At 67.4% G+C, this 53,535-nt stretch carries 66 protein-coding genes and 3 tRNA genes (2 of these 69 running past the window's edge); 8 read left to right on the forward strand and 61 right to left on the reverse strand.

Annotation, left to right across the window (positions count from 1 at the left end; genetic code table 11):
- Window positions 1-428, reverse strand: partial view of a glutamine--fructose-6-phosphate transaminase (isomerizing) gene (gene glmS / locus RCO28_RS17850; RefSeq protein WP_308942132.1) — the start only. 1,420 nt of this gene lie to the left of the window's left edge; only the first 428 of its 1,848 coding nucleotides appear in the window; its start codon is at window positions 426-428; the stop codon falls past the left edge of the window.
- Between the two features lie 260 nt (window positions 429-688).
- On the reverse strand, window positions 689-931 hold the full coding sequence (locus RCO28_RS17855) for a hypothetical protein (RefSeq protein WP_308942133.1): 243 nt from the start codon (window positions 929-931) through the stop codon (window positions 689-691).
- A 157-nt stretch (window positions 932-1,088) separates the two neighbouring features.
- On the opposite strand from RCO28_RS17855, the gene coaA reads away from it, so the two are divergent.
- Together coaA and RCO28_RS17865 are read left to right on the forward strand one after the other, a co-directional pair.
- Window positions 1,089-2,090, forward strand: coding sequence for a type I pantothenate kinase (gene coaA / locus RCO28_RS17860; protein ID WP_308942134.1), 1,002 nt, complete (start codon window positions 1,089-1,091; stop codon window positions 2,088-2,090).
- Window positions 2,091-2,116: 26 nt separating this feature from the next.
- Window positions 2,117-3,061 (forward strand): DUF389 domain-containing protein, encoded by a 945-nt coding sequence (locus tag RCO28_RS17865; protein ID WP_308942135.1) that lies wholly within the window; start codon window positions 2,117-2,119, stop codon window positions 3,059-3,061.
- Window positions 3,062-3,177: 116 nt separating this feature from the next.
- On the opposite strand, the gene glmM is transcribed toward RCO28_RS17865, so the two are convergent.
- The 5 genes from glmM to RCO28_RS39370 form a co-directional block, all read right to left on the reverse strand.
- The gene (gene glmM, locus RCO28_RS17870; protein ID WP_308942136.1) at window positions 3,178-4,536 is read right to left on the reverse strand and encodes a phosphoglucosamine mutase; all 1,359 of its coding nucleotides are present in this window, start codon (window positions 4,534-4,536) and stop codon (window positions 3,178-3,180) included.
- Window positions 4,537-4,702: 166 nt separating this feature from the next.
- A complete protein-coding gene (gene rpsI / locus RCO28_RS17875; protein ID WP_282535580.1) occupies window positions 4,703-5,224 on the reverse strand; it encodes a 30S ribosomal protein S9 in 522 nt (173 codons plus the stop codon).
- Window positions 5,225-5,270: 46 nt separating this feature from the next.
- Window positions 5,271-5,714, reverse strand: coding sequence for a 50S ribosomal protein L13 (rplM, locus tag RCO28_RS17880; protein ID WP_282511129.1), 444 nt, complete (start codon window positions 5,712-5,714; stop codon window positions 5,271-5,273).
- 209 nt (window positions 5,715-5,923) lie between these two features.
- Complete coding sequence (locus RCO28_RS17885; RefSeq protein WP_374991187.1) at window positions 5,924-6,652, reverse strand: glycosyltransferase 87 family protein; 729 nt, start codon at window positions 6,650-6,652, stop codon at window positions 5,924-5,926.
- Window positions 6,649-7,155, reverse strand: a complete 507-nt coding sequence (locus RCO28_RS39370; protein WP_374991188.1) for a hypothetical protein — start codon at window positions 7,153-7,155, stop codon at window positions 6,649-6,651. Before RCO28_RS39370 ends, RCO28_RS17885 begins: the two co-directional genes overlap by 4 nt.
- 86 nt (window positions 7,156-7,241) lie before the next feature.
- Between RCO28_RS39370 and RCO28_RS17890 the strand changes: the two genes are divergently transcribed.
- The gene (locus RCO28_RS17890; RefSeq protein ID WP_308942137.1) at window positions 7,242-8,096 is read left to right on the forward strand and encodes a hypothetical protein; all 855 of its coding nucleotides are present in this window, start codon (window positions 7,242-7,244) and stop codon (window positions 8,094-8,096) included.
- On the opposite strand, the gene truA is transcribed toward RCO28_RS17890, so the two are convergent.
- From truA to RCO28_RS18115, 45 genes are all read right to left on the reverse strand, one after another.
- Window positions 8,073-8,948 carry a tRNA pseudouridine(38-40) synthase TruA gene (gene truA / locus RCO28_RS17895; RefSeq protein ID WP_308942138.1) on the reverse strand — a complete coding sequence of 292 codons (876 nt, stop codon included), beginning with the start codon at window positions 8,946-8,948 and terminating at the stop codon, window positions 8,073-8,075. The genes RCO28_RS17890 and truA overlap by 24 nt on opposite strands.
- 87 nt (window positions 8,949-9,035) lie before the next feature.
- The gene (gene rplQ / locus RCO28_RS17900; protein WP_282535576.1) at window positions 9,036-9,491 is read right to left on the reverse strand and encodes a 50S ribosomal protein L17; all 456 of its coding nucleotides are present in this window, start codon (window positions 9,489-9,491) and stop codon (window positions 9,036-9,038) included.
- A gap of 80 nt (window positions 9,492-9,571) precedes the next feature.
- Window positions 9,572-10,594, reverse strand: a complete 1,023-nt coding sequence (locus RCO28_RS17905) for a DNA-directed RNA polymerase subunit alpha (protein ID WP_003966937.1) — start codon at window positions 10,592-10,594, stop codon at window positions 9,572-9,574.
- 131 nt (window positions 10,595-10,725) lie between these two features.
- Window positions 10,726-11,130: a 30S ribosomal protein S11 gene (gene rpsK / locus RCO28_RS17910; RefSeq protein ID WP_003948617.1), complete on the reverse strand. Its 405-nt coding sequence runs from the start codon at window positions 11,128-11,130 to the stop codon at window positions 10,726-10,728.
- Between the two features lie 69 nt (window positions 11,131-11,199).
- A complete protein-coding gene (rpsM, locus tag RCO28_RS17915; protein WP_308942139.1) occupies window positions 11,200-11,580 on the reverse strand; it encodes a 30S ribosomal protein S13 in 381 nt (126 codons plus the stop codon).
- 199 nt (window positions 11,581-11,779) lie between these two features.
- Window positions 11,780-11,893, reverse strand: a complete 114-nt coding sequence (gene rpmJ / locus RCO28_RS17920) for a 50S ribosomal protein L36 (RefSeq protein ID WP_003948619.1) — start codon at window positions 11,891-11,893, stop codon at window positions 11,780-11,782.
- A gap of 60 nt (window positions 11,894-11,953) precedes the next feature.
- On the reverse strand, window positions 11,954-12,175 hold the full coding sequence (infA, locus tag RCO28_RS17925) for a translation initiation factor IF-1 (protein ID WP_003948620.1): 222 nt from the start codon (window positions 12,173-12,175) through the stop codon (window positions 11,954-11,956).
- A gap of 176 nt (window positions 12,176-12,351) precedes the next feature.
- The gene (gene map / locus RCO28_RS17930; RefSeq protein WP_308942140.1) at window positions 12,352-13,188 is read right to left on the reverse strand and encodes a type I methionyl aminopeptidase; all 837 of its coding nucleotides are present in this window, start codon (window positions 13,186-13,188) and stop codon (window positions 12,352-12,354) included.
- Between the two features lie 141 nt (window positions 13,189-13,329).
- Window positions 13,330-13,983, reverse strand: a complete 654-nt coding sequence (locus tag RCO28_RS17935; RefSeq protein WP_308942141.1) for an adenylate kinase — start codon at window positions 13,981-13,983, stop codon at window positions 13,330-13,332.
- Window positions 13,983-15,302 (reverse strand): preprotein translocase subunit SecY, encoded by a 1,320-nt coding sequence (gene secY, locus RCO28_RS17940; RefSeq protein WP_308942142.1) that lies wholly within the window; start codon window positions 15,300-15,302, stop codon window positions 13,983-13,985. Before secY ends, RCO28_RS17935 begins: the two co-directional genes overlap by 1 nt.
- Before the next feature lie 235 nt (window positions 15,303-15,537).
- Entirely contained in the window at window positions 15,538-15,993 is a 456-nt protein-coding gene (rplO, locus tag RCO28_RS17945) for a 50S ribosomal protein L15 (RefSeq protein ID WP_308942143.1), read from the reverse strand.
- 1 nt (window position 15,994) lies between these two features.
- On the reverse strand, window positions 15,995-16,177 hold the full coding sequence (gene rpmD / locus RCO28_RS17950) for a 50S ribosomal protein L30 (protein WP_030567278.1): 183 nt from the start codon (window positions 16,175-16,177) through the stop codon (window positions 15,995-15,997).
- Window positions 16,177-16,785: a 30S ribosomal protein S5 gene (gene rpsE / locus RCO28_RS17955; RefSeq protein ID WP_308942144.1), complete on the reverse strand. Its 609-nt coding sequence runs from the start codon at window positions 16,783-16,785 to the stop codon at window positions 16,177-16,179. The genes rpmD and rpsE overlap by 1 nt, the downstream gene beginning before the upstream one ends.
- A gap of 41 nt (window positions 16,786-16,826) precedes the next feature.
- The gene (rplR, locus tag RCO28_RS17960) at window positions 16,827-17,210 is read right to left on the reverse strand and encodes a 50S ribosomal protein L18 (protein ID WP_308942145.1); all 384 of its coding nucleotides are present in this window, start codon (window positions 17,208-17,210) and stop codon (window positions 16,827-16,829) included.
- Window positions 17,211-17,213: 3 nt separating this feature from the next.
- Complete coding sequence (rplF, locus tag RCO28_RS17965; protein ID WP_308942146.1) at window positions 17,214-17,753, reverse strand: 50S ribosomal protein L6; 540 nt, start codon at window positions 17,751-17,753, stop codon at window positions 17,214-17,216.
- Window positions 17,754-17,777: 24 nt separating this feature from the next.
- A complete protein-coding gene (gene rpsH, locus RCO28_RS17970) occupies window positions 17,778-18,176 on the reverse strand; it encodes a 30S ribosomal protein S8 (protein ID WP_308942147.1) in 399 nt (132 codons plus the stop codon).
- Between the two features lie 211 nt (window positions 18,177-18,387).
- Complete coding sequence (locus RCO28_RS17975; protein ID WP_003948630.1) at window positions 18,388-18,573, reverse strand: type Z 30S ribosomal protein S14; 186 nt, start codon at window positions 18,571-18,573, stop codon at window positions 18,388-18,390.
- Window positions 18,574-18,578: 5 nt separating this feature from the next.
- Complete coding sequence (rplE, locus tag RCO28_RS17980; protein WP_308942148.1) at window positions 18,579-19,136, reverse strand: 50S ribosomal protein L5; 558 nt, start codon at window positions 19,134-19,136, stop codon at window positions 18,579-18,581.
- A complete protein-coding gene (gene rplX, locus RCO28_RS17985) occupies window positions 19,136-19,459 on the reverse strand; it encodes a 50S ribosomal protein L24 (protein WP_018543913.1) in 324 nt (107 codons plus the stop codon). The genes rplE and rplX overlap by 1 nt, the downstream gene beginning before the upstream one ends.
- Window positions 19,460-19,461: 2 nt before the next feature.
- Entirely contained in the window at window positions 19,462-19,830 is a 369-nt protein-coding gene (gene rplN / locus RCO28_RS17990; protein WP_093613756.1) for a 50S ribosomal protein L14, read from the reverse strand.
- A gap of 99 nt (window positions 19,831-19,929) precedes the next feature.
- Entirely contained in the window at window positions 19,930-20,214 is a 285-nt protein-coding gene (rpsQ, locus tag RCO28_RS17995; protein ID WP_018528358.1) for a 30S ribosomal protein S17, read from the reverse strand.
- On the reverse strand, window positions 20,214-20,438 hold the full coding sequence (gene rpmC / locus RCO28_RS18000; RefSeq protein ID WP_030759371.1) for a 50S ribosomal protein L29: 225 nt from the start codon (window positions 20,436-20,438) through the stop codon (window positions 20,214-20,216). Before rpmC ends, rpsQ begins: the two co-directional genes overlap by 1 nt.
- Window positions 20,438-20,857, reverse strand: coding sequence for a 50S ribosomal protein L16 (gene rplP / locus RCO28_RS18005; protein WP_282535570.1), 420 nt, complete (start codon window positions 20,855-20,857; stop codon window positions 20,438-20,440). Before rplP ends, rpmC begins: the two co-directional genes overlap by 1 nt.
- Before the next feature lie 5 nt (window positions 20,858-20,862).
- A complete protein-coding gene (rpsC, locus tag RCO28_RS18010) occupies window positions 20,863-21,714 on the reverse strand; it encodes a 30S ribosomal protein S3 (RefSeq protein ID WP_308942149.1) in 852 nt (283 codons plus the stop codon).
- Window positions 21,714-22,061 carry a 50S ribosomal protein L22 gene (gene rplV, locus RCO28_RS18015; protein ID WP_004571827.1) on the reverse strand — a complete coding sequence of 116 codons (348 nt, stop codon included), beginning with the start codon at window positions 22,059-22,061 and terminating at the stop codon, window positions 21,714-21,716. The genes rpsC and rplV overlap by 1 nt, the downstream gene beginning before the upstream one ends.
- Window positions 22,062-22,105: 44 nt before the next feature.
- A complete protein-coding gene (rpsS, locus tag RCO28_RS18020; RefSeq protein ID WP_282511172.1) occupies window positions 22,106-22,387 on the reverse strand; it encodes a 30S ribosomal protein S19 in 282 nt (93 codons plus the stop codon).
- Window positions 22,388-22,399: 12 nt separating this feature from the next.
- Window positions 22,400-23,236: a 50S ribosomal protein L2 gene (gene rplB / locus RCO28_RS18025; protein WP_161692948.1), complete on the reverse strand. Its 837-nt coding sequence runs from the start codon at window positions 23,234-23,236 to the stop codon at window positions 22,400-22,402.
- A 38-nt stretch (window positions 23,237-23,274) separates the two neighbouring features.
- On the reverse strand, window positions 23,275-23,595 hold the full coding sequence (rplW, locus tag RCO28_RS18030; protein ID WP_308942150.1) for a 50S ribosomal protein L23: 321 nt from the start codon (window positions 23,593-23,595) through the stop codon (window positions 23,275-23,277).
- The gene (rplD, locus tag RCO28_RS18035; RefSeq protein ID WP_308942151.1) at window positions 23,595-24,245 is read right to left on the reverse strand and encodes a 50S ribosomal protein L4; all 651 of its coding nucleotides are present in this window, start codon (window positions 24,243-24,245) and stop codon (window positions 23,595-23,597) included. The genes rplW and rplD overlap by 1 nt, the downstream gene beginning before the upstream one ends.
- A gap of 8 nt (window positions 24,246-24,253) precedes the next feature.
- A complete protein-coding gene (gene rplC, locus RCO28_RS18040; RefSeq protein WP_308942152.1) occupies window positions 24,254-24,898 on the reverse strand; it encodes a 50S ribosomal protein L3 in 645 nt (214 codons plus the stop codon).
- Between the two features lie 17 nt (window positions 24,899-24,915).
- Window positions 24,916-25,224, reverse strand: coding sequence for a 30S ribosomal protein S10 (rpsJ, locus tag RCO28_RS18045; protein WP_003948644.1), 309 nt, complete (start codon window positions 25,222-25,224; stop codon window positions 24,916-24,918).
- Between the two features lie 534 nt (window positions 25,225-25,758).
- Complete coding sequence (gene tuf / locus RCO28_RS18050; protein ID WP_308942153.1) at window positions 25,759-26,952, reverse strand: elongation factor Tu; 1,194 nt, start codon at window positions 26,950-26,952, stop codon at window positions 25,759-25,761.
- 153 nt (window positions 26,953-27,105) lie between these two features.
- The gene (gene fusA, locus RCO28_RS18055) at window positions 27,106-29,232 is read right to left on the reverse strand and encodes an elongation factor G (protein ID WP_308942154.1); all 2,127 of its coding nucleotides are present in this window, start codon (window positions 29,230-29,232) and stop codon (window positions 27,106-27,108) included.
- Window positions 29,233-29,271: 39 nt separating this feature from the next.
- The gene (gene rpsG, locus RCO28_RS18060; protein ID WP_161692954.1) at window positions 29,272-29,742 is read right to left on the reverse strand and encodes a 30S ribosomal protein S7; all 471 of its coding nucleotides are present in this window, start codon (window positions 29,740-29,742) and stop codon (window positions 29,272-29,274) included.
- 2 nt (window positions 29,743-29,744) lie between these two features.
- A complete protein-coding gene (rpsL, locus tag RCO28_RS18065) occupies window positions 29,745-30,116 on the reverse strand; it encodes a 30S ribosomal protein S12 (RefSeq protein ID WP_007265893.1) in 372 nt (123 codons plus the stop codon).
- A 420-nt stretch (window positions 30,117-30,536) separates the two neighbouring features.
- Entirely contained in the window at window positions 30,537-34,436 is a 3,900-nt protein-coding gene (locus tag RCO28_RS18070; RefSeq protein ID WP_308942155.1) for a DNA-directed RNA polymerase subunit beta', read from the reverse strand.
- Window positions 34,437-34,529: 93 nt separating this feature from the next.
- Window positions 34,530-38,012: a DNA-directed RNA polymerase subunit beta gene (rpoB, locus tag RCO28_RS18075; RefSeq protein WP_308942156.1), complete on the reverse strand. Its 3,483-nt coding sequence runs from the start codon at window positions 38,010-38,012 to the stop codon at window positions 34,530-34,532.
- Between the two features lie 616 nt (window positions 38,013-38,628).
- Entirely contained in the window at window positions 38,629-39,018 is a 390-nt protein-coding gene (rplL, locus tag RCO28_RS18080; RefSeq protein WP_016645187.1) for a 50S ribosomal protein L7/L12, read from the reverse strand.
- A 124-nt stretch (window positions 39,019-39,142) separates the two neighbouring features.
- Window positions 39,143-39,670, reverse strand: a complete 528-nt coding sequence (gene rplJ, locus RCO28_RS18085; protein ID WP_282535559.1) for a 50S ribosomal protein L10 — start codon at window positions 39,668-39,670, stop codon at window positions 39,143-39,145.
- Window positions 39,671-40,020: 350 nt separating this feature from the next.
- On the reverse strand, window positions 40,021-40,911 hold the full coding sequence (locus RCO28_RS18090; protein ID WP_308942157.1) for a hypothetical protein: 891 nt from the start codon (window positions 40,909-40,911) through the stop codon (window positions 40,021-40,023).
- A 144-nt stretch (window positions 40,912-41,055) separates the two neighbouring features.
- On the reverse strand, window positions 41,056-41,778 hold the full coding sequence (rplA, locus tag RCO28_RS18095) for a 50S ribosomal protein L1 (RefSeq protein WP_308942158.1): 723 nt from the start codon (window positions 41,776-41,778) through the stop codon (window positions 41,056-41,058).
- 80 nt (window positions 41,779-41,858) lie between these two features.
- A complete protein-coding gene (gene rplK / locus RCO28_RS18100; protein ID WP_016645192.1) occupies window positions 41,859-42,293 on the reverse strand; it encodes a 50S ribosomal protein L11 in 435 nt (144 codons plus the stop codon).
- Between the two features lie 182 nt (window positions 42,294-42,475).
- Complete coding sequence (gene nusG, locus RCO28_RS18105; protein ID WP_308942159.1) at window positions 42,476-43,351, reverse strand: transcription termination/antitermination protein NusG; 876 nt, start codon at window positions 43,349-43,351, stop codon at window positions 42,476-42,478.
- A 77-nt stretch (window positions 43,352-43,428) separates the two neighbouring features.
- Window positions 43,429-43,713: a preprotein translocase subunit SecE gene (gene secE, locus RCO28_RS18110; protein ID WP_308942160.1), complete on the reverse strand. Its 285-nt coding sequence runs from the start codon at window positions 43,711-43,713 to the stop codon at window positions 43,429-43,431.
- Between the two features lie 108 nt (window positions 43,714-43,821).
- A tRNA-Trp gene (locus RCO28_RS18115) sits at window positions 43,822-43,894 on the reverse strand.
- A 184-nt stretch (window positions 43,895-44,078) separates the two neighbouring features.
- Between RCO28_RS18115 and RCO28_RS18120 the strand changes: the two genes are divergently transcribed.
- On the forward strand, window positions 44,079-45,302 hold the full coding sequence (locus RCO28_RS18120) for a pyridoxal phosphate-dependent aminotransferase (RefSeq protein ID WP_308942161.1): 1,224 nt from the start codon (window positions 44,079-44,081) through the stop codon (window positions 45,300-45,302).
- Window positions 45,303-45,477: 175 nt separating this feature from the next.
- Window positions 45,478-46,494, forward strand: coding sequence for an adenosine deaminase (locus RCO28_RS18125; RefSeq protein ID WP_308942162.1), 1,017 nt, complete (start codon window positions 45,478-45,480; stop codon window positions 46,492-46,494).
- Window positions 46,495-46,503: 9 nt separating this feature from the next.
- Here the strand turns inward: RCO28_RS18125 and RCO28_RS18130 are convergent, their stop codons facing one another.
- The gene (locus RCO28_RS18130) at window positions 46,504-46,962 is read right to left on the reverse strand and encodes a zinc-binding dehydrogenase (RefSeq protein ID WP_374991189.1); all 459 of its coding nucleotides are present in this window, start codon (window positions 46,960-46,962) and stop codon (window positions 46,504-46,506) included.
- A gap of 493 nt (window positions 46,963-47,455) precedes the next feature.
- On the opposite strand from RCO28_RS18130, the gene RCO28_RS18135 reads away from it, so the two are divergent.
- Window positions 47,456-47,665, forward strand: a complete 210-nt coding sequence (locus tag RCO28_RS18135) for a hypothetical protein (protein WP_308942163.1) — start codon at window positions 47,456-47,458, stop codon at window positions 47,663-47,665.
- A 40-nt stretch (window positions 47,666-47,705) separates the two neighbouring features.
- Here RCO28_RS18135 and RCO28_RS18140 read toward each other — a convergent pair whose 3' ends face one another.
- Window positions 47,706-48,320, reverse strand: a complete 615-nt coding sequence (locus RCO28_RS18140) for a helix-turn-helix domain-containing protein (protein ID WP_308942164.1) — start codon at window positions 48,318-48,320, stop codon at window positions 47,706-47,708.
- 84 nt (window positions 48,321-48,404) lie between these two features.
- On the opposite strand from RCO28_RS18140, the gene RCO28_RS18145 reads away from it, so the two are divergent.
- Window positions 48,405-49,046: an SDR family oxidoreductase gene (locus RCO28_RS18145; RefSeq protein WP_308942165.1), complete on the forward strand. Its 642-nt coding sequence runs from the start codon at window positions 48,405-48,407 to the stop codon at window positions 49,044-49,046.
- A 71-nt stretch (window positions 49,047-49,117) separates the two neighbouring features.
- Here RCO28_RS18145 and RCO28_RS18150 read toward each other — a convergent pair whose 3' ends face one another.
- The 6 genes from RCO28_RS18150 to RCO28_RS18175 all read right to left on the reverse strand — a co-directional run bounded on the left by RCO28_RS18150 (window position 49,118) and on the right by RCO28_RS18175 (window position 51,723).
- Window positions 49,118-50,173 carry a UDP-N-acetylmuramate dehydrogenase gene (locus RCO28_RS18150; RefSeq protein ID WP_308942166.1) on the reverse strand — a complete coding sequence of 352 codons (1,056 nt, stop codon included), beginning with the start codon at window positions 50,171-50,173 and terminating at the stop codon, window positions 49,118-49,120.
- A 67-nt stretch (window positions 50,174-50,240) separates the two neighbouring features.
- Window positions 50,241-50,690, reverse strand: a complete 450-nt coding sequence (locus RCO28_RS18155) for a MaoC family dehydratase (protein ID WP_308942167.1) — start codon at window positions 50,688-50,690, stop codon at window positions 50,241-50,243.
- A 2-nt stretch (window positions 50,691-50,692) separates the two neighbouring features.
- On the reverse strand, window positions 50,693-51,145 hold the full coding sequence (locus RCO28_RS18160; protein ID WP_308942274.1) for a MaoC family dehydratase N-terminal domain-containing protein: 453 nt from the start codon (window positions 51,143-51,145) through the stop codon (window positions 50,693-50,695).
- 126 nt (window positions 51,146-51,271) lie between these two features.
- Complete coding sequence (gene rpmG / locus RCO28_RS18165; RefSeq protein ID WP_003956487.1) at window positions 51,272-51,436, reverse strand: 50S ribosomal protein L33; 165 nt, start codon at window positions 51,434-51,436, stop codon at window positions 51,272-51,274.
- Window positions 51,437-51,533: 97 nt separating this feature from the next.
- Window positions 51,534-51,606: transfer RNA gene (locus tag RCO28_RS18170), tRNA-Met, on the reverse strand.
- Window positions 51,607-51,650: 44 nt separating this feature from the next.
- Window positions 51,651-51,723, reverse strand: a tRNA-Thr gene (locus tag RCO28_RS18175).
- A 249-nt stretch (window positions 51,724-51,972) separates the two neighbouring features.
- Here RCO28_RS18175 and RCO28_RS18180 point away from each other — a divergent pair.
- Complete coding sequence (locus RCO28_RS18180; protein ID WP_308942168.1) at window positions 51,973-53,226, forward strand: amidohydrolase family protein; 1,254 nt, start codon at window positions 51,973-51,975, stop codon at window positions 53,224-53,226.
- A gap of 209 nt (window positions 53,227-53,435) precedes the next feature.
- Here RCO28_RS18180 and RCO28_RS18185 read toward each other — a convergent pair whose 3' ends face one another.
- Window positions 53,436-53,535: the 3' end of a hypothetical protein gene (locus tag RCO28_RS18185; RefSeq protein ID WP_308942169.1), read on the reverse strand. The gene runs 953 nt beyond the window's last position; 100 of the gene's 1,053 nt are visible here — the last part of the coding sequence; the start codon falls outside the window, past its right edge — the gene reads right to left on this strand; the stop codon is at window positions 53,436-53,438.

Genomic DNA, 53,535 nt, shown 5'->3' on the forward strand with positions numbered 1-53,535 from the left:
TCGGCGCAGGCCGAGTACTCCTCGGCGAGCAGGTGGGCGACGACCTCGGTGTCCGTCTCGGAGAGCAGCTCGTGCCCGCGCTCCGCCAGCTCGGCCCTGAGCGCCGCGAAGTTCTCGATGATGCCGTTGTGCACGACGGCGACCCGGCCCGCGTTGTCGAGGTGCGGGTGGGCGTTGGCGTCAGTGGGGCCGCCGTGCGTGGCCCAGCGGGTGTGCCCGATCGCGCTGGAGCCGGCCGGCAGCGGCCGGTCCACCAGCTCCTTCTCCAGGTTGACCAGTTTCCCGGCCTTCTTCGCGGCCGCCAGACCGCCGTCGGCGGCGACCGCGACGCCCGCCGAGTCATAGCCCCGGTACTCCAGCCGCTTCAGTCCGGCGAGCACCACGTCAAGCGCCGACTGCGAGCCGACGTAACCCACGATTCCGCACATGGGCGCAGCCTACGGCGCACACCCGCGATTCCGCCGCCGCCCGGGGCGCGCTGCCCGCTCCCGGGCATCGGCCGCGACTTCGGGATCCGGCCCCGGGCATCAGCCGCGCCTTTCGAGGTCCGGCCTCGGCTATCGGCCGAGGTGGGCTCTCCGGCCTCGGGCGTCAGCCGCGCCTTTCGAGGTCCGGGAGCGGGCATCAGCCGCGACTTTCGAGGTCCGGCCTCGGCATCGGCCGTGCCACGGCTCTCCGCCCCCGCGCATCAGTCGTGCCGCGCGATCCGGTCACGGGCCTCGCGCAGCATCTGCAGATACTCCAGCTCCTCGCAGCGCGGCTTGCTGCCCGGCCGGTAGAAGTCGAGGCAGTCCTGCGGGTCCTCGGCGAGATCCTCGTCGGGCAGGTCGAGGGCCAGCTCGTCCCGGACCTCCGCGGCGAACGCGTCCCGCTCCACCGCGAGAGACCCGACGGATCTGCGACGGCCGAAGACACGGCTGCGTACGGACATGACGCCCCCTGGGCCCGAGGGCGCGCGGCTCGCTCGCCCAGAGCCCGGACCGTACTCCCGCTCACCCCGAGCGGTCTAGACCTTACGGCGGGCTCGGGAGCGGGCACGTGACGCACCCCACCCGCCAACACGTTCATCCAGCCGCAACAATGTTGTCGTGATCTCTTCGCCGCCCCGAAGCGCCCACCGCAGTGCCCACCGACGCGCAGAGCCGACGCCATATGTCGATCTGACGCGCGCCGAGTGGAGCGCGCTGCGCGAGAAGACGCCGCTGCCGCTCACCGCCGACGAGGTCGAGCGGCTGCGCGGCCTCGGCGACGTCATCGACCTGGACGAGGTACGCGACGTCTATCTGCCGCTCTCCCGCCTCCTGAACCTCTACGTCGGCGCGACGGACAACCTGCGCGGCGCCCTGAACACCTTCCTCGGGGACACCGGCGGCGGCCACGGCACCCAGTACGGCACGCCGTTCGTCATAGGCGTCGCCGGTTCCGTGGCCGTCGGCAAGTCCACCGTGGCCCGCCTGCTGCAGGCGCTGCTCGCCCGCTGGCCCGAGCACCCGCGCGTCGAACTCGTCACCACGGACGGCTTCCTGTGGCCGATGAAGGAGCTCAAGGAGCGCGGCCTCACCGCCCGCAAGGGCTTCCCCGAGTCGTACGACCGCCGCGCCCTGACCCGCTTCGTCGCCGACATCAAGGCCGGCAAGGACGAGGTCACCGCCCCCGTCTACTCGCACCTGATCTACGACATCGTGCCCGGCCAGCGCCTCACCGTGCGCCGCCCGGACATCCTGATCGTGGAGGGCCTGAACGTCCTGCAGCCCGCCCTGCCCGGCAAGGACGGCCGCACCCGCGTCGGCCTCGCGGACTACTTCGACTTCAGCGTGTACGTGGACGCGAAGCCGGAGGACATCGAGCAGTGGTACCTGAACCGCTTCAAGAAGCTGCGCCAGACCGCGTTCCAGAACCCCGACTCGTACTTCCACCGCCACACCGCGGTCTCCGAGGAGGAGGCCCTCGACTACGCCCGCACGATGTGGCGCACCATCAACAAGCCCAACCTGCTGGAGAACGTGGCCCCCACGCGCGGCCGCGCCGACCTCGTCCTGCGCAAGGGCCCCGACCACAAGGTCCAGCGCCTCCGCCTGCGCAAGCTCTGACCCCGGCCCCACCGTAGGCTGCGGGGATGCTGCATCTGCGCCTGATCACGCCGCCCGACCGCACGGACGACGCGGTCCGCCTGATCGAGGAGACCGTCGGCACCGCCCATCTCGCGGTCGTCCCCGGCGCCGCCCGCGACCCGCGGGGCGACCTGGTCCTGTGCGACGTGGCCCGCGAGGCGACCGACCAACTCCTCGCCGGACTGCGCTCCCTGGGGCTCGACAAGGACGGCGCGATCTCCCTGGAGAACCTCGACCTGTGCCTGTCGGAGCGCGCCGACCGGGCCGAGGCGGACGCACCCGGCGAGGGCGCGGACGCGGTGGTCTGGGAGCAGCTCACCGACGCCACGCACGAGGAGTCGACGCTCTCCCTCACGTACGTCGCGTTCCTCACCCTCGCCACGATGATCGCGGCCTGCGGTGTGGTCCTCGACAACGCGATCCTGATCGTCGGCGCGATGGCGGTCGGCCCGGAGTTCGGCCCGCTGGCCGGGATCTGCACGGCCGTGGTGCGACGCGCGCCGCGCCTCGCCCTGCGCTCCCTGATCGCCCTGCTTGTGGGCTTCGCCCTCGCCATGCTGGTGACGGTGGGGTTCAGCTACTTCATGGACTGGCAAGGGCTGTTCAGCGCCGAGCAGTTGGGGGCCGAGCGGCCCAACACCAACTTCATCTACCGGCCGGACGAGTTCTCGTTCATCGTGGCCGTCCTCGCGGGCATGGCCGGCACACTCTCGCTGACCTCGGCCAAGTCGGGCGCCCTCGTGGGCGTCGCGATCTCGGTGACGACGGTCCCGGCGGCGGCGAACGCGGCGGTCGCGTTCAGCTACGACGCGTACGGGCAGGCCTGGCACTCGATCGAGCAACTCCTGCTGAACCTGCTCGGCATCGTCCTGGCGGGCACGCTCACGCTCCTCGCCCAGAAGTGGTTCTGGGCCGTCCAGCGCGAGCGCACCGCCAAGAGGTCGGCCTAGATCCGCTTGGCCCCGCTCAGGCCCACCTAGATCGGCTTAGATCCGCTTGGCCCCGCTCAGGCCCGCCTAGATCCGCTTGGATCCGCTTGGACCCGCTTGGACCCGCCTAGATCCGCTCAGCCGAGCGAGGACTTCACCGCATCGGCGAGCTGCTCGGCGACCGCCCGGGCCTGCTCGATGTCGGCGGCCTCGACCATCACGCGGACCAGCGGCTCCGTCCCCGAGGGACGCAGCAACACCCGCCCGGTGGCGCCCAGTTGACGCTCCGCCTCGCCGACCGCGTTGGCCAGCTCGGCCGATGTGGCGACGCGGGACCTGTCCACGTCCGGGACGTTGATCAGCACCTGCGGAAGCCGCCGCATGACCCCCACGAGCTCCTTGAGGCTCCGGCCGGTCTGCGCGACCCGGGCCGCCAGCATCAGGCCGGTCAGCGTGCCGTCGCCGGTCGTCGCGTGGTCGAGGATGATCACGTGCCCGGACTGCTCGCCACCGAGCGCGTAGCCGTTCTCCTTCATCGACTCCAGGACGTACCGGTCGCCCACGGCGGTCTGGACGAGCGCGACGCCCTCGCTCTCCATCGCCAGCTTGAAGCCCAGGTTGGACATCACCGTCGCCACGACGGTCTCCTTGCACAGCGCACCCCGCTCCCGCATGGCGAGCGCGAGCACGGCGAGGATCTGGTCGCCGTCCACCTCATCGCCGGTGTGGTCCACGGCGAGGCAGCGGTCGGCGTCACCGTCGTGCGCGATGCCGAGGTCGGCGCCGTGCTCGACGACGGCGGCGCGCAGCAGCTCCAAGTGGGTCGAGCCGCAGCCGTCGTTGATGTTCAGGCCGTCCGGCTCGGCGCCGATCGTGACGACCTCGGCACCGGCGCGCGCGAACGCCTCGGGCGAGACCCGCGCGGCCGCGCCGTGCGCCTCGTCGAGGACGATCTTCAGCCCGTCGAGCCGGTTGGGCAGCACCCCGATGAGATGCGCCACGTACCGGTCGAAGCCCTCGTCGTACACCCTCACGCGACCGACGCCCGCGCCCGTGGGCCGCTCCCAGGGGGCGCCGGTGCGGTGCTCCTCGTAGAGGGACTCGATGCGGTCCTCCAGCTCGTCGGCGAGCTTGTGGCCGCCGCGCGCGAAGAACTTGACGCCGTTGTCCGGCATGGCGTTGTGGCTGGCGGAGAGCATCACGCCGAGGTCCGCACCGAGCACTCCGGTGAGGTACGCGACCGCCGGGGTCGGCAGCACGCCGACGCGCAGCACGTCCACACCGGCGCTGGCGAGGCCCGCCACCACGGCGGCCTCCAGGAACTCCCCGGACGCACGCGGATCACGCCCGACCACAGCCGTCGGCCGATGGCCCTCGAACGTGCCCGCCTCGGCGAGTACGTGGGCCGCCGCCACGGAGAGTCCGAGCGCCAGCTCGGCCGTCAGATCCGCGTTGGCGACGCCGCGCACGCCGTCCGTGCCGAAGAGTCGTCCCACTGGTGTCCTCCGTACTTTCCTGAAGCCTTCGGAACGTATCTGCTGCTCCGAACATGCACTGTTGAGCGCTTCTGTCGTTATACGCCCAACGCGGTTGATAACACGAACGCCCCGGCAGCACAGAGCGTGCCGCCGGGGCGTTCGAGGTGCAGTGTGCAGGCAGCGATTAGCGCTTGCTGTACTGCGGGGCCTTACGGGCCTTCTTGAGACCGGCCTTCTTGCGCTCGACCGCACGGTCGTCACGCTTGAGGTAACCGGCCTTCTTCAGGGCGCCGCGGTTGTTCTCGACGTCGGCCTCGTTCAGGGCGCGGGCGACACCGAGACGGAGCGCACCGGCCTGACCGGAGACGCCGCCACCCGAGATACGGGCGATGACGTCGTAACGGCCGTCCAGCTCGAGCACCTTGAAGGGCTCGTTGACTTCCTGCTGGTGGACCTTGTTCGGGAAGTAGTCCTCGAGCGTGCGCCCGTTGACCTTCCACTTGCCGGTGCCCGGGACGATCCGGACGCGGGCGATGGCGTTCTTGCGACGGCCCAGGCCGGCGGCCGGCTGCGGGTCGCCGAAGCGCGCGGCGTTGGACTCCGAGGTGTACTCGCCCTCGACGGGCGCGTCCGACTCGGTGGTGTACTGCTCTACGTCGACGATCTCGGTCTCTTCGACCGGCGTCTCAACGGTGGTCTCGGCCACGATTCTCCTCAGATCTTTCTTTACGTCTTAGGGGCTGTGGCCGGAATTACTGCGCGACCTGGGTGATCTCGAACGGCACCGGCTGCTGAGCAGCGTGCGGGTGCTGGTCGCCCGAGTAGATCTTCAGCTTCGAGAGCATCTGACGGCCCAGGGAGTTCTTGGGGATCATGCCCTTGACGGCCTTCTCGACAGCCTTCTCGGGGCTCTTCTCGAGCAGCTCGTCGTAACGGACGGAGCGCAGACCACCCGGGTACCCGGAGTGGCGGTACGCCATCTTCTGGGTCTTCTTGTTGCCGGACAGGTGGACCTTGTCAGCGTTGATGATGATGACGAAGTCGCCCATGTCCATGTGCGGGGCGTAGGTCGGCTTGTGCTTGCCCCTCAGGAGGTTCGCTGCCGTAGTCGCCAGACGACCCAGGACGATGTCCTGAGCGTCGATGATGTGCCACTGGCGAGTGACATCGCCGGGCTTGGGGCTGTACGTACGCACTTCGTAGCCTTCGCTTCTTCAGTGGATGGGGTCCAGACACACGGCACCCAGGAAGCGATCATGCAGCTGGGGCTCACAGTGCCGGGGACGCTGCCCGTATGCAAGCCACTGGTAACTGCTCCAGGGAACCTACGTAAGGGCCCAGCGCGTGAGAACGACGAAGCCAATACGTATCAATCCACGAGAGTACCCGTACCGCTTCGCACGGGTCAAAACGCGGCTCCGGAGGCCGGCACCGCCGACTCCTCCGCACCGGGCGGATCTGCCGCATCCACGGTAACCGGACCGCGCCGCGCACAGCACACGGCGACCGTCACGGCCAGGAGGCACAGCGTGACCGCGTCCTTGAAGGCCCGCCGCTCCCCCGCCTCCAGCCACGGCCACACGAAGCCCGGCACCTGCGGGAGCAGGGCGAGCCAGAACCACGGCGTCCGCGCGGGCGCCCCCTCGACCACGGCCCCGGCGAGCAGCAGCGGCACGACGACCAGCAGGTAGTGGTCGTACGAGGGCCGCGAGACCAGGAACGCCGACAGCATCACGAGCACCGCGCTCTCCGCGATCCGCCCGGCCGCCGCCTCTGCCCCTGCCCCTGCCCCTGTCGCGCCCTCACACCTCCACCGCCGCCGGGCGATCCACACCCCCGCGCCCGCCCCCGCGAGCCCGACCGCCGAGGCGACGGCCTGCGGCACCCCGAGCCGCGGAAGGACGGCCCCGGGCGAAGCCTCGTAGAGCCGTACGAAGGTGTCGTCGCCGCTGAACAGGAACGGCAGCGTCCGCGTGAAGAAACCCGCCGGGTCCGGCATCGCGAGCGCGGCGAGGCCGGAGGCCACGGCGGGCACGAGCACGGCGAGAGCGAGGCCGCGCCACCGGCGGGCGAGCACGAAGAGCAGCAGTACGGGCACGAGCAGCGGCTTCACCGCGATCGCGGCGCCGATCACCGCCCGCCCGCCCACCGCCCCCGGTGCGCGAGCAGCAGCGCGAGCGGCAGGGCCGCGGCCGACACGACCGTCCAGTTGCCGAGCTGTACGAGGTGCCCGAAGGGCGCGAAGCCGAGGGCGAGCCCGCCGAGCCCGCCCGCCGCGAACCGGCTGCGCCACGCGATCCCGTACAGCCGCAGCGCGCACCCCCAGCCCACGAGCAGCCCGCAGACGACGACGGCCGGCGCGAGATACCTCAACACCCCGCCGGGGACCAGGACTTCGGGCACGGCGGCGAGAACGGCACTGGGCAAATAGAGGAAGTGCGGGTCGGCGTAGGGCGATCCGCCGTCCAGCCAGGTCTCGGCGGCCCGCACGACGATCGCGTTGTCCATCCCCCCGTCGGCGGAGCCGCGCCCGACCCGTACGACCGTCGCGAGCAGAAGAAGGCCCACCGCACCCCAGGCCTGCCAGGGAGCAGTCCGCCAAAACCACACCAGAACACCAGATTTGACCGCATACATGGAGGTGAGGCTAGGTCGCGAAGACCACATCACCCGTGCGTAACGCGCGCTCCCTCCCCTCCGGCTCAACCCTTAGGATGCGGCCCATGAGCTTTGGGCAAGGGGGGCCTCAGTGGGGCCCCGGCGCACCGCAGGAACCCCAGTCGCAGGCGCCCGACTGGGCGGCGCTCGCGGAGGCCTCCGAGTCACGCAACCGGCGCAAGAAGTGGCTGATGATCGGCGGTGGCGCGCTGGCGACGGCCGTGATCGCCGGCATCGTCGCGACCGCCGTCGTCTCCGCCAACGGCAAGAACGAGGCGAAGAACCCCGACGATCTGCCCGCCTCCGAGGAGATCCCGAACAGCACCTCCTCGGCCGGCCCGACGTTCGCCGAGACCAAACCGCCGCCCCCGCCGGACCCCAAGGAGTTCATCTCCGACGCGAAGAAGGACAAGGCTCCGCTGTCCACCGACTCGCTGTTCCCCGGCAAGAAGTTCACCAAGGGCAGCGCGGTCTACAAGAAGGGCGCGTCGACCGGCACCAAGAAGTGCGCGGACGCCACCCAGGGCACGCTCGGCCCGGTCCTGAACGCCAACGACTGCGAGCGCCTGATGCGCGTCACGTACGTGAAGGACGGCGTCGCCGTGACCATCGGCGTCGCGGTCTTCGAGAACGACAAGCAGGCCCGCAAGGCCAAGGACGAGGCGGACAAGAAGGGCAACGTCATGTCCCTCCCCGGCAAGGGAGTCCCGTCCTTCTGCCGTACGTCGACGTGCTTCACGACCATCAACTCCTACGGCCGCTACGGCTACTTCACGACCGCCGGATTCACCAACGGCAAGGCGGTCACGGCCAAGGACGAGAAGGTCTTCGCCATCGCCAAGGACCTGCAGGGGCTCGCCTTCCAGCAGATCCACAAGCGCGGCGAGATGCAGGCCTCAGCAGCAGCCGGCCTCGGCTAGCCCACCGGAACCCCCCGGCAGCGAACGCTTGTTGCGCGCCTCCCGGTTGCGGGCGGCGAGCAACTCGTCGGCGGGGTAACCGACTTCCTCCAGGGTCAGGCCGTGCGGTCGTACGACGTGCACGGCCGAGTCCCGCACCCGCGCGGCGAGCACCTTGCCCGGCCAGTCGGTGTCCCGGTGGCCGTCGCCGACGAACAGCAGCGCCCCGATCAGCGAGCGCACCATGTTGTGGCAGAAGGCGTCGGCCCGCACGGTCGCGGTGATGATCCCGTCCTCACCGCGCACCAGGCTGAGTTCCTGCAGCGCACGAATGGTCGTGGCGCCCTCGCGCTTCTTGCAGTACGCCGCGAAGTCGTGCTCGCCGAGCAGCTGCCGGGCCGCCGCGTTCATCGCGTCGACGTCCAACTCCCAGTCGTGCCACAGCACATGACTGCGCAGCAGCGGGTCGACGCCGCCGGGGTGGTCGGTGACCCGGTACGCGTACCGCCGCCAGATCGCCGAGAACCGCGCGTTGAACCCGGCCGGCGCCTCCTGTACCGACCAGATCCGCACGTCGTGCGACAGCCGCCCGGCCAGCCGCCGCAGCAGCTTCTCCCTGTGCTCGGCCCACAGCTCCTCGGGCAGGTCGACGTGCGCCACCTGCCCGCGCGCGTGCACGCCGGAGTCGGTGCGCCCGGCGACGGTCAGCTCGAAGGTCTCCGTCGACCGCGTCACCGTACGCAGCGCGGCCTCGATCTCCCCCTGGACGGTCCGCTGCCCCTCGCGCTGCTTGGCCCAGCCGGAGAAGTCCTTGCCGTCGTACGACAGGTCGAGCCGTACACGTACGAACCCGTCGGCCACTTCATCACTCACCCAGAACTCCCTTTCTCACCGCTGTGGGAACGAAAAGCGGGCCCACCCGCAAAGGGGTGGACCCGCTCAAGACCCGGAGCCGGAGGCTCAGGCCTCCGTGGACTCCGCTGCCGGAGCAGCTTCGGCGTCCTTGGCGGCACGCTTCGTCGCGGCCTCGGCCTCACCGGTGGCCTCCTGGGCCACGGTCAGGGCCTCCACCAGCTCGATGACGGCCATGGGCGCGTTGTCGCCACGGCGGTTACCGATCTTGGTGATACGGGTGTAACCACCCGGGCGGTTCTCGTACCGCGGGCCGATCTCGGTGAAGAGCGTGTGCACGATGCTCTTGTCCGTGATGGTCTGCAGCACCTGGCGACGGTTGTGGATGTCGCCCTTCTTCGCCTTGGTGATCAGGCGCTCCGCGACCGGACGCAGACGGCGCGCCTTGGCCTCGGTGGTGGTGATGCGGCCGTGCTCGAAGAGCGACTTGGCGAGGTTCGCCAGCATCGCCTTCTCGTGCGACGCGCTGCCGCCCATACGGGCACCCTTGGCGGGCTTCGGCATGGTGTTTCTCCTCAGTGTCTGCCCCGGCCGTATCAGGTACCGGAGTCAGGGCCCCGCAGACGGACGCCTGCGGGCAGCAATCAGTACTGCTCGGTCTCCACGAAACCGGCGTCCGCGTCGTCGTCCGCGCCGAAGGCGTCCGCGGCGGCGGTCGGGTCGAAGCCGGGAGGCGAGTCCTTGAGCGCCAGGCCCATGCCCGCCAGCTTCGCCTTGACCTCGTCGATCGACTTCGCACCGAAGTTGCGGATGTCGAGCAGGTCGGCCTCGGAACGAGCCACGAGCTCACCCACGGAGTGGATGCCCTCGCGCTTGAGGCAGTTGTACGACCGAACGGTGAGCTCGAGCTCCTCGATCGGCAGCGCCAGATCGGCGGCCAGGGCGGCGTCCGTCGGGGACGGGCCCATGTCGATGCCCTCGGCGTCGATGTTGAGCTCGCGGGCCAGACCGAACAGCTCGACCAGGGTCTTGCCGGCGGACGCCATGGCGTCACGCGGGCGCATGGCCTGCTTGGTCTCGACGTCGACGATCAGCTTGTCGAAGTCGGTGCGCTGCTCGACACGCGTGGCCTCGACCTTGTACGTGACCTTGAGAACCGGCGAGTAGATGGAGTCGACCGGGATACGACCGATCTCCTGGCCCACCTGCTTGTTCTGCACGGCGGAGACGTAACCGCGACCGCGCTCGACGGTCAGCTCCATCTCCAGCTTGCCCTTGCCGTTGAGCGTGGCGAGGACCAGGTCGGGGTTGTGCACCTCGACACCGGCCGGGGGCGCGATGTCGGCGGCGGTGACCAGACCCGGGCCCTGCTTGCGCAGGTACATCACGACCGGCTCGTCGTGCTCCGAGGAGACGACCAGCTGCTTGATGTTGAGGATGAGGTCGGTGACGTCCTCCTTGACGCCCGGCACGGTGGTGAACTCGTGCAGGACACCGTCGATCCGGATGCTGGTGACAGCAGCGCCGGGGATCGACGAGAGGAGGGTACGGCGGAGGGAGTTGCCGAGGGTGTAGCCGAAGCCCGGCTCCAGCGGCTCGATCACGAACCGGGAGCGGAATTCGTCGACGACCTCTTCGGTCAACGAGGGACGCTGAGCAATCAGCATGTTGCGTTCCTTCAGTCAGGGGCACCCGCTATTTGATGCCCGACTAGCACTACAAGGGTACGGGCGGCACGACCCGAAAGAGCCGTACCGCCCGAAATCCTCAGACCAAGCGGCCTGCGACGACCCGAAGGTCAGACGCGGCGACGCTTGGGCGGACGGCAGCCGTTGTGCGGGGTCGGCGTGACGTCCTGGATCGAGCCGACCTCGAGGCCGGTGGCCTGCAGGGAGCGGATGGCGGTCTCACGACCGGAACCCGGGCCCTTGACGAAGACGTCGACCTTGCGCATGCCGTGCTCCTGCGCGCGGCGGGCAGCCGACTCGGCGGCCATCTGCGCGGCGAACGGCGTGGACTTGCGCGAGCCCTTGAAGCCGACGTGGCCGGCGGAGGCCCACGAGATCACGTTGCCGGTCGGGTCCGTGATGGACACGATCGTGTTGTTGAACGTGCTCTTGATGTGCGCGTGGCCGTGAGCGACGTTCTTCTTTTCCTTGCGGCGCACCTTCTTGGCAGCGCCCTGACGACCCTTGGGGGGCATCTATAACTCCTACGGGGAGGTGGTCGGTCCTACAGCGAAGACCGCTGGTGAAGCGTTGTCCGCTGAGGACTACTTCTTGCCCGGCTTCTTCTTGCCGGCGATGGCGCGACGCGGGCCCTTGCGGGTGCGGGCGTTGGTGCTGGTGCGCTGACCGTGCACGGGCAGGCCACGACGGTGGCGGATGCCCGCGTAGCAGCCGATCTCGATCTTGCGGCGGATGTCGCCCTGGATCTCGCGACGGAGGTCACCCTCGGTCTGGATGTTGGCGTCCACGTACTCGCGGATCTTGACCAGGTCCTCTTCGGCCAGGTCACGAACGCGGGTGTTCGGGTTCACGCCGGTGGCGGCCAGCGTCTGCTGGGAGAGCGTCCGGCCAATACCGAACACGTAGGTGAGGGCGACCTCCACGCGCTTTTCGCGCGGGATGTCAACACCGGAAACGCGTGCCATTTAATGGCTCCAGTTGATTCTTCGGAGGTCTTCCACAGGGCCGCTCCCGCCCGCCGTCCACCTCTCTACGAGGCTTCGGTACGAACCGGGTCCCCGGCCTCCGACCGGGGGTGTCGCCCTCCATCACTGAAGAGAGGCGGGTCCTGCGTATGTACGTATCGCTATGCGTCGCGCGAAGATCTGCGGATGCAGACCTGCGTCAGCCCTGGCGCTGCTTGTGGCGCGGGTTGTCGCAGATGATCATGACTCGGCCGTGACGGCGAATCACCCTGCACTTGTCGCAGATCTTCTTGACGCTCGGCTTGACCTTCATTGGGTGAGGTTCTCCGGGTCAGGTGCCACCACCCCGCCAGGAGCGGGATGCAGGCAAGATCTACTTGTACCGGTAGACGATCCGGCCACGCGTCAGGTCGTACGGAGACAGCTCCACCACGACCCGGTCGTCAGGGAGGATGCGGATGTAGTGCATGCGCATCTTGCCGCTGATATGTGCCAGGACCTGGTGGCCGTTCTGGAGCTCGACCTTGAACATGGCGTTCGGCAGAGACTCGACGACAGTGCCCTCGATCTCGATGGCACCTTGCTTCTTGGCCACGCTTTGCCCTTCGAATCGACTACCTTGATCGACTTCCTCGCTGGCCGCCCGTCTGACATGCGGTTTGACATGCAGACATGCGGATACACGAGAGCCGACGAGTCAGTCTACGTCAGAGCACTCGGAAAGACGAATCCAGAGAGAATGCCCCGAACGGGAGATCCTTAAGCAGGCGACTACGCCAGCGGGTCCGGAGCAGTCGTGATCCCGTACTCCGCGAGCTTCGCCTTTCCACCGTCGCGTGCGGTGAGGACCAGGGGGCCCTGCTCGGTCAGCGCGATCGAGTGCTCCCAGTGCGAGGACCAGGTGCCGTCGGTCGTGACCACCGTCCAGTCGTCCTCAAGCACATTCGTACGCGGTGTGCCGAGGCTCACCATCGGCTCGATGGCCAGGCACATGCCGGGCACCAGCTTCGGGCCGCGGCCGCGCCGGCGCTCGACGTAGTTCAGGACGTGCGGGTCCATGTGCATCTGCGAGCCGATGCCGTGACCGCCGTAGTCCTCGACGATGCCGTACTTACCGGTGGCCGGGCGGGGCTGGCGGCGGATGTAGGACTCGACGGCCTTGGAGATGTCGACCAGCCGGTTGCCGAGCTTCATCGCCGCGAGGCCGGCCCACATCGACTCCTCGGTGACCCGCGACAGCTCGATCAGCTCGGGCGCGTGCCCGGAACCCACGAACGCGGTGTACGCGGCGTCGCCGTGCCAGCCGTCGATGATCGCACCGCAGTCGATCGAGATGATGTCGCCGTCCGCCAGGACGACGTCCTCGCTCGGGATGCCGTGGACGACGACCTCGTTCTTGGAGGTGCAGATCGTGGCCGGGAAGCCGCCGTAGCCAAGGAAGTTGGACTTCGCGCCGTGCTCCGCGAGCACCTTGCGCGCCACATCGTCCAGGTCCTTCGTGGTGGCGCCCGGGACGGCCGCCTCGCGGGTGGCCTCGTGGATGGCGGCGACGACAAGGCCCGCCGCACGCATCTTCGCGATCTGCTCGGGAGTCTTGATCTCCACCATGACCTTGCTGTGCCTTCCGCCGCTGTTCTCGGTACTACCGCTGGATCTGATACCGCTGGATCTCAACAGTACGGCCGCGGGACCCATAGGTCACCGCGGCCGTACTTCTGCATGCTGCTCTGTGGTTGTGCCGCTCGGGTCCTAGGCGGACTTCTGCAGCGCCGCCATCGCCCGGTCCGTCACGTCGGCGACCTCGCCGAGCGCGGAGATGGTGACCACCAGGCCCTGGGCCCGGTAGTGGTCGATGATCGGCTCGGTCTCGCGGTGGTAGACCTCGAGACGCTTGCGTACGGTCTCTTCCTTGTCGTCACCGCGCTGGTACAGCTCGCCGCCGCAGACGTCGCAGACGCCCTCGGTCTTGGGCTGCTTGTACTCGACGTGGAAGACGTGGGCCGAGTCGTTGCGGCAGATGCGGCGGCCGGCGATGCGCTTGACCACCTCGTCCTCGGGGACCTCGAGGTCCAGGACCGCGTCCAGCTTCACACCGTCGACCTTGAGCGCCTCGTCGAGCGACTCGGCCTGCGAGACATTGCGGGGGAAGCCGTCGAGCAGGAAGCCGTTCCCGGCGTCCGGCTGCGCCATGCGGTCCTTCGCCATGCCGATGGTGACCTCGTCGGGAACCAGGTTGCCGGCATCCATGTAGGACTTGGCCAGCTTGCCCAGCTCCGTCTGCTGGCTGATGTTGGCGCGGAACAGGTCGCCCGTGGAGATGTGCGGGATCGACAGGTTCTTGGCGAGGAACGCGGCCTGCGTTCCCTTGCCCGCACCGGGCGGTCCGACGAGGACGATACGCATCAGCGGAGGAACCCTTCGTAATTGCGCTGCTGGAGCTGGCTCTCGATCTGCTTCACGGTCTCCAGACCCACACCCACGATGATCAGGATGCTTGTCCCGCCGAACGGGAAGTTCTGGTTCGCTCCGAAGCCCGCCAACGCCATCGTCGGCACGAGAGCAATAAGGCCCAAGTACAGCGACCCCGGCCAGGTGATCCGGTTGAGCACGTAGCTCAGGTACTCAGCAGTGGGTCGGCCAGCCCGGATGCCCGGGATGAAGCCACCATACTTCTTCATGTTGTCCGCGACTTCCTCGGGGTTGAACGAGATAGCCACGTAGAAGAAGGCGAAAAAGACGATTAGAAGGAAGTAAAGCGTGATGTGCACCGGAGCGTCCGTTGGCTCCAGATTGTTCCGGATCCACTGGGCCCAACCGGCCTGAGAATTGCCGGAGAACTGCACGATCAACGCCGGAATGTAGAGCAGCGACGACGCGAAGATGACGGGAATCACACCCGCCTGGTTCACCTTCAGCGGGATGTACGTCGACGTCCCGCCGTAGGAACGGCGACCGATCATGCGCTTCGCATACTGCACAGGGATGCGGCGCTGCGCCTGCTCGACGAAGACGACCAGGCCGACCATGAACAGGCCCACCAGGATCACGGTGCCGAACTCGATCCAGCCGCCCGCGAGGTCACCCTGCTGCTTGATGGCCCACAGGGCGCCGGGGAAGCCCGCCGCGATCGAGATGAACATCAGGATCGACATGCCGTTGCCGATGCCGCGGTCGGTGACGAGCTCGCCGAGCCACATCACCACGGCCGTACCGGCGGTCATCGTGATGACCATGGTGATGGTCACGAAGATCGACTGGTCAGGAACGATCTCGCTGGCGACCGGGCAGCCCTGGAACAGAGCTCCGCTACGGGCGGTGGCGACGAGGCCGGTGCCCTGCAGAACGGCGAGGGCGACCGTCAGATAACGCGTGTACTGCGTGATCTTGGCCTGGCCCGACTGCCCTTCCTTCTTCAGCGCTTCAAGCCGCGGGATCACCACGGTCAACAGCTGCAGAATGATGCTCGCCGTGATGTACGGCATGATGCCCAACGCGAAAATGGTGATCTGGAGAAGCGCGCCACCACTGAACATGTTGACCAGCGACAGCAGACCCTGCTGACTCTGGTTCGCCTGGTCCATACAGACCTGGACGTTGGTATAGCTGACGCCCGGAATCGGGATGTGCGCACCGATCCGGTAGATCACGATCACGCCGAGTGTGAAGAGCAGCTTCTTGCGCAGGTCGGGCGTTTTGAACGCCCGGGCGAACGCGGTGAGCACGGTGCCTCCTGCGACCCCCGCGCTACTGCGTCAGAGGTGACGGTCTTGAGGATCGACAAATACGTTTCAGGGCAAGAACCGCGCGGTGAGCCGTAAGCAGACCGCCCGGAAAGTAGCAAGTGCACGCCACCTTACCGGCGTACGTGCCCCCCTTGGAACGACCAACCGGGGATGCCCCATTTGTGAGGCATCCCCGGTGGGATCGTTCAAGTCATCGCGACCTCGTCTGAGTTACTCAGACGAGCTCGGTGACGGTACCGCCCGCGGCGGTGATCTTCTCCTTGGCGGAGCTGGAGACGGCGTCGACCGTCACCTGCAGCGCCACGGAGACCTCGCCCTGGCCCAGGACCTTGACGAGGCTGTTCTTGCGAACGGCACCCTTGGCCACGAGGCCCTCGACGGTGACCTCTCCACCCTCGGGGTAGAGCGCGGCCAGCTTGTCGAGGTTCACGACCTGGAACTCGGTCTTGAACGGGTTCTTGAAGCCCTTCAGCTTCGGGAGGCGCATGTGGAGGGGCATCTGGCCACCCTCGAAGCGCTCCGGAACCTGGTAACGGGCCTTCGTGCCCTTGGTACCACGACCGGCCGTCTTACCCTTCGACGCCTCACCACGACCAACACGGGTCTTGGCGGTCTTGGCGCCGGGGGCCGGACGGAGGTTGTGGACCTTCAGCGGGTTCTGCTCCGCCATGTCAGTCGACCTCCTCGACCGTCACGAGGTGGCGGACGGTCTGCACCATGCCGCGGAACTCGGGGCGGTCCTCCTTGACGACCTGCGTGTTGATGCCCTTGAGACCAAGGGAGCGCAGGGTGTCACGGTGGTTCTGCTTGCTGCCGATGTACGACTTCGTCTGCGTGATCTTGAGCTGTGCCATTACGCAGCACCAGCCCCGGCACGTGCACGAAGCAGAGCCGCAGGCGCGACGTCCTCGAGCGGCAGACCACGGCGAGCCGCGATCTCCTCGGGACGCTGCAGACCCCTCAGGGCCTCCACGGTCGCGTGCACGATGTTGATCGCGTTCGACGAACCGAGCGACTTCGACAGGATGTCGTGAACGCCGGCGCACTCGAGCACCGCACGCACCGGGCCACCGGCGATAACACCGGTACCGGGGGAAGCAGGCTTGAGCAGGACGACGCCCGCAGCCTTCTCGCCCGTGATCGGGTGCGGGATGGTGCCCTGGATACGGGGGACCTTGAAGAAGTGCTTCTTGGCCTCCTCAACACCCTTGGCGATGGCGGCCGGCACCTCCTTGGCCTTGCCGTAACCGACACCCACGGTGCCGTCACCATCGCCCACCACGACCAGCGCGGTGAAGCTGAAGCGACGACCACCCTTCACAACCTTGGCGACGCGGTTGATCGCGACAACGCGCTCAACGTACGCGGTCTTCTCGGCGGCAGCAGCGCCACCGTCGCGACCCTTCCGGTCCCGCCGCTCGCCGCCACCGGCACCGCCACCGCGGCGCTGGGGTCCAGCCATTGGAATTACCTCTCTCTGTTTCCGCTAGCTACGGAACCGGCTCAGAACTTCAGGCCGGCTTCGCGGGCGGCGTCCGCCAGGGCGGCGATGCGCCCGGCGTACTGGTTACCACCACGGTCGAACACGACGGTCTCGACACCGGCGGCCTTGGCGCGCTCGGCAACCAGGGCGCCGACGGACTTGGCCTGCGCGGACTTGTCGCCCTCGCCACCGCGGATCGAAACGTCCAGGGTCGAAGCGGACGCGAGGGTGTGACCCTTCACGTCGTCGATGACCTGGGCGACGATGTTGCGGTTCGAGCGGGTGACGACCAGGCGCGGACGCTCCGCCGTACCGGAGATGCTCTTCCGGATACGGATGTGGCGACGCTTGATGGCAGCACGCTTGTAAGCGTCGCCCTTCAGGATCTTCTGCCCGTATGCCATGGCTTACTTACCCGCCTTTCCGACCTTGCGGCGGATAACTTCGCCCTCGTACTTGACGCCCTTGGCCTTGTACGGGTCGGGCTTGCGCAGCTTGCGGATGTTGGCCGCAACCTCGCCGACCTTCTGCTTGTCGATGCCCTCGACCGAGAACTTGGTCGGCGACTCGACCTTGAACGAGATGCCCTCGGGCGCCTCGATCAGGATCGGGTGGCTGTAGCCGAGCGAGAACTCCAGGTTGGAGCCCTTCGCCAGGACGCGGTAACCGACACCGCTGATCTCGAGCTTCTTCACGTAACCCTGGGTCACGCCGGTGATCATGTTCGCCACCAGCGTGCGGGACAGGCCGTGCAGGGCCTTGTTCTGACGCTCGTCGTTGGGGCGGGTGACGTTCAGGACGCCGTCCTCACCCTTGGCGATCTCGATCGGCGACACAACGGTGTGGGTCAGCGAGCCCTTGGGGCCCTTGACCTGGACCGACTGGCCGTCGATGGTGACGTCCACTCCGGCGGGAACCGTGATGGGGAGCTTGCCAATACGCGACATAGCTGTTTCCTCCGTTCCCTTCCGTTACCAGACGTAGGCGAGAACTTCTCCGCCTACGCCCTTCTTGCCTGCCTGCTGGCCGGTCAGGAGACCGTGCGACGTGGAGATGATCGCCACGCCGAGGCCGCCGAGGACCTTCGGCAGGTTGGTGGACTTCGCGTAAACCCGGAGACCGGGCTTGGAGATCCGCTTGATGCCCGCGATGGAGCGCTCACGGTTCGGGCCGAACTTCAGCTCGAGGACGAGGTTCTTGCCGACCTCGGCGTCCTCGACCTTCCAGCCCGTGATGAAGCCCTCCTGCTGGAGGATCTCCGCGATGTGCGACTTGATCTTGGAGTGCGGCATCGACACCTGGTCGTGATATGCCGAGTTCGCGTTCCGCAGACGCGTAAGCATGTCTGCGATCGGATCAGTCATGGTCATGAATTGGCCTTCGGCCTCTCTCACCGGGGTTTCCTGTATGCGCCATCCCTCTCCCCACTCAGAGGCAGGACGGGTGCGGCGCGGGGACCTACGGCGTAGTAAGTCGGTCAGGGCGGCAGAGCGCCCAACCCTCCTAGCCTAAGCCATGGAGAGAAGGGCCTCTGCCGACCCTTTGCTTACCGAGAGATCCGGGCAATCCCCAACTGGGGAATTACCAGGAGCTCTTGGTCACGCCCGGCAGCTCGCCACGGTGAGCCATCTCACGGAGGCACACGCGGCACAGGCCGAACTTGCGGTACACGGAGTGCGGGCGGCCGCAGCGCTGGCAGCGGGTGTAGCCACGCACACCGAACTTGGGCTTACGAGCAGCCTTGGCAATGAGAGCCTTCTTCGCCATCTCGCTCACGCCTCCTTGAACGGGAAGCCGAGGTGACGCAGAAGGGCACGGCCCTCGTCGTCGTTGGTCGCCGTGGTGACCACGGTGATGTCCATACCCCGGACGCGGTCGATCTTGTCCTGGTCGATCTCGTGGAACATGACCTGCTCCGTGAGACCGAAGGTGTAGTTGCCACGGCCGTCGAACTGCTTGGGGGACAGACCACGGAAGTCGCGGATGCGCGGAAGCGCGAGCGACAGGGTGCGGTCCAGGAACTCCCACATGCGGTCGCCACGGAGCGTGACGTGGGCACCGATCGGCTGACCCTCGCGCAGCTTGAACTGCGCGATGGACTTGCGGGCCTTGGTGACGGCCGGCTTCTGACCGGTGATCGTGGTGAGGTCCTTGATGGCACCCTCGATCAGCTTGGAGTCGCGGGCGGCGTCGCCCACACCCATGTTGACCACGATCTTGACGAGGCCGGGAACCTGCATGACGTTCTCGTACTTGAACTCGTCACGCAGCTTGCCCGCGATCTCCTCGCGGTACTTCGTCTTGAGACGCGGAGTGGTGGTGGTCGTCATCAGATGTCCTCACCCGTCCGCTTGGCAACGCGGATCTTGTTGCCCTCGTCGTCGAAGCGGTAACCGACGCGCGTGACGACCTTGTTGCCGTCCTTCTCCACGACCAGCTGGACGTTGGAGACGTGGATCGGGGCCTCGGTCGTGACGATGCCACCGGCCTGAGAGCCGGAGGCCGTGGGGCCGGCCTTGGTGTGCTTCTTGACCCGGTTGACACCCTCGACCAGGACACGCTCGTCGCGCGGGTAAGCGGCAATGACCTTGCCCTGCTTGCCCTTGTCCTTACCGGTGATGACCTGTACCAGGTCGCCCTTCTTGATCTTCATGCTTACAGCACCTCCGGCGCGAGCGAGATGATCTTCATGAACTTCTTCTCGCGCAGCTCACGGCCGACGGGGCCGAAGATACGGGTGCCGCGAGGGTCGCCGTCGTTCTTCAGAATGACGGCGGCGTTCTCGTCGAAGCGGATGTACGAGCCGTCCGGACGGCGGCGCTCCTTGACGGTGCGAACGATGACGGCCTTGACGACGTCACCCTTCTTCACGTTGCCACCGGGGATCGCGTCCTTGACGGTGGCGACGATGACGTCACCGATGCCCGCGTAGCGGCGACCCGAGCCACCGAGAACACGGATGCAAAGGATTTCCTTCGCACCAGTGTTGTCGGCGACCTTGAGTCGCGACTCCTGCTGGATCACGTCTATCTCCTGTTTGTCTGCCGGTTCCCCCGGGGCAGTTCAGCGAACTGCCCCGGGAGCCTGGCGGAACGAACTCCGAGGGGGATGCCCCTCGGAGAATTACTTGGCCTTCTCGAGGATCTCGACGATGCGCCAGCGCTTGGTCGCCGACAGCGGACGCGTCTCCATCAGGAGGACGCGGTCGCCGACGCCGGCAGCGTTCTGCTCGTCGTGCGCCTTGAGCTTGTTCGTACGGCGGATGACCTTGCCGTACAGCGCGTGCTTGACGCGGTCCTCGACAGCGACGACGACGGTCTTGTCCATCTTGTCGCTGACGACGAGACCCTCACGGGTCTTGCGGAAGCCGCGGGCGGCAGTCTCTTCAGTCACAGTCTTCTCGCTCATCAGGCGTTCTCCACCGTCTCGATGCCGAGCTCACGCTCACGCATGAGGGTGTAGATACGGGCGATGTCCTTGCGGACGGCCTTGAGCCGGCCGTGGTTCTCGAGCTGCCCGGTCGCCGCCTGGAAGCGGAGGTTGAACAGCTCTTCCTTGGCCTCACGAAGCTTGGCGACAAGCTCCTCGTTGCCGAGCTCACGGAGCTCGGACGCCTTGGTACCGGCCGACATCACACTTCACCTGCCTCGCGCTTAACGATCCTGCACTTCATCGGCAGCTTGTGCGCCGCACGAGTCAGCGCCTCGCGCGCGATCTTCTCGTTGGGGTACGACAGCTCGAACATGACGCGTCCGGGCTTGACGTTGGCGACCCACCACTCCGGCGAACCCTTACCGGAACCCATGCGGGTCTCGGCAGGCTTCTTGGTGAGGGGGCGGTCCGGGTAGATGTTGATCCAGACCTTGCCGCCACGCTTGATGTGACGGGTCATCGCGATACGAGCGGCCTCGATCTGACGGTTCGTCACGTAGGCCGGGGTGAGCGCCTGGATGCCGTACTCGCCGAACGCAACCTGCGTACCACCCTTGGACATACCGCTGCGCTTCGGGTGGTGCTGCTTGCGGTGCTTGACCCTACGGGGGATCAGCATTTCGGTCAGGCCTCCGTTCCGGTGCTCTCAGCAGCCGGAGCGGCAGCGGCAGGAGCGTCGGCCTTGGGGGCCTCGGCGGTCTGCTGCTGGCCCTGGGCCCCCTGCTGCTGCGGCTTACGACCGCGACCGCCACGCTCGCCACCGCGGCCACCACGGGCCGGGCGGTCGTTGCCACCACGGGCCGGACGGTTACCGGCGCGGGCAGCGGCGTTCTCGGCGCGGACCTCGGCGATGTTCTTGACGTCGCCCTTGTAGATCCAGACCTTCACGCCGATGCGGCCGAAGGTCGTCTTGGCCTCGAAGAAGCCGTAGTCGACGTTCGCGCGGAGCGTGTGCAGGGGCACACGGCCCTCGCGGTAGAACTCCGAGCGCGACATCTCGGCGCCGCCGAGACGTCCGCCGCACTGGATCTTGATGCCCTTGGCGCCGGCCTTCATCGTGCCCTGCATGCTCTTACGCATGGCGCGACGGAAGGAGACGCGGGAGGACAGCTGCTCGGCAACGGCCTGGGCCACGAGCTGCGCATCGGTCTCGGGGCTCTTGACCTCGAGGATGTTCAGCTGGACCTGCTTGCCGGTGAGCTTCTCGAGGTCACCGCGGATGCGGTCGGCCTCGGCGCCACGGCGGCCGATGACGATGCCCGGACGGGCGGTGTGGATGTCCACGCGGACACGGTCACGGGTGCGCTCGATCTCAACCTTCGAGATGCCGGCGCGCTCCATGCCGGACGTCATCATCCGACGGATGGCGACGTCTTCCTTGACGTAGTCCTTGTACAGCTTGTCGGCGTACCAACGCGACTTGAAGTCGGTCGTGACACCGAGCCGGAACCCGTGCGGGTTTACCTTCTGGCCCATTACCGGGTTCCTTCCTTGCTGCTGACGACCACGGTGATGTGGCTGGTCCGCTTGCGGATCCGGTAGGCACGGCCCTGGGCACGCGGACGGAACCGCTTCAGGGTCGGGCCCTCGTCGACGTACGCCTCGCTGATGACCAGCGAAGAGGCGTCGGTGTGGTCGTAGTTGTGCGCGGCGTTGGCGATGGCGCTGTCAAGCACCTTGCCGACCGGCACGGACGCGGCCTGCGGGGCGAAACGCAGGACCGCCTGGGCCTCCGTGGCATCCATGCCACGGATGAGGTCCACCACGCGGCGGGCCTTCATGGGCGTGACGCGGATGTACCGCGCCTGGGCCCTGGCTTCCATGGTTGTCCCTTCGGTGTTCTTCATCAGTCTCTGCACCCGCCTCGTCAGCGACGCTTCGACTTGCGGTCGTCCTTGACGTGGCCGCGGAAGGTGCGGGTCGGCGCAAACTCGCCGAGCTTGTGGCCGACCATCGACTCGGTGACGAACACCGGGATGTGGGTCTTGCCGTTGTGCACCGCGAGCGTGTGGCCGAGCATGGCCGGCACGATCATGGAGCGTCGGGACCAGGTCTTGATGACGTTCTTGGAACCAGCTTCGTTCTGTACGTCCACCTTCTTGATCAGGTGGTCGTCGACGAAGGGCCCCTTCTTCAGGCTACGAGGCATCTCAACCCGTCCTTAGCGCTTCTTGTTCGTCTTGCGGCGGCGGACGATGTACTTGTTCGACGCCTTCTTGGGCGAACGAGTACGGCCTTCCTTCTTGCCCCAGGGCGAGACCGGGTGGCGACCACCGGAGGTCTTGCCCTCACCACCACCGTGCGGGTGGTCAACCGGGTTCATCACGACACCACGAACGGTGGGTCGGACGCCCAGCCAGCGCTTACGGCCGGCCTTACCCCAGTTGATGTTCGACTGCTCGGCGTTGCCGACCTCGCCAATCGTGGCGCGGCAGCGGACGTCGACCAGGCGGATCTCTCCGGACGGCATGCGGAGGTGGGCCATCGAGCCCTCCTTCGCAAGCAGCTGCACGGAGGCACCCGCGGAACGGGCGAACTTCGCGCCACCACCGGGACGGAGCTCGATCGCGTGGATCGTGGTACCGACCGGGATGTTGCGGAGCGCCAGGTTGTTACCGGGCTTGATGTCGGCGCCGGGGCCGTTCTCGATCCGGTCGCCCTGGTTCAGGCCACGCGGAGCGATGATGTAGCGCTTCTCGCCGTCTGCGTAGTGCAGCAGCGCGATGCGCGCGGTGCGGTTGGGGTCGTACTCGATGTGCGCGACCTTCGCCGGCACGCCGTCCTTGTCGTGACGACGGAAGTCGATCACTCGGTAGGCGCGCTTGTGGCCACCGCCCTGGTGGCGGACGGTCACACGACCGGAATTGTTACGGCCGCCCTTGCTGTGCAGCGGGCGGACCAGCGACTTCTCCGGCGTGGACCGCGTGACCTCGACGAAGTCGGCGACGGAGGAGCCACGGCGGCCCGGCGTCGTCGGCTTGTACTTGCGGATTCCCATTTCTCAGTCCTCGTCCGATATCGGACCAGGGCACTCCGTTAGGAGGCCTGGCCGAAGATGTCGATACGGTCGCCCTCGGCGAGGGTCACGATGGCCCGCTTGGTGTCGGCACGCTTGCCGAAACCGGTGCGGGTGCGCTTCCGCTTGCCCTGACGGTTGATCGTGTTGACCCCGGTGACCTTGACCGAGAAGACCGCCTCGACGGCCTGCTTGATCTGGGTCTTGTTGGAGCCAGGCGCGACGATGAACGTGTACTTGTTCTCGTCGAGCAGCGCGTAGCTCTTCTCCGAAACAACCGGCTTGACGAGGACGTCGCGCGGGTCGGTGAAGGTCTTGCTGGTGACGGTGGCCTCAGACATCAGGCCTCGCTCCCTTCGGTCTCAGCGGCCTTGGGGCCAGCGACGAAGGAGTCGAAGGCGGCCTTGGTGAAGACCACGTCGTCCGAGACGAGCACGTCGTACGTGTTCAGCTGGCCCGGCTCCAGGATGTGCACCTGGGGCAGGTTGCGGGCGGACAGCAGGGCCTTCTCGTCCTCGCGGGTGACGACCAGGAGCAGGTTCTTGCGCTCCGAGATCTTGCCCAGGAGGGTCTTGGCGCCCTTGGTGGAGATGTCGCCCTCGACCACGTCGGACACGACGTGGATGCGGTCGTGACGCGCCCGGTCGGTGAGGGCACCGCGCAGGGCGGCGGCCTTCATCTTCTTCGGGGTGCGCTGCGAGTAGTCACGCGGCACGGGGCCGTGGACCACGCCACCGCCGGCGAACTGCGGCGCACGGGTCGAACCCTGGCGCGCGCGGCCGGTGCCCTTCTGGCGGTAAGGCTTACGGCCACCGCCGCGGACCTCGGCGCGAGTCTTGGTCTTGTGCGTGCCCTGGCGGGCAGCGGCCAGCTGCGCGACAACAACCTGGTGGATCAGCGGAATGCTGACCTTGGCGTCGAAGATCTCCGCAGGGAGTTCGACGGACCCGGCCTTGTCGCCAACCGGCGAAAGGATGTCAATGGTGCTCATCGGTTACCTCAGGCCCCCTTGGCCGCGGTACGGACCAGGACGAGGCCGCCGTTCGGACCAGGAACCGCGCCCTTGATGAGCAGCAGACCCTTCTCCGCGTCAACGGCGTGGACGGTCAGGTTCTGGGTGGTGACCCGCTCGTTGCCCATGCGACCGGCCATCCGCATGCCCTTGAAGACACGACCGGGGGTGGCGCAGCCACCGATGGAACCGGGCATACGGTGCACACGGTGGGCACCGTGGGACGCCTTGCCACCCTTGAAGTTGTGGCGCTTCATGACACCGGCGAAGCCCTTGCCCTTGGTCTTGCCCGTGACGTCAACCTTGACGCCGGACTCGAAGACCTCGGCAGTGATCTCCTGGCCGAGCGTGTACTCGCTGGCGTCGGAGGTACGGAGCTCCACCAGGTGGCGGCGCGGGGTCACGTCGGCCTTGGCGAAGTGGCCCTTGAGGGGCTTGTTCACCTTGCGAGGGTCGATCTCGCCGAAGGCGATCTGGACCGACTCGTAGCCGTCGGTGTCATTCGTACGGACCTGGGTCACGACGTTCGGGCCGGCCTTGACGACGGTGACGGGGACAACGCGGTTGTTGTCGTCCCACACCTGAGTCATGCCGAGCTTCTCGCCCAGGATGCCCTTGATCTGCTTAGCCATTCTCGATCACCGGGCCCTTAGAGCTTGATCTCGATGTCGACACCGGCCGGAAGGTCGAGTCGCATCAGAGAGTCAACGGTCTTGGGCGTCGGGTCGAGAATGTCGATCAGGCGCTTGTGCGTGCGCATCTCGAAGTGCTCGCGCGAGTCCTTGTACTTGTGCGGCGACTTGATGACGCAGTACACGTTCTTCTCGGTAGGCAGCGGCACCGGGCCCGCGACCGACGCACCAGTACGCGTCACCGTCTCGACGATCTTCTTCGCCGAGGAGTCGATGACTTCGTGGTCGTAGGCCTTGAGCCGGATGCGGATCTTCTGTCCCGCCATGGCTACTTAGTAGTCCTGTCTCTCGTAACGCTCTGGAACCCGGCAGCTTCCACTCTTCTCCGACCCACGCGGTCGGGCGTGTCGCAACCTCGCTGACACGGATCTCCCGAAGGAAAATTCCCTGCTAGGGGGTGCGGGCCCGAAGACCGCGGCCGAGGAAGACTGTGCTGTTCACCAGCCTGGCCACCGGATGCCTGGCCGAGGCACCCCGCTGACACTTCCCGGAAGATTCCCGTACGTCCGCTCCAGCGCTGCCTCACGGCAGTTGGGGCGACGAGTACTGTGGGACTCGCTTCCGGTCCTCCCGGCGGGAGGCGCGCAGCATCGGCACTCAACCGAGCAACCTGGACAGTGTGCCATATGGGTCGCACCGGGCGCCAATCGGGGCCCGGAAGCGTACCCCTCGAAGAGGTCTTGTCAAACCCGGCGCCCCGCCGAACAGTTGAAGAACGGCCGAAGCCCCCGTACGCAACAGGCGTACGGGGGCTTCGACTTGAGCTGTAGCTCCAAGGAGCTACCAGGTCAGAGCATCAATTACTTGATGATCTTGGTGACCTGGCCGGCGCCCACGGTCCGGCCACCCTCACGGATGGCGAACTTCAGGCCCTCCTCCATGGCGACGGGCTGGATGAGGTTGACCGTCATCTCAGTGTTGTCGCCGGGCATGACCATCTCGGTGCCCTCGGGGAGCTCCACAACACCGGTCACGTCAGTCGTACGGAAGTAGAACTGGGGACGGTAGTTGTTGAAGAACGGCGTGTGACGGCCACCCTCGTCCTTGGACAGGATGTACGCCTGGGCCTCGAACTCGGTGTGCGGGGTGACCGAGCCCGGCTTGATGATGACCTGGCCGCGCTCGACGTCCTCGCGCTTGATGCCACGGAGGAGCAGACCGACGTTCTCACCGGCCTGGCCCTCGTCGAGCAGCTTGCGGAACATCTCGATGCCGGTGACCGTGGTGGTGGTCTTCTCCTGCTTGATGCCCACGATGTCAACGGTCTCGTTGACCTTGAGGACACCACGCTCGATACGACCGGTGACGACGGTGCCACGACCGGTGATCGTGAAGACGTCCTCGATCGGCATCAGGAACGGCTTGTCGACGTCGCGCTCGGGCTGCGGGATCGACTCGTCGACGGCCTTCATGAGCTCAAGGATGGAGTTGCCCCACTCCTTGTCGCCCTCGAGGGCCTTGAGCGCCGAGACCTTGACGACCGGCAGGTCGTCGCCCGGGAACTCGTACTCGGAGAGGAGCTCACGGACCTCGAGCTCGACGAGCTCCAGGATCTCCTCGTCGTCCACCATGTCGGCCTTGTTCAGGGCGACGACGATGTACGGAACGCCGACCTGGCGGGCCAGGAGCACGTGCTCCTTGGTCTGCGGCATCGGGCCGTCGGTAGCGGCGACCACGAGGATGGCGCCGTCCATCTGCGCGGCACCCGTGATCATGTTCTTGATGTAGTCCGCGTGACCCGGGCAGTCGACGTGGGCGTAGTGACGCGCCTCGGTCTGGTACTCGACGTGCGCGATGGAGATGGTGATACCGCGCTGGCGCTCCTCGGGAGCCTTGTCGATCTGGTCGAAGGCCGAGGCCTCGTTCAGGTCCGGGTACGCGTCGTGCAGCACCTTGGTAATGGCGGCCGTGAGGGTCGTCTTACCGTGGTCAATGTGACCGATGGTGCCGATGTTGACGTGCGGCTTAGTCCGCTCGAACTTCGCCTTCGCCACTGGGTCCTCCTGTGGAGTGGTTCTGGTACGCCTTACTCATCGGCGCCAGGTGATCTTTGCTGGGATGCCGGGGCCCGGGGCACTCCGTCACGGAATCGGACGGAATGCCCCAGCAGGCTCCGGTGACAAGCCTAAAGCGTGAACTCGGGTGAGTTACTCGCCCTTGGCCTTCGCGATGATCTCCTCGGCGACGTTCCGGGGAACCTCGGCGTAGGAGTCGAACTGCATCGAGTAGCTTGCGCGACCCGAGGTCTTGCTGCGGAGGTCGCCGACGTAGCCGAACATCTCCGAAAGGGGCACGAGGCCCTTCACGACGCGAGCGCCGGCGCGCTCCTCCATGGCCTGGATGTTGCCACGGCGGGAGTTGATGTCGCCGATGACCTCACCCATGTAGTCCTCGGGCGTGGTGACCTCGACGGCCATCATCGGCTCGAGCAGCACGGGGCTGGCCTTGCGCGCGGCCTCCTTGAACGCCTGCGAACCGGCGATCTTGAAGGCGAGCTCGGAGGAGTCGACCTCGTGGTAGGCACCGTCGATGAGCGTGATGCGGACGCCCGTCATCTCGTAGCCCGCCAGGATGCCGAACTGCATGGCCTCCTGCGCACCCGCGTCCACCGAGGGGATGTACTCCTTGGGGATGCGGCCACCGGTGACCTTGTTGACGAACTCGTACGACGAGTCGCCGCCCTCGATGGGCTCGATCGCGATCTGGACCTTCGCGAACTGACCGGTACCACCGGTCTGCTTCTTGTGCGTGAAGTCCACGCGCTCGACGGCCTTGCGGATCGTCTCGCGGTACGCGACCTGCGGCTTGCCGACGTTGGCCTCGACCTTGAACTCCCGCTTCATGCGGTCGACCAGGACGTCGAGGTGGAGCTCGCCCATACCACCGATGATGGTCTGGCCGGTCTCCTCGTCCGAGTGCACCTGGAAGGAGGGGTCCTCCTCCGCGAGACGCTGGATGGCGACACCCAGCTTCTCCTGGTCACCCTTGGACTTGGGCTCGATCGCGACCTGGATCACCGGCGCCGGGAAGTCCATGGACTCCAGGATGACCGGGTTCTTGTCGTCGCACAGCGTCTCACCGGTGGTGGTCTGCTTCAGGCCCATGACGGCGACGATGTCACCGGCGCCCACCGACGCGATCTCCTCACGCTTGTTCGCGTGCATGCGGTAGATCTTGCCGATGCGCTCCTTCTTGCCCTTGACGGAGTTCAGCACCGCGGTGCCGGCCTCCAGGCGACCCGAGTAAACCCGGATGAAGGTGAGCTTGCCGAGGTGCGGGTCGCTCGCGATCTTGAACGCGAGGGCCGACAGCGGCTCGGAGTCGGACGGCTTGCGCTCGATGACCTTCTCCGCGTCCTTGACGTCCTGGCCCTCGACGGCCTCGACGTCCAGCGGGGAAGGCAGGTAGCGCACGACCGCGTCGAGCAGGGGCTGAACGCCCTTGTTCTTGAACGCGGTGCCGCAGAACACGGGGGTGACGGTCGTGTCGCCGCCCTTGCCGGAGGCGATGGTGATGCGGCGGACCGCCGCGTACAGCTGCTCCACGGTGGGCTCGGTGCCCTCCAGGTACAGCTCCATCATCTCTTCGTCGTTCTCGGCGACCGTCTCGAGCAGCTTGCCGCGCCACTCGTCGGCGGCCTCGGTGTGCGTCGCCGGGATGTCGATGGTGTCGTAGGCCTCGCCCTTGGCGGCGTCGGCCGACCAGACGTACGCCTTCATCGTCACCAGGTCGACGACGCCCTTGAAGTCAGCCTCCGCGCCGATGGGCAGCTGCATGACGATCGGGGTCGCACCCAGGCGGTCGATGATCATGTCGACGCAGCGGTGGAACTCGGCACCCGTGCGGTCGAGCTTGTTGACGAAGCAGATACGCGGAACGCCGTAGCGGTCCGCCTGACGCCAAACGGTCTCGGACTGGGGCTCGACGCCGGCCACGCCGTCGAACACGGTCACAGCGCCATCCAGCACACGCAGGGAGCGCTCCACCTCGACGGTGAAGTCGACGTGCCCCGGGGTGTCGATGATGTTGATCGTGTGGTCGACGTCCTCGAGCGGCCAGTGGCAGGTGGTGGCAGCAGACGTGATCGTGATGCCACGCTCCTGCTCCTGCTCCATCCAGTCCATCGTGGCGGCGCCGTCGTGGACCTCACCGATCTTGTACGAGACGCCGGTGTAGAACAGGATCCGCTCGGTGGTGGTCGTCTTGCCCGCGTCGATGTGGGCCATGATGCCGATGTTGCGCACCTTGGCCAGGTCAAGCGAAGTGGTAGCCATATCGGCTCAGTCTTCTCTCGGTCTCGATGTGGGTTGCGACTACCAGCGGTAGTGCGCGAAGGCCTTGTTGGACTCGGCCATCTTGTGCGTGTCCTCGCGCTTCTTCACGGCTGCGCCGAGGCCGTTGGAGGCGTCGAGCAGCTCGTTCATCAGACGCTCGGTCATCGTCTTCTCGCGACGAGCGCGGGAGTAGCCGACGAGCCAGCGGAGCGCGAGGGTGTTGGCGCGGCCGGGCTTGACCTCGATCGGCACCTGGTAGGTCGCGCCACCGACACGGCGGGACTTGACCTCGAGGGTGGGCTTGATGTTCTCAAGCGCACGCTTCAGGGTGATGACCGGGTCGTTGCTGGTCTTCTCGCGCAGGCCCTCCATGGCGCCGTACACGATGCGCTCGGCGGTGGAGCGCTTGCCGTTCAGCAGCACCTTGTTGATGAGCGACGTCACCAGAGGAGAACCGTAGACCGGGTCGATGATGACCGGGCGCTTCGGGGCGGGGCCCTTACGAGGCATTTCTACTTCTCCTTCTTGGCGCCGTAGCGGCTGCGGGCCTGCTTGCGGTTCTTGACCGCCTGGGTGTCGAGCGCACCACGGATGATCTTGTAGCGAACACCCGGCAGGTCCTTCACACGACCGCCACGCACGAGCACGATGGAGTGCTCCTGCAGGTTGTGCCCCTCACCCGGGATGTACGCCGTGACCTCGATGCCGGAGGTCAGACGCACACGCGCGACCTTCCGGAGCGCCGAGTTCGGCTTCTTCGGGGTGGTGGTGAACACACGCGTGCAGACGCCACGACGCTGAGGCGAGGCCTCAAGAGCCGGGGTCTTGGTCTTCTCGACCTTGTCCTGCCGGCCCTTCCGGACCAGCTGCTGGATCGTAGGCACTACTTCTCCGGTTTCTGTGTGCCGTATGAGTAAAGCTAACCTGGAACGTTGCCGACCCACGCGGTCGGGTGTGTCGAATCCCGCAGACTCCAGCCGTAAGGCAAGAGGGGCACGGATTGCGGTGGCCGTAAGCGACATCCCCTGCGGCAGAAGACACGCACGGGAGCCAGGGCACACCCCAGGCACAAGGTCTGAGCGTACCTACCTCACGGAGCTGGGTCAAAACAAATGCGATCGCGCGCGACACGCCGGACTTGTCCCTTGCCACGGCTTACCTGAGCAGACCCCCGCGACAACCGTGCCGGCTCTCCGGAAAACGCCCCTCCACCGCAGCTGAGCCCGACCACCGCCACTCCCCCGAAACCGCCAAAAGGCGGCCACCCCCGCAGGGATGACCGCCCTTCAGCTCAAGCTGCTCGCTTACTGGTTGTACGGACCGTAGTCGTAGTCCTCCAGCGGAACGGCCTGGCCGGAGCCCGTGCCGAACGGCGAGTAGTCGATGTCGTCGTAGCCGACGGCCGAGTACATCGCGGCCTTGGCCTCCTCGGTCGGCTCGACCCGGATGTTGCGGTAGCGGGACAGGCCCGTACCGGCCGGGATGAGCTTACCGATGATGACGTTCTCCTTGAGGCCGATGAGCGAGTCGGACTTGGCGTTGATCGCCGCGTCCGTGAGAACTCGCGTCGTCTCCTGGAAGGACGCCGCCGACAGCCAGGACTCCGTGGCCAGCGAGGCCTTGGTGATACCCATGAGCTGCGGACGACCGGAGGCCGGGTGACCGCCCTCCTGGACCACACGACGGTTCTCGTGCTCGAACTTCGAGCGCTCGACCAGCTCGCCGGGCAGCAGCTCGGCGTCGCCGGACTCGATGATCGTCACGCGGCGCAGCATCTGCCGGATGATGATCTCGATGTGCTTGTCGTGGATCGACACACCCTGCGAGTTGTAGACCTTCTGGACCTCGCCGACCAGGTGGACCTGGACCGCACGCTGACCGAGGATCCGCAGCACGTCGTGCGGGTTGGTGGCACCCACGGTGAGCTTCTGGCCCACCTCGACGTGGTCGCCCTCGGCCACCTGGACACGGGCGCGCTTCGAGATCGGGAACGCCGTCTCGTCGCTGCCGTCGTCCGGGGTGACCACGAGCTTCTTGGTCTTCTCGGTCTCCTCGATGCGGACACGGCCCGCGGCCTCGGAGATCGGGGCGACACCCTTCGGCGTACGAGCCTCGAAGAGCTCGACGACACGGGGCAGACCCTGGGTGATGTCGTCACCGGCCACACCACCGGTGTGGAAGGTACGCATCGTCAGCTGCGTGCCGGGCTCACCGATGGACTGGGCGGCGATGATGCCGACCGCCTCACCGATGTCGACCAGCTTGCCGGTGGCGAGCGAACGGCCGTAGCAGTACGCACACGTGCCGACCGCGGACTCACAGGTCAGGACCGAGCGGGTCTTGACCTCCTCCACGCCGTGGGCGACCAGGGCGTCGATGAGCACGTCACCGAGGTCCACGTTGGCCGGCGCGATGACCTTGCCGTCGATGACGACGTCCTCGGCGAGCATGCGGGCGTACACCGAGGTCTCGACGTCCTCGGCCTTCCGCAGCACACCGTCGGCGCCGCGCTCGGCGATCCGCAGCTTCAGACCGCGGTCGGTGCCACAGTCCTCCTCGCGGATGATGACGTCCTGCGAGACGTCCACCAGACGACGGGTCAGGTAACCGGAGTCGGCGGTACGAAGGGCGGTGTCCGCCAGACCCTTACGGGCACCGTGCGTCGAGATGAAGTACTCGAGTACGGACAGGCCCTCACGGAACGACGCCTTAATGGGACGCGGGATCGTCTCGTTCTTGGCGTTGGACACCAGACCACGCATACCGGCGATCTGACGCATCTGCATCATGTTTCCGCGAGCACCCGAGTTCACCATCATGTAGATGGGGTTGGTCTTCGGGAAGTTCGCGTTCATCGCCTCGGCGACCTCATTGGTCGCGCGGGTCCAGATGGTGATGAGCTCGTTGGTGCGCTCGTCCTTGGTGATCAGACCGCGCTCGTACTGCTTCTGGACCTTCTCGTCCTGGGCCTCGTAGCCCGCGACGATCTCCTTCTTGGCCTCGGGGACCACGATGTCGGAGATGGCCACGGTGACGCCGGAACGGGTCGCCCAGTAGAAGCCGGCCGCCTTCAGGTTGTCGAGCGTCGCCGCCACGATCACCTTGGGGTAGCGCTCCGCCAGGTCGTTGACGATCTCGGAGAGCTGCTTCTTGCCCACCGAGTAGTCGACGAACGGGTAGTCCTCGGGCAGCAGCTCGTTGAAGAGCGCGCGGCCCAGGGTCGTACGCAGACGGAACGAGTCACCCTGCTGCCACTCGGGCTCGCCCTCCTCCTGCGCCGGCGGGGTCCAGCCGCGCGGCGGGATGGTGCCCACCGGGAAGCGGATGTCGACCTTCGCCTGGAGCGAGAGCTCACGAGCGTCGAACGCCATGACGGCCTCAGCCGTGGAGCCGAAGGACCGGCCCTCACCGATGACCTGGATCTCTTCCTCGTCCGTGGTGAGGAAGAAGAGACCGAGCACCATGTCCTGGGTGGGCATGGTGACCGGACGGCCGTCGGCCGGCTTGAGGATGTTGTTCGAGGACAGCATCAGGATGCGGGCCTCGGCCTGCGCCTCCGCGGAGAGCGGCAGGTGCACGGCCATCTGGTCACCGTCGAAGTCCGCGTTGAACGCGGTGCAGACGAGCGGGTGGATCTGGATGGCCTTGCCCTCGACCAGCTGCGGCTCGAAGGCCTGGATGCCGAGGCGGTGCAGGGTGGGAGCACGGTTCAGGAGAACCGGGTGCTCGGCGATGACCTCTTCGAGGACGTCGTACACGACCGTGCGGCCGCGCTCCACCATGCGCTTGGCGCTCTTGATGTTCTGCGCGTGGTTCAGGTCGACCAGGCGCTTCATCACGAACGGCTTGAAGAGCTCCAGGGCCATGGCCTTCGGCAGACCGCACTGGTGCAGCTTCAGCTGCGGACCGACGACGATCACGGAACGCGCGGAGTAGTCCACACGCTTACCGAGCAGGTTCTGACGGAAACGACCCTGCTTGCCCTTGAGCATGTCGGACAGCGACTTCAGCGGACGGTTGCCGGGGCCCGTGACCGGGCGACCACGACGGCCGTTGTCGAAGAGCGCGTCGACGGCCTCCTGGAGCATGCGCTTCTCGTTGTTCACGATGATCTCGGGCGCACCGAGGTCGAGAAGGCGCTTCAGGCGGTTGTTGCGGTTGATGACGCGGCGGTACAGGTCGTTCAGGTCGGAGGTCGCGAAGCGGCCACCGTCCAGCTGCACCATCGGACGCAGGTCCGGCGGGATGACCGGCACGCAGTCGAGCACCATGCCCTTGGGGCTGTTGCTGGTCTGCAGGAACGCGGAGACGACCTTGAGGCGCTTGAGCGCACGGGTCTTCTTCTGGCCCTTGCCGGTACGGATGATCTCGCGGAGGCGCTCGGCCTCCTCGTCGAGGTCGAAGGACTCCAGGCGCTTCTGCAGGGCAGCGGCACCCATCGAGCCGTCGAAGTACGTGCCGAAGCGGTCACGCAGCTCGCGGTAGAGCAGCTCGTCGCCCTCGAGGTCCTGGACCTTGAGGTTCTTGAAGCGGCTCCACACCTCGTCGAGACGGTCGATCTCGCGCTGGGCGCGGTCGCGCAGCTGCTTCATCTCGCGCTCGGCACCCTCGCGCACCTTGCGGCGCACGTCGGCCTTGGCACCCTCGGCCTCGAGCTCGGCCAGGTCGGTCTCGAGCTTCTTGGCGCGGGCCTCCAGGTCGGAGTCGCGACGGTTCTCGATCTGCTGACGCTCGACGGAGACGTGCGCCTCCAGGGACGGCAGGTCGCGGGTACGACGCTCCTCGTCCACGAACGTGATCATGTACGCGGCGAAGTAGATGACCTTCTCGAGGTCCTTCGGCGCGAGGTCGAGCAGATACCCGAGGCGCGACGGGACGCCCTTGAAGTACCAGATGTGGGTGACGGGAGCGGCAAGCTCGATGTGGCCCATCCGCTCACGCCGCACCTTGGCGCGAGTGACCTCGACGCCGCAGCGCTCACAGATGATGCCCTTGAAGCGGACGCGCTTGTACTTGCCGCAGTAGCACTCCCAGTCCCGGGTCGGACCGAAGATCTTCTCGCAGAAGAGTCCGTCCTTTTCGGGCTTGAGGGTGCGGTAGTTGATCGTCTCCGGCTTCTTGACCTCGCCGTGAGACCACTGTCGAATGTCGTCCGCGGTCGCCAGGCCGATCCGCAGCTCGTCGAAGAAGTTGACGTCGAGCACTTCGTCAATCCCTCTTTCAGGGTCGAATGTCAAACATGGTCTGTACGGGTCCGGGGCGACCGGGGCTCCGCAGGGGAGCCCCGGTCAAACCCGTCAGACCTCTTCGACGCTGCTCGGCTCGCGCCGGGACAGGTCGATACCGAGCTCCTCCGCAGCGCGGAAGACGTCTTCGTCGGTGTCCCGCATCTCGATGGACATGCCGTCCGAGGACAGCACCTCCACGTTGAGGCACAGGGACTGCATCTCCTTGATGAGGACCTTGAAGGATTCCGGGATGCCCGGCTCGGGGATGTTCTCGCCCTTGACGATGGCCTCGTAGACCTTCACACGGCCGGTGACGTCGTCGGACTTGATCGTCAGCAGCTCCTGGAGGGCGTAAGCGGCGCCGTAAGCCTCGAGCGCCCACACCTCCATCTCACCGAAGCGCTGACCACCGAACTGGGCCTTACCACCGAGCGGCTGCTGGGTGATCATCGAGTACGGGCCGGTCGACCGGGCGTGCAGCTTGTCGTCGACCAGGTGGTGGAGCTTGAGGATGTACATGTACCCGACCGAGATCGGGTCCGGGAACGGCTCGCCGGAGCGGCCGTCGAACAGGTGCGCCTTGCCGGACGGCTGCACCATGCGCTCGCCGTCGCGGTTCGGGATCGTGTGCTCGAAGAGACCGGAGATCTCGTCCTCGCGCGCGCCGTCGAAGACCGGCGTGGCGACGTTCGACCCGGGGAGGACCTCGTCGGCGCCGATGCGCTGCAGTCGCTGCATCCACTCCTCGGAGCCCTCGACCTTCCAGCCGCGGCTGGCGAGCCAGCCGAGGTGGATCTCCAGGACCTGACCCGGGTTCATTCGGGACGGGACACCCAGCGGGTTGAGGATGATGTCGACCGGCGTGCCGTCCTCGAGGAACGGCATGTCCTCGACGGGCAGGATCTTCGAGATGACGCCCTTGTTGCCGTGACGGCCGGCGAGCTTGTCACCATCGGTGATCTTGCGCTTCTGCGCGACGTACACGCGAACCAGCTGGTTCACGCCCGGGGGCAGCTCGTCGCCCTCTTCGCGGTCGAAGACGCGGACGCCGATGACCTTGCCGGTCTCGCCGTGCGGCACCTTCAGGGAGGTGTCACGGACCTCGCGGGCCTTCTCACCGAAGATCGCGCGGAGCAGGCGCTCCTCCGGCGTCAGCTCGGTCTCACCCTTGGGCGTGACCTTGCCGACGAGGATGTCGCCGGCGACGACCTCGGCACCGATACGGATGATGCCGCGCTCGTCGAGGTCGGCGAGGACCTCCTCGGAGACGTTCGGGATGTCCCGGGTGATCTCCTCCGGGCCGAGCTTGGTGTCACGGGCGTCGACCTCGTGCTCCTCGATGTGGATCGAGGAGAGGACGTCGTCCTGCACGAGGCGCTGCGACAGGATGATCGCGTCCTCGTAGTTGTGACCCTCCCACGGCATGAACGCCACGAGCAGGTTCTTGCCGAGGGCCATCTCGCCCTCTTCGGTCGAGGGACCGTCGGCGAGGACCTGGCCCTCGATGACGCGCGCACCCTCGTCGACGACGACCTTCTGGTTGAAGGACGTGCCCTGGTTGGAGCGGGAGAACTTGGCGATGCGGTACGTGGTGTAGGTGCCGTCGTCGTTGGCCACCGTCACGTAGTCGGCGGAGACCTCCTGGACGACACCGTCCTTCTCGGCCTTGATGACGTCACCGGCGTCGACGGCACAGCGGTACTCCATGCCCGTACCGACCAGCGGGGACTCCGCCTTCAGCAGCGGCACGGCCTGGCGCATCATGTTCGAGCCCATGAGCGCGCGGTTGGCGTCGTCGTGCTCGAGGAAGGGGATCATCGCGGTCGCGACCGACACCATCTGGCGCGGCGAGACGTCCATGTAGTCGACGTCGTCACCGGGGATGTAGTCGATCTCGCCGCCACGACGACGGACGAGCACACGCGCCTCGGCGAAGTGCAGGTCGTCGGTGAGCGGGGCGTTGGCCTGCGCGATGACGAAGCGGTCCTCTTCGTCGGCCGTCAGGTAGTCGACGTCGTCCGTGACGACACCTTCGACGACCTTGCGGTACGGCGTCTCGACGAAGCCGAACGCGTTCACACGGCCGTACGAGGCCAGCGAGCCGATCAGACCGATGTTGGGACCTTCAGGGGTCTCGATCGGGCACATGCGGCCGTAGTGCGAGGGGTGCACGTCTCGGACCTCGAAGCCGGCCCGCTCACGGGACAGACCACCGGGGCCGAGCGCGGACAGACGACGCTTGTGGGTCAGGCCCGACAGCGGGTTCGTCTGGTCCATGAACTGCGACAGCTGGCTGGTGCCGAAGAACTCCTTGATGGAGGCGACGACCGGCCGGATGTTGATCAGCGTCTGCGGCGTGATCGCCTCGACGTCCTGAGTCGTCATGCGCTCACGGACGACGCGCTCCATACGAGCCAGACCCGTACGGACCTGGTTCTGGATGAGCTCGCCGACGTTACGCAGACGACGGTTGCCGAAGTGGTCGATGTCGTCGGTCTCGACGACGATGCCCACACCGCTGTCACCGACGGTCTCGGTCTCACCGGCGTGCAGCTTCACCAGGTACTTGATCGTGGCGATGACGTCCTCGACCGTGAGGACACCCGCGTCGAGCGGAGCGTCCGCACCCAGCTTCTTGTTGACCTTGTAGCGGCCGACCTTCGCGAGGTCGTAGCGCTTCGGGTTGAAGTAGAGGTTCTCGAGCAGCGTCTGCGCGGCCTCACGGGTCGGCGGCTCGCCCGGACGCAGCTTGCGGTAAATGTCGAGCAGTGCGTCGTCCTGGCCCTGGGTGTGGTCCTTCTCCAGGGTGGCGCGCATGGACTCGTACTCGCCGAACTCCTCGAGGATCTGCTCGGTGGTCCAGCCGAGCGCCTTCAGGAGGACGGTGACGGACTGCTTGCGCTTGCGGTCGACGCGGACGCCGACCATGTCGCGCTTGTCGATCTCCATCTCCAGCCAGGCACCCCGGGACGGGATGATCTTGGCTGAGAAGATGTCCTTGTCGGACGTCTTGTCGATGGAGGAGTCGAAGTAGACACCCGGCGAGCGGACGAGCTGCGACACGACGACACGCTCGGTGCCGTTGATGCAGAACGTGCCCTTGTTCGTCATGAGCGGGAAGTCGCCCATGAAGACCGTCTGGGACTTGATCTCGCCGGTCTCGTTGTTGGTGAACTCAGCGGTGACGAAGAGCGGCGCCGCGTACGTGAAGTCGCGCTCCTTGCACTCGTCGATGGAGTTCTTCGGAGGCTCGAAGCGGTGGTCGCGGAAGGTCAGCGACATCGACCCGGAGAAGTCCTCGATCGGGGAGATCTCCTCGAAGATCTCCTCCAGACCGGACTTCGTGGGGACGTCCTGACCGGACTCCAGAGCCGCCTCGACCCGACTCTGCCAGGCGGTGTTGCCGAGCAGCCAGTCGAAGCTCTCGGTCTGCAGCGCGAGCAGGTTCGGAACCTCGAGGGGCTCCTTGATCTTTGCAAAGGAGATGCGCAGCGGGGCGGTGCTGGCGCCGTTGTTCGTATTGGCAGTCGAGGCGTTGCGCGAGGCGGCCAAGAGGGGGTCCTTCCGAGGGCTCGGACTCACTACGCGCGTACCGGTCCCATACCGAGCAACGAATGAGAAATCCCAGGTCAGGGAGGTTCAATCGACTCTGCTCAGGTGTGGGCATGCCCCTGGTGACGGGCAGGAGGCAGCTAACAGGCAGCGCAAAGGGTCAGTGTAGCCACTCGGCCCACTGATGTCCAGAGCGGGTTTTATTGAGACCCACGAACACCTCAGAGTCCTACTGTTGTCGGCTCCAGCGGCAGACCCCTCGCCACTGGGCGCATATCCACACTGCCCTGTTCGCCATCGATCCATGCCTCGGATTCGGATCGATGTGACGACGCGTCCTGAGAATTGCGCGCTGCGTGCGGTTCGTCAAGGCCCCCCTGCCCATCCGGGCTGCCGCGAACGTCACCACTGGGGCACCGGAGGCACAACGAAGATCACCATACTCGGCCATGCCGTCAGTGCAAGGCAGCCGTCACGGAGACCCCCGAGAACGCCGAAGGGCGACCACCCACATGGGTGATCGCCCTTCAGTGTGTGCGCGTTACAGCGCGCGAGCCTTCCGGCTCAGAGCCCCTGCCTCTGTGCGCCTACGGCGCGTGGCAGACGACTCGCAAGGTCACTTGACCTCGACGGAGGCGCCGGCGCCCTTGAGGGCCTCGGCGGCCTTCTCCGCGGCGTCCTTGGCGACCTTCTCGAGGACCGGCTTCGGGGTGCCGTCGACGAGGTCCTTGGCCTCCTTCAGGCCCAGGGAGGTCAGCTCACGCACGACCTTGATGACCTGGATCTTCTTGTCGCCGGCGCCGGTGAGGATGACGTCGAACTCGTCCTGCTCCTCGGCGGCCTCGGCGGCGGCGCCACCAGCGGCACCACCGGCGACGACGACCGGCGCGGCAGCGGCGGCGGTGACGTCGAACTTCTCCTCGAAGGCCTTCACGAACTCGGAGAGCTCGATGAGGGTCATCTCCTCGAACTGGGCGAGCAGGTCGTCCTGGCTGAGCTTCGCCATGATGGCGGTCCTTCCACTAATTCGGCTGGTGCCGGATGTACATGTGAGGCGGGCGTACGTTCGGGCCCGCTGCGGCCACCTGCCTAGGCATGCCTAGACGAGAGCGGCCATGACGCGAGCCGAATTACTCGGCACCGCCCTGCTCGGCCTGCTTGGCACGAAGCGCTTCCGCGGTGCGGACGAACTTCGAGGGCAGCGCCTGGAAGACAGAGGCAGCCTGCGACTGCTTGCCCTTCATGGCACCGGCCAGCTTGCTGAGCAGAACCTCGCGGGACTCGAGGTCCGCAAGCTTCTTGATCTCGTCGGCGGACAGCGCCTTGCCGTCAAGGACACCGCCCTTGATGACGAGAGAGGGGTTGTCCTTGGCGAAGTCACGAAGACCCTTCGCCGCCTCGACCGGGTCACCGGTGACGAAGGCGACAGCCGTCGAGCCCTGAAGGTGCTCGTCCAGCTGAATCCCGGCCTCATTGGCCGCGATCTTGGTCAGCGTGTTCTTCACCACTCGGTACTGAGCGTTCTCGCCGAGAGAACGGCGGAGCTGCTTGAGCTGCGCCACGGTCAGTCCGGTGTAAGAGGTGACAACAGCTGCGTTGGAGTCACGCAGCTTCTGCGTGATCTCTTCGACGGCTGCGACCTTGTCGGACGTCGCCATGTGCCTCGGCCTCCTTCCGGGGTGATGATCCTCGACTGACCTTTCGATCAGCCGCGTACGCCGGACCGCCTGAATCAGGCACGTAGAAGGGGGCGTCTGCACAAAACGAAACGCCCCGGCATAGGTGCACGGGGCGTGAGCTCGACTAGACGGAATCCGTCCAGGAGCGCTTCCACAGTCACCTACGCGGGTCGTCCGCAGTCAGCGGATCCTTCGGCCACCGCACCCTCAGAACTGAGCGTGCGGCAACGACCAGCGGTCTTTGGCTTCTGTAGGAGAGTACGCGAGCAGGGCCTCGACGGGCAAATCGGCTCCTGAGGCCCTGCCGCGACTGTCATTCCGAGGCCGCGTTACTGCTGCGGCTGCTGCTTCATCAGGTCCTTGACGTTGACGGTGTCGTCGGCCGGGGGCTCCTCGGTGGCCACGTCCACGCCGTAGTCGCTGTAGTAGACCGTCTGGGAGAACTCACCGTTCTTCATCTTGGCCTCTTCGACCTTCTTCACCAGGAGGTCCTGGTCGTCGACCCAGATGTCGATCTTCTCGGTGGTCATGCCGGCCTCCTGGAGCTGCTTGCGCAGCGCCGCGGCGTCCTTCTCGTCCATGTCGGCGTTCTTGGCCGTCAGATCGGCGACGTCGACCGTGCCGGAGTAGTGCGTGGCGTTGACGCCACGGACCTTCTCCTCGCCGACGCGCTTCACATCGCCGGAGGCGAGGAGCATCTTCACCGTCTGGTTCGGGGTGGAGCTCTGCATCTGGTTCTTGAGCGCCTGGCCGGACGCGCCGCCCATCTCGGCGAGCGTCTCGTAGTCGTACTCGATCCAGTGCTTGCCGCCCGAGGCGGACGCGAACTTGTCCCCCATGTTCGCGTAGTAGCCGTTCTTCAGGTAGCGGTAGTCGATCGACGTGTCGCCGGTCTGCTGCAGCTGGTCGGCCATCGGGCCGTCGGTGAACGTGATGCGCAGGACGCCCGTGACGCCGTCCGACCAGTCGAGGCCGCCCTTCATCTCCATGCTGCCCTGGGCGCCCATGGTGGTCGTGCCGTCCACCTTCGCGGAGTCGGCGTCCTGGGTCTTGCTGTCGACCGTACGCAGAGCCGTGAGCGGGTTGAACGAGCCGCCGCCCTCGCCTCCGCCCTTGCTCTCGCTCTTGCCCGCGGAACCGCCACCGCAGGCCGCAACGCCGGTCAGGGCGGCGGCTGCCGCGATCGAGACACAAGCGCGCCGCACGGTCCTGGTGTTCATCTGTCCCACCCCTAGAGAGAGTTCGTCGTTCGGCCTGCACGTTAGCGCGTGGCACCGACAACGCGGACGGGCCCCGCACCTCGGAAGGTGCGGGGCCCGTCTGCGATACGCGTACGCGACGCGGCTGCCAGGGAGTCAGGCGACTCAGACGGCGGCCGGGTCCTCCTCGACGAGGAGGTTGCGGGTGCGGTTCGGGTCGAGCGGAATGCCGGGGCCCATCGTGGTGGTGAGCGCGGCCTTCTTGATGTAGCGGCCCTTGGCGGCAGAGGGCTTCAGACGAAGCACCTCCTCGAGGGCGGCGGCGTAGTTCTCCACCAGCTTGGTGTCGTCGAAGGACGCCTTGCCGATGATGAAGTGGAGGTTCGCGTGCTTGTCGACGCGGAACTCGATCTTGCCGCCCTTGATGTCGTTGACAGCCTTGGCGACGTCGGGGGTGACGGTGCCGGTCTTCGGGTTCGGCATCAGACCACGCGGACCGAGCACGCGGCCGAGGCGGCCGACCTTGCCCATGAGGTCCGGGGTGGCGACGACGGCGTCGAAGTCCAGGCGGCCCTTGGAGACCTCGTCGATCAGTTCGTCCGAGCCGACGATGTCGGCGCCGGCGGCTTCCGCGGCCGCAGCACGGTCACCGGTCGCGAAGACCAGGACCCGGGCGGTCTTGCCGGTGCCGTGCGGGAGGTTCACGGTGCCACGGACCATCTGGTCGGCCTTGCGCGGGTCAACACCCAGGCGGAAGGCGACCTCGACGGTGCCGTCGAACTTGGTCGCGGAGGTCTCCTTGGCGAGACGGACGGCCTCGAGCGGGGCGTAGAGCTTGTCCCGGTCGATCTTGGCGTCCCCAGCGCGGAGAGTCTTGCTGCGCTTCACTTCTACTCCTGAGGTTCAGGTATGGAGTTCGTGGTCCGGGCCGCGCATGGCCCTGCCACTCAGGTCAAACGGGGGTGAGGTCAGCCCTCGACCGTGATGCCCATGGAGCGGGCGGTACCGGCGATGATCTTGGACGCGGCGTCCAGGTCATTGGCGTTGAGGTCGGGCATCTTCGTGGTGGCGATCTCGCGGACCTGCGCCTCGGTGATCTTGGCGACCTTGGTCTTGTGCGGCTCGCCGGAGCCCTTCTCGACACCAGCGGCCTTGAGGATCATCTTGGCGGCCGGCGGGGTCTTGGTGATGAAGGTGAAGGAACGGTCCTCGTAGACCGTGATCTCCACCGGGATGACCCAACCGCGCTGCGACTCGGTCGCGGCGTTGTAGGCCTTGCAGAACTCCATGATGTTGACGCCGTGCTGACCCAGCGCGGGGCCGACCGGCGGAGCCGGGTTGGCGGCACCGGCCTGGATCTGGAGCTTGATGAGCCCCGTGACCTTCTTCTTCTTGGGAGGCATTGCTCTCTCCGGGTCCTAGTGAGAGTGATCCGCCTGCCATCCGATCATCCGGATGGAGGCATACCGCACAACGATAACGGGTATAGCCGTGCGGCTAAAAACCGAGCAGGTCAGACCGGCTTTGGCAGCCCGTCTGACCTGGTCGGAAGCGTATGGTCCGGAAGGTCCGATCCCCTGTGGGGTCAGTTCTTCTGGATCTGGTCGAAGCTCAGCTCGACCGGGGTCTCGCGGCCGAAGATCTCGACGAGGCCCTTGACCTTCTTCGAGTCGGCGTTGATCTCGTTGATCGTCGCCTGCAGCGTCGCGAACGGGCCGTCGGTGACGGTGACCGAGTCGCCGACCTCGAAGTCCAGGACCTGCACCTCGACCTTGCGGGCCGGAGCCGGCTTGCCCTCGGCCTCGGCGGCCTCACGGGCGGCCTTCTCCTCGGCCTCCGGGGCGAGCATCTTGACGATCTCGTCCAGGGTCAGCGGGTACGGGTCGTAGGCGTTGCCCACGAAGCCGGTGACGCCGGGGGTGTTGCGGACGACGCCCCAGGACTCGTTCGTCAGGTCCATGCGCACCAGGACGTAGCCGGGGAGCTTGTTCTGACGGATCGTCTTGCGCTCGCCGTTCTTGATCTGCGCGACCTCTTCCTGCGGCACCTCGGCCTGGAAGATGAAGTCCTCGACGTTCAGCGAGACGGCGCGCTGCTCGAGGTTGGTCTTCACGCGGTTCTCGTAACCGGCGTAGGTGTGGATGACGTACCACTCGCCGGGGAGCGTGCGCAGCTCTTCGCGCAGGGCGGCGATCGGGTCGACCGGCTCGGCGTCCTCGGCCTCTTCGGCCTCTTCGACGGCCTCGATGGCAGCCTCGTCCTCGTCGGTCTCGGCGACGGCCTCGGCTTCGTCCTCGATCTGCACCGCGGCCTCCTCGGCGGGCTCGCCCGCCGCGAGGTCGGCAGCCTCGGCCTGGTCCGGCTCCTCGACGTCCGCCGCCTCGACGATGTCGAGCTGGTCCTCCACGGACTCCGCGGCTTCCGCCGACTCGACGGCGTCGTTCAGGTTCGGGTCAGACACGGTGGCTGCTTCTTCCTGGATACAGATGGGTGGAACGCGCGAAACGGGCGCCGGGACCGGCGCCCTCCGCTCGGCTGTCAGCCGAAGACGTACTTGACGGCCTGCGAGAAGCCATAGTCAAGCACGGTCACCAAGGCGATCATGATGACAACAAAGACAATCACCACACCGGTGTATGTCGTGAGCTGACTGCGAGTGGGCCAGACGACCTTGCGGAGCTCCGCGACAATCTGACGGTAGAAAAGCGCGAGGCGGCCCAGAGGACCCTTCTTGCCGCGCTTTCCGCCCTTGCGGGACTTCTTCGAATCGGTCGCCTCGTCCGGGGCATCAGGCGTGTCGATGGAGCCCACGGCGTCCGTCACTCTCTCTCACCTGATTCCGGGTCGTGGCCGTGCCGCGCCCGGTGGAGCCGCACGGCGGTGCTTTGCAGTACGTACATGCGCACACATCCTGGCGAAAGGTGTGTGTAGCAGGGCCGGAGGGACTTGAACCCCCAACCGCTGGTTTTGGAGACCAGTGCTCTACCAATTGAGCTACGACCCTTTGGTTTTCCCCCAACGTACAGCATCCGTACCGATGCACGGAGTGCGCTCGGTGGGTGCCGACCGTTGAAGGCCAACGAGCGATGAGTGTACGTGGTCCCGCGCCCGGCGTCGAACAGAAAGGGCCTCACCCCTCCGGCAAACCTGTGTACCCGGGGTCTTTCCGGTCTGGAACGATGGGGCTCATGAGCGCTGCAACCTCACCCACCGAACGCCGCATCTCCGCCCGCATCGGCGCGATCTCCGAGTCCGCCACCCTCGCCGTCGACGCCAAGGCCAAGGCCCTCAAGGCCGCCGGGCGTCCGGTGATCGGCTTCGGCGCGGGCGAGCCGGACTTCCCCACGCCCGACTACATCGTCGAGGCGGCCGTCGAGGCCTGCAAGAACCCGAAGTACCACCGGTACACCCCGGCCGGCGGGCTGCCCGAGCTGAAGGCCGCGATCGCCGCGAAGACGCTGCGCGACTCCGGCTACGAGGTCGAGGCCGCGAACGTCCTGGTGACCAACGGCGGCAAGCAGGCCATCTACGAGGCCTTCGCGACGATCCTCGACCCGGGCGACGAGGTCATCGTCCCGACCCCGTACTGGACGACGTACCCCGAGTCGATCCAGCTCGCGGGCGGTGTCCCGGTCTTCGTGACCGCCGACGAGACCACCGGGTACCGGGTGTCGATCGAGCAGCTGGAAGCGGCCGTCACCGAGAACACCAAGGTGCTGCTCTTCGTCTCCCCGTCGAACCCGACCGGCGCCGTCTACACGCGCGCGCAGGTCGAGGAGATCGGCCGCTGGGCCGCCGAGAAGGGCCTGTGGGTCCTGACCGACGAGATCTACGAGCACCTGGTGTACGGCGACGCGGAGTTCAGCTCGCTGCCGGTGGTCGTGCCCGAGCTGCGGGACAAGTGCGTCGTCGTGAACGGCGTCGCCAAGACGTACGCCATGACCGGCTGGCGCGTGGGCTGGGTCATCGGCCCGAAGGACGTCATCAAGGCGGCGACGAACCTGCAGTCGCACGCCACGTCCAACGTGAGCAACGTAGCCCAGGCCGCCGCGATCGCCGCCGTCTCCGGTGACCTGACCGCCGTGGCCGAGATGCGCAAGGCCTTCGACCGGCGCCGCCAGACCATCGTGAAGATGCTCAACGACATCGACGGCGTGCTGTGCCCGGAGCCGGAGGGCGCCTTCTACGCGTACCCGTCCGTGAAGGGCCTGCTCGGCAAGGAGATCCGCGGCAAGCGTCCGCAGACCACCGTCGAGCTGGCCGCGCTGATCCTGGACGAGGTCGAGGTCGCCGTGGTGCCGGGCGAGGCCTTCGGTACGCCTGGCTACCTGCGGCTTTCGTACGCCCTGGGTGACGAGGACCTGGTCGAGGGCGTGTCGCGGATCCAGAAGCTGCTGGCGGAGGCCCGCTAATAGCGACGGTTTTCGCGCTGCTGTGACGGTTTTCGTCACTCAATAGAGGCTGTTTTCGATACGGGCCTCCGGCTTCGGCCGGGGGCCCGTTCGTTCGTTCGGGCAGGGACTCCTTGGTGGCTCCTTGGCGGAAAGCGGCTATCCGTACGGCACGTCCGTACGGCAGGATCTTGGGATGGAGCGTGTGCGTGACGTCAGCCTGTTGCCGAAAGCCCATCTGCACCTGCACTTCACCGGGTCGATGCGGCCCACGACGCTGCTGGAGCTCGCGGACAAGTACGGGGTCCATCTCCCCGAGGCGTTGACCACCGGGCAGCCGCCGAAGCTGCGCGCGACGGACGAGCGCGGCTGGTTCCGCTTCCAGCGGCTGTACGACATGGCGCGGTCCTGTCTGCGCGAGCCGGAGGACATCCAGCGCCTGGTCCGGGAGGCCGCGCAGGAGGACCTCGCGGACGGTTCCGGTTGGCTGGAGATCCAGGTCGATCCGACCTCGTACGCGCCTCGGCTCGGCGGTCTGATCCCCGCGCTCGAGATCATCCTGGACGCGGTCGACACGGCCTCGCGGGAGACCGGGCTCGGGATGCGGGTGCTGGTCGCGGCGAACCGCATGAAGCACCCGCTGGACGCCCGCACGCTGGCCCGGCTCGCGGTGCGGTACGCGGACCGGGGCATCGTCGGTTTCGGGCTCTCCAACGACGAACGACGCGGTATGGCAAGGGACTTCGACCGGGCCTTCGCGATCGCGCGGGACGGCGGGCTGCTGGCGGCGCCGCACGGCGGGGAGCTGACCGGCCCGGCGTCGGTGCGTGACTGTCTCGACGACCTGGACGCCACCCGGATCGGGCACGGGGTGCGCGCCGCCGAGGACCCGCGGCTGCTGAGACGACTCGCCGAACGCGGCGTCACCTGCGAGGTCTGCCCGGCGTCCAACGTGGCGCTCGGCGTCTACGAGAAGCCCGAGGACGTACCGCTGCGGACGTTGTACGACGCCGGGGTCCCGATGGCGCTCGGCGCCGACGACCCGCTGCTCTTCGGCTCACGCCTGGCCGCCCAGTACGAGATCGCGCGGGAGCACCACGGCTTCGGCGACGCGCAGCTGGCCGAGCTGGCGCGGCAGTCGGTGCGGGGCTCCGCGGCGCCGGCCGAGGTGCGGGAGAAGCTGCTCGCGGGCATCGACGACTGGCTGGCGTGACGGCCGCCGTCAGGCGTCCGCGGCGTCGAGGTCCAGGACCGCCTTGCCGTGCAGGCGGCGGCCGAGGAGGGCATCGGCGGCCTCTTCGGCTCGCTGCCAGCTGCCGCGCCAGGAGACGCCGGGGTCGAGCTCGCCCGCGGCCACCTGCTGCGCCAGCCAGCTGAGGTCGGGCGCCAGGTTCGTGCAGCCCAGGAGGTGGAACGCCGCGACGGTGCGGTCGTGGCGGCCCTCGTCGCCGAAGAGGGCGCCGTACGGGAAGTGCTCGGGGTCGCCGGCCGCATGGCCCACGGCGACCAGCGTGCCGCCGCCCGCCAGCTTCTCGTACGCCTCCACCAGCTGCTTGCCGCCGACCAGGTCGACGACGCCGTGCACGGGTTCGGACGCGGCGGCGGGTGTGCCGACGACCTCGTGCGCGCCCAGAGCGCGCAGGGCCTCGCCGCGCGCTTCCGGGTCTCCGGTCACGGCCACGACGTACGCACCGCCCTTGCGGGCCAGTTGGACGGCGTACCGCCCCGTCCCTCCCGTGCCCTCCCGGCCGAGGCGCGGCTGCCGCTGCGCGAGCGCAAGAAGCGGCGCACGCGGCAGGCGCTCGTGGAGAGCGCCCTCGACCTGTTCACGGAGCGCGGCTTCGACGGCGTGACGCAGGACGAGCTGTGCGATGCGGTGGACGTCTCGAAGCGCACGTTCTTCCGTACGTTCACCAGCAAGGAAGACGTCGCCATGGCGCCCACGCAGGAGCTGTGGGCGGCCTTCCTGGAGGAACTGGAACGCCGCGAGCCCGAGCGGGGCGGCACGCTCGTCGAGCTGCTTGAGGGCTGCCTCTTCGGGGCGCTCGACCGTATGACGGACGACGGCTGGGCCCGGCGCGTGCTGCTCAGCCGGCGTCTCGCCGAGGAGACCCCCTCCATGGGGGGCGCACGGGCTGCACCTCTGCGACCGCACCAGCCGAGCCGCCCTCGACGTGCTGCGGCGCAGGTTCCGCCTGGACACCGCCGGCGACCCACGGCCCCGGCTCGCACTCGACGTGCTCGTCGCCGCGTTCCACTGGGCGCTGGCGGAGTGGACGGCAAGGCCGGGCAGCCCCACGCGCGCGCAGTTGGCGTCAGGCCTGCGCGCCGCCGTCGCCGCCGCGCCGGACAGCCTGACCTTGACGGTCACCGCGCGCGACTAGGGCGTACTCAGGAGGCGCCTGAGGCGCGCCCGGGACTCACCTAGGGTCGGCCGCGGCTCGACTCAGGGGCGATGCCCTGCAAGAGCGCACGAACGAGGGCTGTCGCGAATCCCTGTACGGGAGGGGGCGGTTGGGGGCCATCCTCGTCGTACGCGAAGGCGCGCTGCGCGCAGGCGCCGAGGAGGAGTGAGGCGGCGGCGAAGGTGTCGGCCTCGGGGGCGATGCGGCCCGCCCGCTGTTCGGCCCTGAGGTACTCGTCGAGACCCATGATGGGCATGTGCGGGCCGGTGCCCATCTCGCGCAGGGCCGCGACGTGGCGCCGGCGCAGCCGGGTCTCGGCGTAGAGCGAGCCGGCGATCGGGAAGCTCTGCTCGTAGAAGAGCGCGGCCGCGTGCGTGATCTCGACGAGGTTCTCCTCGACGGTGCGCCCGCCCGGGTCTTCGGCGAGGCGGTGGATCAGTGGAGCCAGTTGCGGCAGGCGCTCCTTGAGGACGCTGACGAACAGCTCCTCCTTGCTCGCGAAGTGCTTGTAGAGCGCCGCTTCCGAGCAGCCGGCCGCCTTGGCGATCTCCTTGGTGGTGGTGCGGGCGAGGCCGATCGTGCGCATCAGCTCGTGGGCCGCGTCGAGGATCCGCTCCCGGGCCGGTTTCTGCATGGCTGCCCTCTCAGGCTTGACGGTGAGTGAATGCTTACCCACTCTAGAGGTGAGTGAACACTCACCCACCCGAGAGGATGCGCCATGAAAGTCACTGTTTTCGGTGCCACCGGAGGGATCGGCCAGGAGCTCGTCAGGCAGGCTCTTGCCGCCGGGCACCAGGTCACGGCCGTGGTGCGCGATCCGGCGCGGCTCACTCCGACCGGTGACGCCCTCGACGTGTTCCGGTCGGACCTGCAGGACACCGAGGCCCTGCGGGAGGCGGTCGAAGGGCGGGACGCGGTGCTGTCCGGCCTCGGAGCCCGCTCCACCAAGGACGCCCGTACGGGGATCGCGTCGGCCCTGACCCGCCCGGTCCTGCGGGCGCTCGACGCGACGGGCACGCGGCGCTTCCTCGCGGTGAGCGCCGGCCCGCTCGCTCCCGAGCCGGACGACCAGAGGTTCGTGCACCGCCGCGTCATGGTGCCGCTGATCAGCACGCTCCTGAAGCCGGTGTACGACGACCTGAAGGTGATGGAGGCGGAGGTCCGGCGCAGCGCCACCGACTGGACGCTCGTACGCCCGCCGAGGCTCCTCGACAGGCCGGTCACCGGGGCCTATCGCACGGCCCTGAACGTGAATCTGCGCGGCGGCGCCACCATCGCGCGCGCGGACGTGGCACACGCGATGCTGGCGATGATCGACGACCCGGCGACGGTGCGGCAGGGCGTGAGCGTCGCCTACTAGTGCCGAAGTGCAGCCCCATGGAGCCGAGGAGCTGCCCGACGCTTACGACTACAGGCTCCCGACGCGTACGACTACAGGCTGACGCCCACCGTCACCGGCTCGTTGACCAGCGTGATCCCGAAGGCGTCCCGGACTCCGACGACGACCTCGCGGGCGAGCATCAGGAGGTCCTCGGTGGTGGCCTCGCCGCGGTTGGTGAGGGCGAGAGTGTGCTTGGTGGAGATACGGGCCGGGCCCTCGCCGTACCCCTTCGTGAAGCCCGCCTTGTCGATGAGCCAGGCCGCCGAGGTCTTCACGTGACCGTCCCCGTCCGGGAAGGCCGGCGGCGTGATCTCCGGGCCGAGGCGGTCCACCACGCGCGCGTGGAAGGCGGTGAACTCCGCTTCAGTGAGGATCGGGTTGGTGAAGAACGAACCGGCCGACCAGGTGTCGTGGTCCTCCGGGTCGAGCACCATGCCCTTGCCCGCCCGCAGTTTCAGGACGGTTTCGCGGGCGCTCTCCAGCGGCACGCGGTCCCCCGCCTCGACGCCCAGGACGCGGGCGGTCTCGGCGTACTTCACGGGGGCGCTCAGACCGTCCGCGTCCTCCAGGTCGAAGCGGACGCGCAGCACCACATAGCGCTCCGGGTCGGCCTTGAAGCGGCTGTGGCGGTACGAGAACGCGCAGTCGGCGTTCTGCAGAGTGACGGTCTCGCCCGCCCTGCGGTCGTACGCCACGACCTCCGTGATGGTCGAGGAGACCTCCTGGCCGTACGCCCCGACGTTCTGGATCGGCGTCGCGCCCGCGGAGCCGGGGATTCCGGCGAGGCACTCGATGCCCGCGAGTCCGGCCGCAACCGTGCGCGCGACGGCGTCGGTCCAGACCTCGCCGGCGGCCAACTCCAGCTTGGTGCCGTGCAGTTCGAAGCCCTCGGTGGCGATGCGCAGGGCCGTGCCGGAGAAGCCCTTGTCGCTGATCACAAGGTTGCTGCCGCCGCCGATGACGAGCAGGGGGGTGCCCGAGGCGTCGGCCTCGCGCACGGCGGCGATCACCTCGGCGTCGGTCGTCGCGGTGATCAGGCGGGTGGCGGGCCCGCCGAGCCGGAAGGTGGTCAGCGGGGCGAGCGGGGCGTCGTGGAGTTGCTGCACGCGCTCAAGGGTACGGTCCGGGACCGACAGTGCCGGTCCCGGACCGTGAGGGGTCCTGCGGTGCGCCTCAGGCGAGGCGTACGACGGCCCGGGACATGCCCAGGACCTTCTGGCCCGCGCTCATGGCGGTGAGGTCGACGCGGACGGTGCGGGCGTCGTCGTCGAGCTTGGCCGCGACCTTGGCGCTGACCTCGACGACCGCGCCCTCGTCGTCGTTCGGGACGACGACCGGCTTGGTGAAGCGGACGCCGTACTCCGCGACCGCCGCCGGGTCGCCCACCCAGTCGGTGACGACGCGGATCGCCTCGGCCATGGTGAACATGCCGTGGGCGATGACGTCGGGCAGGCCGACCTCCTTGGCGAACTTCTCGTTCCAGTGGATCGGGTTGAAGTCGCCGGACGCGCCCGCGTAGCGCACCAGGGTGGCGCGGGTCACCGGGAAGGTCTGCGCGGGGAGTTCGGTGCCGACTTCGACGTCCTCGTACCGGATCTTCGCCGTCGTGCTCAGTGTGGTCATCGTCACGCCTCCTCTGCCGCGCGTGCGACGAGTTTGGTCCACGCGGTCACGACGTGTTCGCCGGCCTCGTCGTGCACCTCGCCGCGGATGTCCAGGATGTCGTTGCCCGCCATGGACTTGATCGCCTCGATGGTCGAGGTGACGCTGAGGCGGTCACCGGCGCGCACCGGGCGGGTGTACGCGAACTTCTGGTCGCCGTGCACCACGCGGCTGTAGTCGAGGCCGAGTTGCGGGTCCTCGATGACCTGTCCGGCCGCCTTGAACGTGATCGCGAAAACGAAAGTCGGCGGGGCGATCACATCGGGGTGACCGTAGGCCTTGGCCGCCTCGGTGTCGGTGTACGCCGGATTCGCGTCACCGACCGCCTCCGCGAATTCACGGATCTTCTCGCGGCCGACCTCATAGGGGTCGGTGGGCGGGTAGGACCGCCCCACGAAGGACTGGTCGAGCGCCATGGACTCGGTACCTCCTGTGCTTTTCGCGGTATTCCGCAGTTCCTGCTCGCCCACGTCGGCGATCACGGGCGGTAACGACACGAGGCCGCCCCCTGAAAAGGGGACGGCCTCGCATGCGAGCCTGATTCAGCGCGTTTCGCGGTGCGCCGTGTGCGAGTTGCAGCGCGGGCAGTGCTTCTTCATCTCAAGACGGTCCGGGTTGTTGCGCCGGTTCTTCTTGGTGATGTAGTTCCGCTCCTTGCACTCCACGCAGGCCAGCGTGATCTTCGGGCGGACGTCTGTGGCAGCCACGTGAGTGCTCCTTGACGGACGGATGGACGAATGAAACGTATGAACGCAGAAAAGAGTAGCCGATCGGAGGACCGACCCCACAATCGGCTACTGTCAGTAGCGGTGACCGGACTTGAACCGGTGACACAGCGATTATGAGCCGCTTGCTCTACCGACTGAGCTACACCGCTTTGATGCGAGGCCCTCACCCGAAGGTGAGGGAGCCGCACATCAGAGCCCCAATGCGGAATCGAACCGCAGACCTTCTCCTTACCATGGAGACGCTCTACCGACTGAGCTATTGGGGCGAGCGATGAAGACATTACACGGTCGGCTGCCGTTCGCCCAAATCCGTTTCGGAGGCCCCAGGGCGACGATCTCCGCGCGTGTCACCGCACCCGCCTCCGAGGCCCCTTCCCTGCTCATACACCACACCGGTACGACTATTCCGCTCCTCCGCGAAGGGGCGTGATCGGCGTCCTAGGCTCGGGACACGCTGCGTGATCTTGATCGAACGCCGCGTGGTCCTGACCGCTCGAGCCACGCCCAGGAGCGCGATGCCCGACAGCCAGCCGCAGCCACCGCACCATGACGGCGCCGCCGAGGACACGGCCTCGCTTCTGCTCTGCGGAGCCACTCTCGTCGACGGCAGGACCGTGGACGTACGGCTCGGCAGGGGGCGCATCGAGGCGGTCGGCACCGCGGGCAGCCTGACCGCGCACACCGCGCGCGTGGACCTCAACGGGTACCTGCTGCTGCCCGCGCCCGCCGAGCCGCACGCGCACAGCGACACCGCACTCACCGCGGACGGCGACGGCCCGGTCGGGTACGAGGTGCGGGACGTCCAGCGGCGCACCACGGAGGCCGCACTGCTGCAACTCGGCCACGGCGCAACGGCGTTGCGCAGCCATGTGCGGATCGGGGACGTGCAGGGGCTCGGCGCGATGGAGGCGGCTCTGCAGGCCCGCCGGTCGCTGCGCGGCCTGACGGACCTCACGACCGTCGCCGTTCCGCGGCTGCTCACCGGGATCGCCGGCGGCGACGGCCTGGCGATGCTGCGGGACGCCGTGAAAATGGGCGCCTCTGTGGTGGGCGGTTGCCCCGACCTGGATCCGGACCCCACGGGGTACGTGGAGGCGGTTCTGGAAGTCGCCGCCGAGCACGGCTGTCCCGTGGACCTGCACACCGACGGAGCGGATCCGGCCCGGCTCGCGCGCCTCGCCGCCGTGGCGGGCGGGCTGCGGTCCGGTGTGAGCGTCGGGCCGTGCGGCGGGCTCGGGCGGATGCCCGCGGCGGTGGCCGCGCGTAGCGCCGAGGCGCTCGCCGCGGCCGGTGTCTCCGTCGTGTGCCTGCCGCAGGGCGACTGCGGGGGCCTGGAGCGGCGCGGCTGCTCAGCGGCTCCCGTACGGCTGCTCAGGGCGGCCGGGGTGCGGGTGAGCGCGGGCAGTGGGGCGTTGCGCGACGCCGCCAACCCGGTGGGGCGCGGGGACCCGATGGAGGCCGCGTTCCTGCTTGCCGCGCAGCACGGCCTCGACGCCGATGAGGCGTACGCGGCGGTGAGTGCGGTCGCTCGGGAGGCGATGGGCCTACCGGAGGTGCGCGTGGAGGCGGGGTTCCCCGCCGAACTGCTCGCGGTCCGGGGCGCGCGGCTCTCGGGGGTGCTGTCGCTCGCGTACAGCCGGATCGTGGTGCACCGGGGGCGTGTGGTGGCGCGGACCAGTGCGGTACGGGAGTACTGCGACTCGGCGGTCGCCGTGGCGCTCGATCTGCCGCGGCAGGGGCGGGTGAAGGGCGCCGGGGGCACGGCTTGAGGGGCGGCACGCGCGCGTAGTGCCGGGTTTGGGTGTGCGAAGTTGAGGCTGCACGCGCGCGTAGTGGCGGGTTTGGGTAATGCGGGGCTTGAGGCTGCACGCGCGCGTGGTGGCGGTTTTCGAGCGTACGGACCGGTGGCGGTTTTCCTGGCTCTTGTCCGTGCCACGCGCGCGTGCAGGCTGGTGTGATGGGGGTTCGAGCGGCTGGGTCAGCGCATGGCGGGCTGGGACCCGGCGATGAACATCAGGTCGGACATGGTCAGTTCGGTGGCCTTCGCGGGGCGCTCGATCTTCGGTGCCTTGCCGAAC

Origin of the sequence: Streptomyces sp. LHD-70 (assembly GCF_031157275.1) — a bacterium.
GTDB lineage: Bacteria > Actinomycetota > Actinomycetes > Streptomycetales > Streptomycetaceae > Streptomyces.

What these genes read in the sequence shown, in the direction of transcription:
- RCO28_RS17855 (WP_308942133.1), bottom strand. Translation starts at nt 931, where the DNA reads ATGTCCGTACGCAGCCGTGTCTTCGGCCGTCGCAGATCCGTCGGGTCT.
- RCO28_RS17865 (WP_308942135.1), top strand. Translation starts at nt 2,117, where the DNA reads ATGCTGCATCTGCGCCTGATCACGCCGCCCGACCGCACGGACGACGCG.
- RCO28_RS39370 (WP_374991188.1), bottom strand. Translation starts at nt 7,155, where the DNA reads ATGTATGCGGTCAAATCTGGTGTTCTGGTGTGGTTTTGGCGGACTGCT.
- RCO28_RS17890 (WP_308942137.1), top strand. Translation starts at nt 7,242, where the DNA reads ATGAGCTTTGGGCAAGGGGGGCCTCAGTGGGGCCCCGGCGCACCGCAG.
- rplQ (WP_282535576.1), bottom strand. Translation starts at nt 9,491, where the DNA reads ATGCCGAAGCCCGCCAAGGGTGCCCGTATGGGCGGCAGCGCGTCGCAC.
- RCO28_RS17905 (WP_003966937.1), bottom strand. Translation starts at nt 10,594, where the DNA reads ATGCTGATTGCTCAGCGTCCCTCGTTGACCGAAGAGGTCGTCGACGAA.
- rpsK (WP_003948617.1), bottom strand. Translation starts at nt 11,130, where the DNA reads ATGCCCCCCAAGGGTCGTCAGGGCGCTGCCAAGAAGGTGCGCCGCAAG.
- rpsM (WP_308942139.1), bottom strand. Translation starts at nt 11,580, where the DNA reads ATGGCACGCGTTTCCGGTGTTGACATCCCGCGCGAAAAGCGCGTGGAG.
- rpmJ (WP_003948619.1), bottom strand. Translation starts at nt 11,893, where the DNA reads ATGAAGGTCAAGCCGAGCGTCAAGAAGATCTGCGACAAGTGCAGGGTG.
- map (WP_308942140.1), bottom strand. Translation starts at nt 13,188, where the DNA reads ATGGTGGAGATCAAGACTCCCGAGCAGATCGCGAAGATGCGTGCGGCG.
- RCO28_RS17935 (WP_308942141.1), bottom strand. Translation starts at nt 13,983, where the DNA reads ATGCGTATCGTCCTCGTCGGACCGCCCGGTGCGGGCAAGGGAACGCAG.
- rplO (WP_308942143.1), bottom strand. Translation starts at nt 15,993, where the DNA reads ATGGCGGAGCAGAACCCGCTGAAGGTCCACAACCTCCGTCCGGCCCCC.
- rpmD (WP_030567278.1), bottom strand. Translation starts at nt 16,177, where the DNA reads ATGGCACAGCTCAAGATCACGCAGACGAAGTCGTACATCGGCAGCAAG.
- rpsE (WP_308942144.1), bottom strand. Translation starts at nt 16,785, where the DNA reads ATGGCTGGACCCCAGCGCCGCGGTGGCGGTGCCGGTGGCGGCGAGCGG.
- rplR (WP_308942145.1), bottom strand. Translation starts at nt 17,210, where the DNA reads ATGGCATACGGGCAGAAGATCCTGAAGGGCGACGCTTACAAGCGTGCT.
- rplF (WP_308942146.1), bottom strand. Translation starts at nt 17,753, where the DNA reads ATGTCGCGTATTGGCAAGCTCCCCATCACGGTTCCCGCCGGAGTGGAC.
- rpsH (WP_308942147.1), bottom strand. Translation starts at nt 18,176, where the DNA reads ATGACCATGACTGATCCGATCGCAGACATGCTTACGCGTCTGCGGAAC.
- RCO28_RS17975 (WP_003948630.1), bottom strand. Translation starts at nt 18,573, where the DNA reads ATGGCGAAGAAGGCTCTCATTGCCAAGGCTGCTCGTAAGCCCAAGTTC.
- rplE (WP_308942148.1), bottom strand. Translation starts at nt 19,136, where the DNA reads ATGACGACCACCACCACTCCGCGTCTCAAGACGAAGTACCGCGAGGAG.
- rplX (WP_018543913.1), bottom strand. Translation starts at nt 19,459, where the DNA reads ATGAAGATCAAGAAGGGCGACCTGGTACAGGTCATCACCGGTAAGGAC.
- rpsQ (WP_018528358.1), bottom strand. Translation starts at nt 20,214, where the DNA reads ATGAGCGAGAAGACTGTGACTGAAGAGACTGCCGCCCGCGGCTTCCGC.
- rpmC (WP_030759371.1), bottom strand. Translation starts at nt 20,438, where the DNA reads ATGTCGGCCGGTACCAAGGCGTCCGAGCTCCGTGAGCTCGGCAACGAG.
- rplP (WP_282535570.1), bottom strand. Translation starts at nt 20,857, where the DNA reads ATGCTGATCCCCCGTAGGGTCAAGCACCGCAAGCAGCACCACCCGAAG.
- rpsC (WP_308942149.1), bottom strand. Translation starts at nt 21,714, where the DNA reads ATGGGCCAGAAGGTAAACCCGCACGGGTTCCGGCTCGGTGTCACGACC.
- rplV (WP_004571827.1), bottom strand. Translation starts at nt 22,061, where the DNA reads ATGGAAGCCAGGGCCCAGGCGCGGTACATCCGCGTCACGCCCATGAAG.
- rpsS (WP_282511172.1), bottom strand. Translation starts at nt 22,387, where the DNA reads ATGCCTCGTAGCCTGAAGAAGGGGCCCTTCGTCGACGACCACCTGATC.
- rplB (WP_161692948.1), bottom strand. Translation starts at nt 23,236, where the DNA reads ATGGGAATCCGCAAGTACAAGCCGACGACGCCGGGCCGCCGTGGCTCC.
- rplW (WP_308942150.1), bottom strand. Translation starts at nt 23,595, where the DNA reads ATGTCTGAGGCCACCGTCACCAGCAAGACCTTCACCGACCCGCGCGAC.
- rplD (WP_308942151.1), bottom strand. Translation starts at nt 24,245, where the DNA reads ATGAGCACCATTGACATCCTTTCGCCGGTTGGCGACAAGGCCGGGTCC.
- rplC (WP_308942152.1), bottom strand. Translation starts at nt 24,898, where the DNA reads ATGGCTAAGCAGATCAAGGGCATCCTGGGCGAGAAGCTCGGCATGACT.
- rpsJ (WP_003948644.1), bottom strand. Translation starts at nt 25,224, where the DNA reads ATGGCGGGACAGAAGATCCGCATCCGGCTCAAGGCCTACGACCACGAA.
- fusA (WP_308942154.1), bottom strand. Translation starts at nt 29,232, where the DNA reads ATGGCTACCACTTCGCTTGACCTGGCCAAGGTGCGCAACATCGGCATC.
- rpsG (WP_161692954.1), bottom strand. Translation starts at nt 29,742, where the DNA reads ATGCCTCGTAAGGGCCCCGCCCCGAAGCGCCCGGTCATCATCGACCCG.
- rplL (WP_016645187.1), bottom strand. Translation starts at nt 39,018, where the DNA reads ATGGCGAAGCTCAGCCAGGACGACCTGCTCGCCCAGTTCGAGGAGATG.
- rplJ (WP_282535559.1), bottom strand. Translation starts at nt 39,670, where the DNA reads ATGGCGACGTCCGACAAGGTCGCAGCCGTCGAAGAGATCACGCAGAAG.
- RCO28_RS18090 (WP_308942157.1), bottom strand. Translation starts at nt 40,911, where the DNA reads ATGAACACCAGGACCGTGCGGCGCGCTTGTGTCTCGATCGCGGCAGCC.
- rplK (WP_016645192.1), bottom strand. Translation starts at nt 42,293, where the DNA reads ATGCCTCCCAAGAAGAAGAAGGTCACGGGGCTCATCAAGCTCCAGATC.
- RCO28_RS18120 (WP_308942161.1), top strand. Translation starts at nt 44,079, where the DNA reads ATGAGCGCTGCAACCTCACCCACCGAACGCCGCATCTCCGCCCGCATC.
- RCO28_RS18125 (WP_308942162.1), top strand. Translation starts at nt 45,478, where the DNA reads ATGGAGCGTGTGCGTGACGTCAGCCTGTTGCCGAAAGCCCATCTGCAC.
- RCO28_RS18140 (WP_308942164.1), bottom strand. Translation starts at nt 48,320, where the DNA reads ATGCAGAAACCGGCCCGGGAGCGGATCCTCGACGCGGCCCACGAGCTG.
- RCO28_RS18145 (WP_308942165.1), top strand. Translation starts at nt 48,405, where the DNA reads ATGAAAGTCACTGTTTTCGGTGCCACCGGAGGGATCGGCCAGGAGCTC.
- RCO28_RS18155 (WP_308942167.1), bottom strand. Translation starts at nt 50,690, where the DNA reads ATGACCACACTGAGCACGACGGCGAAGATCCGGTACGAGGACGTCGAA.
- RCO28_RS18160 (WP_308942274.1), bottom strand. Translation starts at nt 51,145, where the DNA reads ATGGCGCTCGACCAGTCCTTCGTGGGGCGGTCCTACCCGCCCACCGAC.
- RCO28_RS18180 (WP_308942168.1), top strand. Translation starts at nt 51,973, where the DNA reads ATGCCCGACAGCCAGCCGCAGCCACCGCACCATGACGGCGCCGCCGAG.